Source organism: Sphingomonas sp. 2378, from assembly GCF_038084995.1.
In the GTDB taxonomy this organism is placed as follows: Bacteria; Pseudomonadota; Alphaproteobacteria; order Sphingomonadales; family Sphingomonadaceae; genus Sphingomonas.
Window position 1 is genome coordinate 113,366 of record NZ_JAXCMJ010000002.1, and the last position, 56,076, is coordinate 169,441.

Annotated in this window: 59 protein-coding genes and 2 tRNA genes (2 of these 61 only partly in view); 18 read left to right on the forward strand and 43 right to left on the reverse strand. The window is 67.5% G+C overall.

The window, feature by feature from the left end; translation table 11 throughout:
* The 14 genes from SM191_RS01640 to SM191_RS01705 all read right to left on the reverse strand — a co-directional run.
* Nucleotides 1-588: the 5' portion of a DUF2163 domain-containing protein gene (locus tag SM191_RS01640; protein ID WP_341504683.1), read on the reverse strand. The gene continues 219 nt to the left of window position 1, outside the view; the window shows 588 of its 807 coding nt (coding positions 1-588); its start codon is at nt 586-588; the stop codon falls past the left edge of the window.
* Nucleotides 585-2,855 (reverse strand): DUF2460 domain-containing protein, encoded by a 2,271-nt coding sequence (locus SM191_RS01645; RefSeq protein ID WP_341504684.1) that lies wholly within the window; start codon nt 2,853-2,855, stop codon nt 585-587. The genes SM191_RS01640 and SM191_RS01645 overlap by 4 nt, the downstream gene beginning before the upstream one ends.
* 171 nt (nt 2,856-3,026) lie before the next feature.
* Complete coding sequence (locus SM191_RS01650; protein ID WP_341504685.1) at nt 3,027-3,566, reverse strand: tail tape measure protein; 540 nt, start codon at nt 3,564-3,566, stop codon at nt 3,027-3,029.
* Nucleotides 3,559-3,753: a phage tail assembly chaperone gene (locus SM191_RS01655; RefSeq protein WP_306997970.1), complete on the reverse strand. Its 195-nt coding sequence runs from the start codon at nt 3,751-3,753 to the stop codon at nt 3,559-3,561. The genes SM191_RS01650 and SM191_RS01655 overlap by 8 nt, the downstream gene beginning before the upstream one ends.
* Nucleotides 3,750-4,064, reverse strand: a complete 315-nt coding sequence (locus tag SM191_RS01660; protein ID WP_341504688.1) for a gene transfer agent family protein — start codon at nt 4,062-4,064, stop codon at nt 3,750-3,752. Before SM191_RS01660 ends, SM191_RS01655 begins: the two co-directional genes overlap by 4 nt.
* The gene (locus SM191_RS01665) at nt 4,061-4,468 is read right to left on the reverse strand and encodes a phage major tail protein, TP901-1 family (protein ID WP_306997854.1); all 408 of its coding nucleotides are present in this window, start codon (nt 4,466-4,468) and stop codon (nt 4,061-4,063) included. Before SM191_RS01665 ends, SM191_RS01660 begins: the two co-directional genes overlap by 4 nt.
* A 13-nt stretch (nt 4,469-4,481) precedes the next feature.
* Nucleotides 4,482-4,916, reverse strand: a complete 435-nt coding sequence (gp17, locus tag SM191_RS01670) for a tail completion protein gp17 (RefSeq protein WP_341504689.1) — start codon at nt 4,914-4,916, stop codon at nt 4,482-4,484.
* Nucleotides 4,868-5,362, reverse strand: coding sequence for a hypothetical protein (locus tag SM191_RS01675; RefSeq protein WP_341504690.1), 495 nt, complete (start codon nt 5,360-5,362; stop codon nt 4,868-4,870). Before SM191_RS01675 ends, gp17 begins: the two co-directional genes overlap by 49 nt.
* A 201-nt stretch (nt 5,363-5,563) precedes the next feature.
* The gene (locus SM191_RS01680; protein WP_341504691.1) at nt 5,564-6,562 is read right to left on the reverse strand and encodes a phage major capsid protein; all 999 of its coding nucleotides are present in this window, start codon (nt 6,560-6,562) and stop codon (nt 5,564-5,566) included.
* Nucleotide 6,563: 1 nt separating this feature from the next.
* Nucleotides 6,564-6,944 carry an HK97 family phage prohead protease gene (locus SM191_RS01685; RefSeq protein WP_341504692.1) on the reverse strand — a complete coding sequence of 127 codons (381 nt, stop codon included), beginning with the start codon at nt 6,942-6,944 and terminating at the stop codon, nt 6,564-6,566.
* Entirely contained in the window at nt 6,941-7,246 is a 306-nt protein-coding gene (locus tag SM191_RS01690) for a DUF6127 family protein (protein ID WP_306997843.1), read from the reverse strand. The genes SM191_RS01685 and SM191_RS01690 overlap by 4 nt, the downstream gene beginning before the upstream one ends.
* A complete protein-coding gene (locus SM191_RS01695) occupies nt 7,243-8,346 on the reverse strand; it encodes a phage portal protein (protein ID WP_341504693.1) in 1,104 nt (367 codons plus the stop codon). The genes SM191_RS01690 and SM191_RS01695 overlap by 4 nt, the downstream gene beginning before the upstream one ends.
* A gap of 153 nt (nt 8,347-8,499) precedes the next feature.
* A complete protein-coding gene (locus tag SM191_RS01700; protein WP_341504694.1) occupies nt 8,500-9,810 on the reverse strand; it encodes a DNA-packaging protein in 1,311 nt (436 codons plus the stop codon).
* Nucleotides 9,810-10,289 carry a hypothetical protein gene (locus tag SM191_RS01705; RefSeq protein WP_306997840.1) on the reverse strand — a complete coding sequence of 160 codons (480 nt, stop codon included), beginning with the start codon at nt 10,287-10,289 and terminating at the stop codon, nt 9,810-9,812. Before SM191_RS01705 ends, SM191_RS01700 begins: the two co-directional genes overlap by 1 nt.
* A 186-nt stretch (nt 10,290-10,475) precedes the next feature.
* Between SM191_RS01705 and SM191_RS01710 the strand changes: the two genes are divergently transcribed.
* A tRNA-Val gene (locus SM191_RS01710) sits at nt 10,476-10,551 on the forward strand.
* Between the two features lie 153 nt (nt 10,552-10,704).
* Here the strand turns inward: SM191_RS01710 and SM191_RS01715 are convergent.
* Nucleotides 10,705-12,558 (reverse strand): beta-L-arabinofuranosidase domain-containing protein, encoded by a 1,854-nt coding sequence (locus SM191_RS01715; protein WP_445949800.1) that lies wholly within the window; start codon nt 12,556-12,558, stop codon nt 10,705-10,707.
* 292 nt (nt 12,559-12,850) lie between these two features.
* Entirely contained in the window at nt 12,851-13,897 is a 1,047-nt protein-coding gene (locus tag SM191_RS01720) for a substrate-binding domain-containing protein (protein WP_341504696.1), read from the reverse strand.
* A gap of 136 nt (nt 13,898-14,033) precedes the next feature.
* Between SM191_RS01720 and SM191_RS01725 the strand changes: the two genes are divergently transcribed.
* The 4 genes from SM191_RS01725 to SM191_RS01740 all read left to right on the forward strand — a co-directional run bounded on the left by SM191_RS01725 (nt 14,034) and on the right by SM191_RS01740 (nt 22,995).
* Complete coding sequence (locus SM191_RS01725) at nt 14,034-16,091, forward strand: glycoside hydrolase family 31 protein (protein ID WP_341504697.1); 2,058 nt, start codon at nt 14,034-14,036, stop codon at nt 16,089-16,091.
* Between the two features lie 59 nt (nt 16,092-16,150).
* A complete protein-coding gene (locus tag SM191_RS01730) occupies nt 16,151-17,545 on the forward strand; it encodes an MFS transporter (protein WP_341504698.1) in 1,395 nt (464 codons plus the stop codon).
* 23 nt (nt 17,546-17,568) lie between these two features.
* Complete coding sequence (locus SM191_RS01735; RefSeq protein WP_341504699.1) at nt 17,569-20,151, forward strand: cellulosome protein; 2,583 nt, start codon at nt 17,569-17,571, stop codon at nt 20,149-20,151.
* Nucleotides 20,152-20,244: 93 nt separating this feature from the next.
* Complete coding sequence (locus SM191_RS01740; RefSeq protein ID WP_341504700.1) at nt 20,245-22,995, forward strand: TonB-dependent receptor; 2,751 nt, start codon at nt 20,245-20,247, stop codon at nt 22,993-22,995.
* Nucleotides 22,996-23,056: 61 nt separating this feature from the next.
* Here SM191_RS01740 and SM191_RS01745 read toward each other — a convergent pair whose 3' ends face one another.
* A complete protein-coding gene (locus SM191_RS01745) occupies nt 23,057-23,875 on the reverse strand; it encodes an arylamine N-acetyltransferase family protein (protein ID WP_341504701.1) in 819 nt (272 codons plus the stop codon).
* Between the two features lie 92 nt (nt 23,876-23,967).
* On the opposite strand from SM191_RS01745, the gene SM191_RS01750 reads away from it, so the two are divergent.
* Nucleotides 23,968-24,903 carry an L-threonylcarbamoyladenylate synthase gene (locus tag SM191_RS01750; RefSeq protein WP_341504702.1) on the forward strand — a complete coding sequence of 312 codons (936 nt, stop codon included), beginning with the start codon at nt 23,968-23,970 and terminating at the stop codon, nt 24,901-24,903.
* A gap of 134 nt (nt 24,904-25,037) precedes the next feature.
* On the opposite strand, the gene msrA is transcribed toward SM191_RS01750, so the two are convergent.
* Complete coding sequence (msrA, locus tag SM191_RS01755) at nt 25,038-25,577, reverse strand: peptide-methionine (S)-S-oxide reductase MsrA (protein WP_341504703.1); 540 nt, start codon at nt 25,575-25,577, stop codon at nt 25,038-25,040.
* A gap of 78 nt (nt 25,578-25,655) precedes the next feature.
* Between msrA and galE the strand changes: the two genes are divergently transcribed.
* Together galE and SM191_RS01765 are read left to right on the forward strand one after the other, a co-directional pair.
* On the forward strand, nt 25,656-26,660 hold the full coding sequence (gene galE, locus SM191_RS01760) for a UDP-glucose 4-epimerase GalE (RefSeq protein WP_341504704.1): 1,005 nt from the start codon (nt 25,656-25,658) through the stop codon (nt 26,658-26,660).
* Between the two features lie 5 nt (nt 26,661-26,665).
* Complete coding sequence (locus SM191_RS01765; protein ID WP_341504705.1) at nt 26,666-27,505, forward strand: HpcH/HpaI aldolase/citrate lyase family protein; 840 nt, start codon at nt 26,666-26,668, stop codon at nt 27,503-27,505.
* A gap of 233 nt (nt 27,506-27,738) precedes the next feature.
* On the opposite strand, the gene SM191_RS01770 is transcribed toward SM191_RS01765, so the two are convergent.
* Complete coding sequence (locus SM191_RS01770; protein WP_341504706.1) at nt 27,739-28,413, reverse strand: phosphatase PAP2 family protein; 675 nt, start codon at nt 28,411-28,413, stop codon at nt 27,739-27,741.
* Between the two features lie 260 nt (nt 28,414-28,673).
* Between SM191_RS01770 and SM191_RS01775 the strand changes: the two genes are divergently transcribed.
* Nucleotides 28,674-28,799 (forward strand): hypothetical protein, encoded by a 126-nt coding sequence (locus SM191_RS01775; protein WP_267435295.1) that lies wholly within the window; start codon nt 28,674-28,676, stop codon nt 28,797-28,799.
* Nucleotides 28,800-28,906: 107 nt separating this feature from the next.
* On the opposite strand, the gene SM191_RS01780 is transcribed toward SM191_RS01775, so the two are convergent.
* From SM191_RS01780 to folK, 8 genes are all read right to left on the reverse strand, one after another.
* Nucleotides 28,907-30,001, reverse strand: coding sequence for a glycosyltransferase family 2 protein (locus tag SM191_RS01780; RefSeq protein ID WP_341504707.1), 1,095 nt, complete (start codon nt 29,999-30,001; stop codon nt 28,907-28,909).
* Entirely contained in the window at nt 29,998-32,478 is a 2,481-nt protein-coding gene (locus SM191_RS01785; protein WP_341504709.1) for a DegT/DnrJ/EryC1/StrS family aminotransferase, read from the reverse strand. The genes SM191_RS01780 and SM191_RS01785 overlap by 4 nt, the downstream gene beginning before the upstream one ends.
* Nucleotides 32,479-32,595: 117 nt before the next feature.
* Nucleotides 32,596-32,919, reverse strand: a complete 324-nt coding sequence (locus tag SM191_RS01790; protein WP_267435292.1) for a hypothetical protein — start codon at nt 32,917-32,919, stop codon at nt 32,596-32,598.
* A complete protein-coding gene (locus SM191_RS01795; RefSeq protein ID WP_267435291.1) occupies nt 32,916-33,242 on the reverse strand; it encodes a hypothetical protein in 327 nt (108 codons plus the stop codon). Before SM191_RS01795 ends, SM191_RS01790 begins: the two co-directional genes overlap by 4 nt.
* A 144-nt stretch (nt 33,243-33,386) precedes the next feature.
* Nucleotides 33,387-33,731, reverse strand: coding sequence for a hypothetical protein (locus tag SM191_RS01800; protein ID WP_267435290.1), 345 nt, complete (start codon nt 33,729-33,731; stop codon nt 33,387-33,389).
* An 18-nt stretch (nt 33,732-33,749) separates the two neighbouring features.
* A complete protein-coding gene (locus tag SM191_RS01805; RefSeq protein WP_306997804.1) occupies nt 33,750-34,196 on the reverse strand; it encodes a helix-turn-helix domain-containing protein in 447 nt (148 codons plus the stop codon).
* Between the two features lie 343 nt (nt 34,197-34,539).
* A tRNA-Lys gene (locus SM191_RS01810) sits at nt 34,540-34,615 on the reverse strand.
* Nucleotides 34,616-34,635: 20 nt separating this feature from the next.
* Nucleotides 34,636-35,112 (reverse strand): 2-amino-4-hydroxy-6-hydroxymethyldihydropteridine diphosphokinase, encoded by a 477-nt coding sequence (folK, locus tag SM191_RS01815; protein ID WP_341504710.1) that lies wholly within the window; start codon nt 35,110-35,112, stop codon nt 34,636-34,638.
* A 22-nt stretch (nt 35,113-35,134) separates the two neighbouring features.
* Between folK and SM191_RS01820 the strand changes: the two genes are divergently transcribed.
* Nucleotides 35,135-35,809 (forward strand): uracil-DNA glycosylase, encoded by a 675-nt coding sequence (locus SM191_RS01820; RefSeq protein WP_341504792.1) that lies wholly within the window; start codon nt 35,135-35,137, stop codon nt 35,807-35,809.
* A 32-nt stretch (nt 35,810-35,841) separates the two neighbouring features.
* Here SM191_RS01820 and aguB read toward each other — a convergent pair whose 3' ends face one another.
* From aguB to SM191_RS01840, 4 genes are all read right to left on the reverse strand, one after another.
* Nucleotides 35,842-36,690, reverse strand: a complete 849-nt coding sequence (gene aguB, locus SM191_RS01825; RefSeq protein WP_341504711.1) for an N-carbamoylputrescine amidase — start codon at nt 36,688-36,690, stop codon at nt 35,842-35,844.
* A 19-nt stretch (nt 36,691-36,709) separates the two neighbouring features.
* Nucleotides 36,710-37,732, reverse strand: coding sequence for a hypothetical protein (locus tag SM191_RS01830; protein WP_341504712.1), 1,023 nt, complete (start codon nt 37,730-37,732; stop codon nt 36,710-36,712).
* A 190-nt stretch (nt 37,733-37,922) separates the two neighbouring features.
* A complete protein-coding gene (locus tag SM191_RS01835; protein WP_341504793.1) occupies nt 37,923-38,900 on the reverse strand; it encodes an agmatine deiminase family protein in 978 nt (325 codons plus the stop codon).
* Nucleotides 38,901-38,905: 5 nt separating this feature from the next.
* The gene (locus tag SM191_RS01840) at nt 38,906-40,537 is read right to left on the reverse strand and encodes a M28 family peptidase (protein WP_341504713.1); all 1,632 of its coding nucleotides are present in this window, start codon (nt 40,535-40,537) and stop codon (nt 38,906-38,908) included.
* A gap of 93 nt (nt 40,538-40,630) precedes the next feature.
* Here SM191_RS01840 and SM191_RS01845 point away from each other — a divergent pair, with 93 nt between their 5' ends.
* Nucleotides 40,631-40,771 carry a hypothetical protein gene (locus SM191_RS01845; protein ID WP_341504714.1) on the forward strand — a complete coding sequence of 47 codons (141 nt, stop codon included), beginning with the start codon at nt 40,631-40,633 and terminating at the stop codon, nt 40,769-40,771.
* Between the two features lie 75 nt (nt 40,772-40,846).
* Here the strand turns inward: SM191_RS01845 and rpsD are convergent, their stop codons facing one another.
* Nucleotides 40,847-41,461 carry a 30S ribosomal protein S4 gene (rpsD, locus tag SM191_RS01850; protein ID WP_042490485.1) on the reverse strand — a complete coding sequence of 205 codons (615 nt, stop codon included), beginning with the start codon at nt 41,459-41,461 and terminating at the stop codon, nt 40,847-40,849.
* A gap of 158 nt (nt 41,462-41,619) precedes the next feature.
* Nucleotides 41,620-41,856, reverse strand: coding sequence for a hypothetical protein (locus tag SM191_RS01855; RefSeq protein ID WP_341504715.1), 237 nt, complete (start codon nt 41,854-41,856; stop codon nt 41,620-41,622).
* 106 nt (nt 41,857-41,962) lie between these two features.
* Here SM191_RS01855 and SM191_RS01860 point away from each other — a divergent pair, with 106 nt between their 5' ends.
* Complete coding sequence (locus SM191_RS01860; protein WP_341504716.1) at nt 41,963-42,271, forward strand: chorismate mutase; 309 nt, start codon at nt 41,963-41,965, stop codon at nt 42,269-42,271.
* A gap of 153 nt (nt 42,272-42,424) precedes the next feature.
* Here SM191_RS01860 and SM191_RS01865 read toward each other — a convergent pair whose 3' ends face one another.
* From SM191_RS01865 to rpiB, 6 genes are all read right to left on the reverse strand, one after another.
* Nucleotides 42,425-43,150: an RNA methyltransferase gene (locus tag SM191_RS01865; RefSeq protein ID WP_341504717.1), complete on the reverse strand. Its 726-nt coding sequence runs from the start codon at nt 43,148-43,150 to the stop codon at nt 42,425-42,427.
* 2 nt (nt 43,151-43,152) lie between these two features.
* Nucleotides 43,153-43,473, reverse strand: a complete 321-nt coding sequence (locus tag SM191_RS01870) for a GIY-YIG nuclease family protein (RefSeq protein WP_341504718.1) — start codon at nt 43,471-43,473, stop codon at nt 43,153-43,155.
* A 178-nt stretch (nt 43,474-43,651) separates the two neighbouring features.
* Nucleotides 43,652-44,119 carry a transcriptional regulator NrdR gene (nrdR, locus tag SM191_RS01875; protein WP_306997778.1) on the reverse strand — a complete coding sequence of 156 codons (468 nt, stop codon included), beginning with the start codon at nt 44,117-44,119 and terminating at the stop codon, nt 43,652-43,654.
* Nucleotides 44,120-44,311, reverse strand: a complete 192-nt coding sequence (locus SM191_RS01880) for a hypothetical protein (protein WP_306997776.1) — start codon at nt 44,309-44,311, stop codon at nt 44,120-44,122.
* An 11-nt stretch (nt 44,312-44,322) separates the two neighbouring features.
* Nucleotides 44,323-45,621, reverse strand: coding sequence for a serine hydroxymethyltransferase (gene glyA / locus SM191_RS01885; protein ID WP_341504719.1), 1,299 nt, complete (start codon nt 45,619-45,621; stop codon nt 44,323-44,325).
* 21 nt (nt 45,622-45,642) lie between these two features.
* A complete protein-coding gene (rpiB, locus tag SM191_RS01890; RefSeq protein WP_341504720.1) occupies nt 45,643-46,086 on the reverse strand; it encodes a ribose 5-phosphate isomerase B in 444 nt (147 codons plus the stop codon).
* Between the two features lie 88 nt (nt 46,087-46,174).
* Here rpiB and SM191_RS01895 point away from each other — a divergent pair, with 88 nt between their 5' ends.
* Nucleotides 46,175-46,654 (forward strand): hypothetical protein, encoded by a 480-nt coding sequence (locus tag SM191_RS01895; protein WP_341504721.1) that lies wholly within the window; start codon nt 46,175-46,177, stop codon nt 46,652-46,654.
* A 200-nt stretch (nt 46,655-46,854) separates the two neighbouring features.
* Here the strand turns inward: SM191_RS01895 and hemA are convergent, their stop codons facing one another.
* Both hemA and murI read right to left on the reverse strand, forming a co-directional pair.
* A complete protein-coding gene (gene hemA / locus SM191_RS01900) occupies nt 46,855-48,096 on the reverse strand; it encodes a 5-aminolevulinate synthase (RefSeq protein ID WP_341504722.1) in 1,242 nt (413 codons plus the stop codon).
* A gap of 288 nt (nt 48,097-48,384) precedes the next feature.
* A complete protein-coding gene (murI, locus tag SM191_RS01905) occupies nt 48,385-49,182 on the reverse strand; it encodes a glutamate racemase (protein ID WP_341504723.1) in 798 nt (265 codons plus the stop codon).
* Nucleotides 49,183-49,286: 104 nt separating this feature from the next.
* Here murI and plsY point away from each other — a divergent pair, with 104 nt between their 5' ends.
* The 3 genes from plsY (at nt 49,287) to topA (ending at nt 53,764) form a co-directional block, all read left to right on the forward strand.
* On the forward strand, nt 49,287-49,892 hold the full coding sequence (gene plsY / locus SM191_RS01910) for a glycerol-3-phosphate 1-O-acyltransferase PlsY (protein WP_341504724.1): 606 nt from the start codon (nt 49,287-49,289) through the stop codon (nt 49,890-49,892).
* Nucleotides 49,889-50,968, forward strand: a complete 1,080-nt coding sequence (gene dprA / locus SM191_RS01915) for a DNA-processing protein DprA (RefSeq protein WP_306997767.1) — start codon at nt 49,889-49,891, stop codon at nt 50,966-50,968. The genes plsY and dprA overlap by 4 nt, the downstream gene beginning before the upstream one ends.
* Nucleotides 50,969-51,166: 198 nt before the next feature.
* A complete protein-coding gene (topA, locus tag SM191_RS01920; RefSeq protein WP_341504725.1) occupies nt 51,167-53,764 on the forward strand; it encodes a type I DNA topoisomerase in 2,598 nt (865 codons plus the stop codon).
* 47 nt (nt 53,765-53,811) lie between these two features.
* Here the strand turns inward: topA and SM191_RS01925 are convergent, their stop codons facing one another.
* Nucleotides 53,812-54,117 (reverse strand): hypothetical protein, encoded by a 306-nt coding sequence (locus SM191_RS01925; protein ID WP_341504726.1) that lies wholly within the window; start codon nt 54,115-54,117, stop codon nt 53,812-53,814.
* A gap of 75 nt (nt 54,118-54,192) precedes the next feature.
* The gene (gene panC / locus SM191_RS01930; protein WP_341504727.1) at nt 54,193-55,035 is read right to left on the reverse strand and encodes a pantoate--beta-alanine ligase; all 843 of its coding nucleotides are present in this window, start codon (nt 55,033-55,035) and stop codon (nt 54,193-54,195) included.
* Between the two features lie 75 nt (nt 55,036-55,110).
* Here panC and SM191_RS01935 point away from each other — a divergent pair, with 75 nt between their 5' ends.
* Nucleotides 55,111-55,947, forward strand: a complete 837-nt coding sequence (locus SM191_RS01935; RefSeq protein WP_341504728.1) for a division plane positioning ATPase MipZ — start codon at nt 55,111-55,113, stop codon at nt 55,945-55,947.
* A gap of 22 nt (nt 55,948-55,969) precedes the next feature.
* Nucleotides 55,970-56,076 carry the 5' portion of a DnaJ domain-containing protein gene (locus tag SM191_RS01940; protein ID WP_341504729.1) on the forward strand. It continues 163 nt past the right edge of the window, so 107 of the gene's 270 nt are visible here — the first part of the coding sequence; its start codon is at nt 55,970-55,972; its stop codon lies off the right edge, out of view.

Sequence of the window (56,076 nt, forward strand, 5' to 3'; positions counted from 1 at the left end):
ATTGGCCCCGCCGAACCAGATCAGCCGCCCCTGGCCATAGGCATTGGCGACCGGCTCGGCGGTGTCGAGGGTCAGCATCACCTCGCCATCCCAGGCCGCGACGCGCGCGAAGCGCCGCCGCCCCGCCATCCCCACCCGGCACCGCCGGTCGCCCAGCGAAGCGCGGCAGTCGGGCGAGGTTTCCTCCGCCACCGGCTGGTCGAGCAGCGCGCCCATGCCGCGCAGTTCGGCGGTGAAGCCTCCCTCGCCCAGTTGCACCGCGCCGATCACGCCCTGCCCCAGCGGCACGGGTGCGGCCTCGCCGGTCCAGTCGACCGCGAACGCCGCCACGCTCGCCCCGTCCCAGCGACCGGCCAGCAGGTCGCGCTCGGCGATCGCGTCGCTGGTCAGCGCGCCCGTCGCCTCCATCAGATCGGGGTCCAGCCCATCACCGCGCAGGATCGCACTCGGCGCCAGGCCGGGCGCGGCGCGGTAGCGGAGTTCGTCGATCCACAGGTCATGATCATGCCCGGTCAGCCCGATCGTCACCCCGTCGCGCCGGTCGATCCGCCAGCACAGCACCCATGTCGTGACCGTGTCGGCGCTCATGCCTCCCGCACCTCGACCAGCGGGACCGAGGGCACCGCCCCTGCCCGGAACCCGGCCAGCGTCGCGCTCAACCGATCCTCGGCAAAGCGGACCGGCACGTCGAAGGTGAAGCTGGCGGTGATCGCCGTGCCTGGCGCGGGCGCGGTGTCCAGCAACAGCCAGCCGCCCGGCTCGACGACGAAATCCGTCACACCCGCACCCGCCACCTTCACCGAGACGCTACCCGCCAGCGGGCGGGTGATCCGCCGCACCTGATCGTCATAGTGACGGACCAGCGCGAACCGGCGCGTGGTGCCGTCGCCGGTGCCGACGCGCTCCTCGGTGCCGGTGCTGTCGAACGGATCGCGCAGGCGAAAGCCCCGTGCCGGTCCCATTCGCGCCCGGAAGAAGGCCAGCAGCCGGGCGACGTCCTCCGCCGAACGGATGCCGGGTCCGACATCATAGGTCGTCCGCGCCTCCGCCCAGGCGGCATTGCGCGCTTCCCGCCCGCCCGCGCCGGTCAGGATCGCGGTGGAGAAACCGGGCGTCACCTCCGCCTCGCGCCCCAGCGCCAGGGGGAAGAGTATATCGTCGAAAGCCTGCATATCGTCTTCCCCCTCCCAACAGACGAAGCCGTCGCGCATCACCTGCGGCATCGCCCACAGGTACGCCGCGGCGACGCCCCGCTCGCGCGCCACCTGCGCCGCCTCAGCGATCCGGCCCCATTGCCCCCGCTGATCGGCGCGCAGCACGAAGCCCGCCAGATAATGCTGGCGCGCGGGCGGATAGCCGAGCCGAGCCTCGGCCAGCGCCACGCCCTTGCGGGTCGAGGCGGTGTCGCCCGCCGTCACCCAGTCATAATCCTCTAGCTGCAACACATCGAAGGCCGGGCTCGCCCAGCCGACCGGCATATTGGCGCGCTTCGCTTCGGGGGCCTGCGGGTCGAGTATCGTCGGCAGATAGGTCAGCAGATGGGTGACGCAGCCCGGCGCCGCTGCCTTGGCCGCCGCGCACAGTGCCGCCGTCGAAGCCGCCAGACACGCCCCCGCCCGGTCGAGCGTGTCGCGCTGTGCCTGGCTTTTCGGCCCCGTCATGCTTGCCATCGGCACCGGCGCGAAGGCCGCCACCGCCGCCGCATCGTACAGGCACGGCGCACCATCCGACGGCCGCACCCACCACCAGGGCTCCCCGACCTGGAATTTCGGCGCCAGCCCCGCCGCCTGACCGATCGCCAGAAACGCCTGCGCCACCGCTCGCAGATAGGCCATCGCGCCCGAATGCGCCGGGCTGAGCAGCGTCGAAGGCGGCGACCAGCCGGTCAGCGCGGGCGCGCCGTCCGCCGAACGCTGTTTCCAGTCGTTCCAGCAATGCGCATCGAACAGTTCATAGGAGAGCGACCAGATCAGGTCTTGGCCCAGCGCCTTGGCCTCCGCCGCAAAGCCGCGATGCCATGCCGCGCATGCCGCGTTCATCACCCCGCCCGCCAGGCTGACATACAGCCCGTCACCCAGTCGCTCGAGCCGGAAATAATGGCTCATGCCGACATAATGGATGATGTCTCCGCGATAGCCGAGGTGCAGCATGTTGCGCAGCAAACGCTGCGGCGTCAGGTGATAGCTGTCGTCATAGCCGCTCGCGATTGCGAACCCCTGTTCGGGCAGCACCGCCGCCCCGACGCCGATCACCGATCCCGGTCCGTCGCAGGCGATGCCGGTCATCTCGACCCAGCCTTCCTGCGGCTGGGCCAGAAATCCCGCATGCGCGTCATAGCCGGGCGCAACCAGCGAAACGAACATCCGGTCGACATCCCCCGCCCAGACCGGATCGCGATCCTCGGGGAACTTGAACCCGCCCGTCAGATTCGCGAAGTCGATGACGATCTCCGCATCCTCGGGCGTCCCGGTCGCATAATTCCACAGCCGGACATACCAGGCGCGCGCCTTGCCGTCCGCATCTCGCCCCTCGATGGTCAGCGTCGGGCCGTGCACCGCATCCAGCGGCTTCATCCCGCCCGAGCGCCAGCGGAACCGCAACCGGCACTCGCGATAGTCGCGCCCCGTCTCATAGCGGAGCAATGGGTGGTCGTGCCGGTCCGCCGATTCCCAGATGAGGCCCGCCAGATCGTCGGTCCGGTAGAAAACCGTATCGACCCGCAAGGCATCGGGCGCGGTCGCCACCACCGCCGCCATCATCGGGCGCGGAAAATCGACCGTCCAGTAACGCGGGTCGAAGCGCGACAGCGTATCGCTCCGCTGGTCCCGGCGTTCGCTGTGCAGGCAATATTGCATGGAGTTCGTCTCCCAGATGTCGAGGCTCCTGCCCCTCCACCACCGGCCTGACGCCCGGCGGTTCCCCTCCCCAAGCCGAGCTTGGGGCGGAATGGCGTTTCCAAATCCTCCCCATCTCCGATGGGGAGGGGGACCGCGCCCGAAGGGCGTGGTGGAGGGGCATCCCCGCCCTCAGTCCTCCGCCAGCGCCGCCCGGACCGCCCGCGCCACCTGTCGGCTGGAGCGTTGCAGCACGCCCCCCGCCTCGCCCGGCGCGGCGTTGATCGTGATCGCCACCCGCACGTCGCGTGGGGCCCCACCGGGGCTCAGCGTCTCCACCCGCCCGCTACTGGTGGGCACGAACAATTCCGGCCCGCGTTCGCCGACCAGATAGGGGCGGTCGGGCGATACCGGCCCGCCGGTCGCACGCCCCGGCGATCCCGACAGCAATCCGCCGATCAGCCGCACCAGCCCTTCGCCGCCACCGGCCGCCGCCACGCCCTCCCGCAAGGCGGCGCGCGCGATCGAATCCAGTGCCGTCAGCGCCGTCGCCTTCAATTCCTCGAAGCCGAACCTGCCGGTCCGGGCGGCGCGGAGCAGCGCGCCCTCGACGCTGCGCGCGCCCCGTTCGGCGGCGTCGCCCAGCCCTTGCGACAATTCGCCGCGCATCGCGGCCATATCGGCGGCGAAGCCCCGCATGTCGATGCGGGGTGCGATTTCCTGTTCATCCATCCGGATACATCTCCCGCAACCGGGCGAGCGTGGCGGGCGAAGGCGGATCGCCCTCGGGCCGCCCCGCCATCGCCGTCACGACGCCGTGGATCTCGGCCGGGGTGGCGCGCCAGAAGCGGTCGGGCGACCAGCCCAGCACCGCCCCCGCCATCCCCGCCAGCCGCCCCGCCTCCTCGGCGAAGGTCACCGCCCGCCCAATATCTGGCGCAGCAATTGCCGCAGCACCGGCGCCAGCGCCGCCAGCCCCAATTCGACCAGCGCCTCGCCCAACTGCTCGCGGCTCAGCCCCTCGGGCACCTCGCGCAGGCAATGCCAGATCAGCGTCGCCGCCTCGCCCAGCGACAGCTTGCCCTCGCCCGCCCGCTCGACCAGTTCGAACAGCGGGCCCAGTTCGCCCTCCGCCGCGACCAGCGCCTGGAAGCTGGGTCGCACGACCAGTTCCGCACCGCCGACGCGCAACGGAGCCTCGCCCCGCACCGGGTTCGCGCCCACGCTCATGCCGCCACCACCGGGCCGGAGCTTTCCAGGGCCAGCGTGTAGGTCCGCTCGCCCCCGAAATCGCCGCTGTAATCCAGCCGCGACACCAGGAACCGCCCGGTCATCGACCCGCCGCTCTCGAAGCTCAACCGATAGCTCTCGATCGTCCCCGCCAGCGCATGGCCGCGCATCCGTGCCTCCGCCGCCGATCCGGTGAAGACGCCCGCGCCAGCGACGCTGACATGCCGCACGCCCGCGCCCGACAGCAATTCGCGCCAGCCGCCCGAATCCTTGTTGGTCACCACCACCGTCTCGCCATTGATCGACAGTTGCGTCGTGCGCAGCCCCGCCATCGTGGCGAAGGCGGGCGGCTCCGCCCCGTCGCCGATCTTGAGCAGAAAGGCGCTTCCCTTTTCGATTGCCATGTCCGTTTGCTCCCTATTGCCCCACGCGCCACAGCCGGGCGCGCCACTCGACGCTCGCCGTCCAGCGCGCGCCCGTCTTCGCCATGCGGGTCGCCATCACGGTCCACCCCGCCACCCGCCAGCCATCGGCCAGCGCATCCGAAAGCACGCATCCTTCCACCGCCTGCATCGCGCTACGCAGTCGAAGAGGCCGCTCGCCCTCATCGACCAGGGTCAGGGTGACGCGGAGTTCGTGCCCCTCGATCCCCGCCGCGCTCCAGTCGGTGTCGGTCGGCTCGCCCAGCACCGCCTGCGGCACGCTGGCCCGGACGGGCACGGCGTCGAACAGGCTCACCGCCAGCGGTTGCAACACAGGGTGCAGGGCGCTCATCAGCCCGGCCCGCAGGGCCTCCCGCGCGGTCATGCCCGCCTCGGGCTGTCGAGCCGCATCCGCCGCCAGGGTCGCCACAGCGCGGCCACAGCGGCGGGCGGCACGGCGGCGGCATCGCGATTGTCGAACAGATGCGCGCTCATGATCACCACCCCGTGCGCGATTTCGGGCGGCAGGTCGGCCCAGCCCTCGGCGAGCCCCGCGCGATACCGCACCGTCACCGCCTCCCCCGCCCGGACCCAGCCGCGCCCGTCGCGGTCGATCTCGCCTTCGCCGCCGGACAGGATCGCGACCACCGGTGTCGCCGACAGCGCCTGCCACTCCGGCGCACCCGGCAAGCGTTCCTCGACGATCCGCTGAATCAGCACCTGCCCGCAAAAGGATTCGGCCAGCCCCAGCGCCACGCCCGCGATCCGTTCGAGCAGCGCGGCCTCATTGCCATCCTCCAGCCGCAACAGCGCACGGGCCGCACCCGCCGCCGCCGTGACCGTCGCTGCGGGCATGGGGTCCATCGTCCCGCTCATCATGAATTCTCCTTCACCGATACAAGTTGCGACAGGTCCGACACACGGGCGTCACAGTTGGGGAGCAGAGACTCGGCCAGCCGCTGCCCGCCTCCCCCTTGGGCATCGGCGATGTCGGCCCGGCCCTTCCCCCGGCCGGGTTCGGCATCCTCCCTGAACTACGGGGCAGCCTCCTGCCGGCTGCCCCGATTTTTCAGCGATTTAGTTCGTCGCGAACTTCATCAGCTTGATCGCCTCCGAGTCGCTGACACAGCCGCCGACCCGCCGCGTGGCGTAGAAGGTCACGAACGGCTTGTTGCTGTACGGATCGCGCAGGATCGCAGTTTCCGCGCGCTCGGTGATCAGATAGCCCGCCTGGAAATTGCCGAAGGCGATGGCGCAGGCATTGTCCGCGATGTCGGGCATGTCCTCCGCCTCGATTACCGGATAGCCGAGCAGGTTGGCGGGTTGCCCCGCCGCCAGGCCGGGTGCCCAGAGGAACTGGCCGTCCGTCGTCTTCATCTTGCGGATGCTGGCCGACGTCGCCGCATTCATCACGAAGCACGCGCCCTGGCGATACGGCGCGCGCAGACTCTGGACCAGATCGAGCAGCCGCTCCTCCGGCTTCGCCCCGAACGCCCCCGTCGCGCCGGTCGCCAGATATTGCAGCGTGCCGAACGGGCGCGCGCCGTCCTTGGCGGTCGAGATGGCGTTGGCCAGGAACCCCTTGGGCCGGTTGACGCCCGAGCCGTTGATGAAAGCCTGGCCCTCGGCGCGCGCGAACTCGGTCGCGATCTCGCCCGCGAGCCAGCCCTCCACATCGAAGGCCGCATCGTCCAGCATCGCCTGGCTGGCCGACGGATTGGCGTAGAGTTCGCCCATCGGCGGCGCGAGTTCGACGAAGCTGGGCGTCGCCGTTTCGGGCCGCGCCGCCGTCTCGCTCGCCCAGCCCGAGGGCGTGCCGCCGGTGGTCACCAGCTTGCGATAGCCCGCCGACCCCACGCTCACCACATTGGCGATGCCGCGGATCGGCGAGACGTTCCTCAGCACCGAGGCGATGGTCGCGTCGATCTCACGCGGCACGGCGAAGCCGCCGCTGTCGCCGGTGGTGCCGGTAAAGGCCTTCAACTCGACGGTGGTGCCGCTGCGCACATAGCCGCCGAACGCGCCATCGGTCTTGCTCGCCGCGCCGTCCAGCACGGGTCTTACGATCACGTCCATATCAATCCCCCTTGGTAGAAATGTGAATCACGCGGGCGAGCGGCTGCATCGGCACCGTCACCAGACTGATTTCGAGAAGCTCGGCCGACAGGATCGCGCGGGCGGCCCCCTGATGGACGACGCGCGGCCGGTATCCGACCGACAGCCCCGCAACCGCGCCCGAGCGGACCAAAGCGGCGAGCGCCGGGTCCTCGACCACCCCCTCGACCGCGAGGCCGCTATCGTCCTCGGCCAGTGTGGTGATGCGGCCCATCGGCTCCCCCCGGTGCTGCCAGAGCAGCGGCACCAGAGGCGCACCCGCGAAGGCCCCGCGCCGCATGACGTCGCCCGCCCGGTCCATCCGGTCCCAGATCGCGGCATAGCCGGTGAAGCTCAGGCTCATTTCAGCCAGTCCTCCATCCCCAGCCGCATCGCGATCCCCGCCAGCAGCAATGCGCCCAGCAACCGGGTCACCCAGCCAACCGCGCTTTTCCACACCGACGACTTGGCCTCGCGCCACGCCGACAGCAGTTCGCGCAGTTCCGCGACATCGCCCGCCGCATCCGCGTCCGACAGGCCCAGCCGGGTCAGCGCGCGCGTCGCACCGAGTTCCCCCGCTTCCTCCGCCACCGCGCGCAAGGTCACGAGATCGGCACCACTATCCGCCGCCTGCGCCAGCAGCCGCGCCAGAACGTCGCCGCTCATGACAGGCCGACCATCTGGCGCTTCTCCGCCGGATCGAGGAAGTCGGCCCCCGCCGCCATCTGCCACAGCATCTGACGCTCCTCGGCCAGCGCGGTGACGCGGTTCACATCGACCGACAGGCTCGCCCCCTCGAACCAGCCCGCCAGCCCCTGCGAAAGGCCGCTCAGGATCGCGCCGGCCAGCGGCAGGATCGCCTGTCGCCACAGCGCGCGGTTCGCTTCACGGTAATTGGCATAGGTATTGTCACCCGGCAGCCCGAGCAGCATCGGCGGCACCCCGAAGGCCAGCGCGATCTCCCGCGCCGCCGAGGATTTTGCCGCGATGAAGTCGAGTTCCGCCGGGGTCAGGCTCATCGCCTGCCACTTGAGCCCGCCTTCGAGCAGCAGCGGACGCCCGGCATTGCCGCTTCCGGCAAAGCCCTCCATCTCGGCGCGCAACCGCTCGAACTGGTCCGGGGTCAGGGTCGAGCCGTCACCCGGATCATAGACCAGCGCCCCCGAAGGCCGCGCCGCATTGTCCAGCAGCGCCCGGTTCCAGGCGGCGGCCGCATTGTGAATCGCGATCGCCCCCGCCGCCGCGCCCAGACAGCCCAGCCCATAATGATCGTCGAGCGGGTGGCAGCTTTTCAGGTGCACGACCTGCGGGCGCACCGGATCGACCGGCAATGTCGTCACCCGTCCGCCCGCGCGGTAGAGGAACGCGGCGGGCCAGCCGCTCGCGTCCAGTTCCATCGTCACCCGCTCGGGCCGCAGCGCGAATAGCTCGGCGACCTCCCCCTCCGCATCGCGCAGGATCTGCACATAGGCATTGCCGTGCAGCAGCAGATGCGTCGCGACCGTCTCCAGCAGCGCCTGCCCCTCGCTCCGCGCCGCGACCAGCGCGACCAGCTCGGGATGCGAGGCGCTGAGCGGTGCTTCCGCCAGTCCGCCCGCGACCATCCGCACCGCGCGTTGCGCCACGGGGTTGCGCAGATAGCCCTCGCGCACCTGGCTTTCATAGGACGGCGCCGCCCCCGTCAGCGGCACCCCCGACCGGGCCAAGCCCAACCCGAGCAAAGGACGCGCGGCCCCCCGCCCGGTCTTGCGACCGAACATCCTCATGATCGAATCTCCTCTATGCTCCTCCCCGGTACGGGGAGGTGGCAGCGCGCAGCGCTGACGGAAGGGGGCTTCCACACAGGACGTCCCCAGCGGCGATCCCCCTCCACCACCGCTCCGCGGCGGTCCCCCTCCCCGTGCCGGGGAGGATTGCCCTCACAAATTCCGTATCCCCGGCGGCCCCCGCCCCGACAGCATCAGTTCGGTCAGCGCCCAGACCAAGGCATCCGCCCGGTCGGGCGAACGGCCCGGCCCCTCATAGGCCCCCGCCACGCCCAGCCCGCACAGTTCGTCCTCCAGCGCGGGGAAACCGCGCGAATGCCACACCCGCCCTTGTGCATAGAGGAACGACACCGGCTCCGCCCGCGCCGCCTTACCGATCGAGGCATAGACCAGATGCACTGGCAGGGTCGGATCGGCGAGGCGCAACACGCTCTCCACCATGTCGCCGCCCTGGTTGCGCTCGGCCACCACCCGGTCCGCGCGGTTGCGTCGGGCACACCCCGCCACCCGCGCCGCCCAGCCTTCGGGCGACAGCCCCGCCTCGCTGGCGTCCTCCAGCACATAGCCATGGCCGTCGCGCCCCAGCCCGACCGCGACGATCCCGCAGGCGTCGCCGCTGCTGGTCGCGGGGGGATCGACGCCGACCACCACCCGGTCGAGCGCAGGCACCGTCTTGGCCCGCTGCCGGTCGAGCAGCGCGCGGGTCCACAAGGCCCCCTCGCGATCGTCGACCATCTCGCCATCCAGTTCCTGCCGCCCCAGCCGCGTGTCGCCATATTGCGCCAGCATCGCCTCCTGGAAGCTGTCGGGCAGATGGGCATTGTCGCTGGTCCGCCCGATCGTCTCGACGCAATCGGGCAGCGCCATGACCTTGCGCATCAAGGGCGTCGCGCGCGGAGTCGTCGTGACCAGCACGCGGGGAAAGTCCCCCAGCCGGAGCGTCATCATCAGATTGTCCCATCCGGCCTCCCCCTTCCACTTGCCCAGTTCGTCGCACCAGGCGGCGTGATGCTGCGGGCCCCGCAACGCCTCGGGCGCCGCCGCCGAATAGGCGAAGCCGATCGCACCCGACGCGAAATGCACCTGCCCCAGACTGCCGATCCACTTCGGCGTCTCGCCCTTGCGCGCCACCGCCAGCAGCCCGCTTTCGCCGCGCACCATCACCCGCTCGACATCGCGCAGGGTCGCGCCCATCAGTGCGATCCGCGCCCCCGGATTCTCGCGGGCAAGGCCACTCACCCATTCCGCTCCGGCGCGGGTCTTGCCGAACCCACGCCCCGCCCGGATCAGCCACACGCGCCAGTCGCCCGGCGGCGCGACCTGTCCGTCATGCGCCCATAATTCCCATCGTTCGACCAGTTCGCGCTTCTGCGCCGGGGTCAAAGCCGCCAGCGCCTGTTCGCGCGCGCCCGGCTCCAGCATCGCCAGCGTGGCGAGCCGCGTCGCCGCATCCTCCCTCGCCATCACGCCATCCCCTTCAACCGCCGCCGCGCCAGTCCATCGAGCGCGCGTTCCAGCGCCGCATCGGTTTCCGCCGCGCTCGCCCGCGCCGCCTCGTTGCCCGAGTCACCCGCCTGGGCCAGCGCATCGCGGCGTGCGAGCAGCTTCAAATAGAGTTGCACCTCGGTCGCGTGGAGCGGCGGGGTGATGGAGAGGCCGGTGGTCCCCGCACCGGCCTCTCCGCCTCCCTCCCCATCCCCGGCCGCCAACAGGGCGAGCATCCGGCGCAGCAGCCCCTCCTCGACCAGCGCATGGGCCGCCCCGATCGCTTGGTCCCAGGCCTCGCCAAAGGCCCGGTCGCGCCGCCTGAGCGAAAGGACGGCCCCGAGCGTCTCTCCCACCGCCCGAGCCGCCACCCCCGCATCGGCGCTGACCGCCAGCGCCTCCAGGAATTGCCGTCGCCGCGCCTGCGTCCACCGCGCGCCCTCCCCAGTTCCGGCCATCCCCGCTCCCCTCGAAGCATCGAGCCGGTCCCGACCGCTCCCCCGGTCGTGCCCGCCCTCGATGTTCCTGTTATGTACCGATGGCAGGCGGGTTTGTATCCAACAAACGAACCAAATGGGTTTGGACAGCAAAAGCGGCTTGCCAGACGCAAAACGCATCGGCATTAGGCGGGGCTTACCCCAAGGGGGCGATTAGCTCAGTTGGTAGAGCGTCTCGTTTACACCGAGAATGTCGGCGGTTCGAGCCCGTCATCGCCCACCATGTTCCGACGTCAACTCAACCGCACCACCCCGGCGAAGATCGGGGCGGCTTGTCCTATCAACCGTCATCCCAGCGAAGGCTGGGATTTCTCGCCGCTATCGGTCTTCCACTCGCCAGAGGCCCCAGCTTTCGCCGGGGCGACGGTGCGGACGATCAGGCCAGCTTCCAATAGGTCGCATAGCGTTCATGCGCGATCCGGTGGTACGGGATCAGCCGGACCGGCTGTCCGTCCGCCGCCGGGATGGTGAACTCCAATGGCTTGCCCGTCGCCGTGATCGTCTTCGTCAGTTGCTCTGGCTCACCCGACAGGGTCGGCGCCTGGAAGGGCGTGTCGTTATATTCGCCATATTTGCGCTCGTTGACGATGATGTCCGCGCCCGGCGCCAGCCCTTCACGGCCCAGCGCGCCCGCCAGCACCAGCGGGCCATAGGTGAAGGCGACGATGTCCGGCGCGGCCGGGGCGCTTTCGACGCCGGGTTCCATGACCATCCGCCATTCGACCGTGTCGCCGCTCTTCCACGTCCGGGTCACGTCGGCATAGCTGCCCGGCTTGTCCGAGCGCTGGACCTCGGCCCCGTTGACCAGCAGGGTCGCGGCCCGGCTCCATTTCGGGTGGCGCAGTTTCAGCGTCAGCTCGGTCGGCTGGCGCAGCTTCCAGCGGAATTCGGTGTTCCCCGCCTCCGGAAAGCGGGTCGCCTGGGTCAGCACAGCGCCCTTGTCCGCCCAGGTCACGCTGGAGGGGATGAACAGGTTCACATAGAGCGCGCGATCGTCATGGAAGTAGATCGAGTCGCGATACTTCACATGATTTTCCATCCCCGTGCCGGTGCAGCACCAGAAACTGTCTTCGGGGGTGTGATAGAGCTTCATGTACCCCGGCCGCGCGCCCTGGAAATAGGTCGCCATCCCCGAATCGGGATCCTGCGAGGCGAGGATGCCGTTGTAGAGCGTGCGTTCGTAATAATCGGCATATTCGGCGCGCGGATCGTGCAGGAACAAGGCGCGGGTCAGCTTCAGCATGTTGTGCTGGCAGCAGGTTTCCGAGCCCTTGGCCGAGAACACATGCTTGTCGAAATCGGCCATGGCGAAGAAATGCTCGCCATCGCCATGGCCGCCGGTCGCGAAGGCGCGGGTATGCGCCACCGTCCGCCAGAAGAACGCCGCCGCATTCCGATACTGGTCGTCGCCGGTCGCCTCGAACACACGCTGGAAACCGATGATCTTGGGGATTTGCGTGTTGGCGTGCATCCCGTCGAGATGATCCTGCCCCTTGACCAGCGGGTTCATCACCGCCTTTTGCGAGAAACGCCGGGACAGCGCCCGATAATCCTCGTTGCCGGTCATGAAATACAGGTCGGCATAGACCTCGTTCATGCCGCCATATTCGGTTTGCAGCATCGCCTCGAACTGTTCGTCCGACAGCGGCCGAGTCGCCACCACGCCCCAATCGGCCAGCCGGATCAGCACCGCGCGCGACGGCGCGCTGTCCGCCAGCAGTACCGAGTCGCGGAGCCCCGCATAGACCTTGTGCAGCGTATACCAGGGAACACCGGTGATCGGCTCACCCCGCAGATGCGCGGCGACCAGCGCGGGGCCCTTGGGGAAGGCGCAGACCAGGCCGGTACCCGCCGCCTTCTGGCACGCGGCCAGTTCGTTCGCGATATAGTCGATCCGCTGGCGATAGCGCTTGTCCTTGGTCGCGCGGTAAGCCAGCGCGCAGGCGGACAGATAATGGCCCAGCGTATGGCCATGGCAGTTGATCTCGTCCCACATCGGTTCCGATTCCCAGCCGCCATAGACGGGCGCCTTGGGCTTCAGACCGGCATTGGTGCGGAAATTGGCGAGCAGCCGATCGGGTTGCAGGCGCATCAGATACGCCTCGGTCATCTTCTGCGCATGGAGGAAGGGACTGTCCGCCAGCGTCACATCGGCCATGTCGAAGGGCTGGACCATCGTGGCGGGGGCAGGGCTGATCGCCTTGGCCTGCGCCCAGGCGGCGGCGGGCATCACCGCCCCCCATCCGGTCGCCAGCGCACCGATGCTGGCGGTCGCAAGGACGTCGCGACGCGACGGGGCATGGCAGCATGGGCGCACCGATCTTCTCCGACTAATTCTATTTTTCCCATGGGTAGCCATGCTCGGGTGGCGGGCGCAACATATATTTGCCGGTGGCCAAAAACCGGTTCCGATCCTCCCCGTTCAAGACTTCAGCACGGTGGAGGATAGCAAAACAGCCGATATGAACCCCCGGCCGCCCCCTGCGAAGCAGGATTTATTTGTCGGACAGTCCCTTTCCCCGTCAGGCTATCGGGATCGGCGCTTGGCCACGCGTCAGGTGGCTTTGCCCCAGGCGGAGTGCCATCTTCCACAGCGTCTGGACCGGCGGGTCATCGACGCGCTGATGCCCCGGCAGCATCGCGACCAGCGCCTGGGCCAGCGCCAGGCCCAGATCGCCCAGTTCCAGCGAGAAGCAGGTCAGGTCCGGCGACAGCGCGCGGCAGGCGGGATTGTCGCGCAGACCGATCACCGCCACGTCGCGCCCCGGCTCCAGCCCCAGCCGACGCAACGCGCGATACGCCCCGACCGGCGCGGTCTCGCCCATCAGCAGCAGTGCGGTCGGGCGGTCGGCGAGCGCCATCAACTCGCTGGCGGTCGCTTCGCCGTCGCTCTCATCCGTCTCGCCATGATGGACCAGCGCGGGGTCGAAGCCGATCCCCGCCTGCGCCAGCGCGTCGCGATAGCGCTGCACGACGATATGGCTGTTGTTGATCGTCGCGGGCGGCGCGACCAGCCCGATGCGGCGATGCCCCGCCCCGATCAGCAGCGCCATCGCCTCGCTCACCACCCCTTCGAAATCCAGGTCGATCCAGGCGTAATCGCGCGCGGTGTCGGTCCGCCCCAGCGCGACGAAGGGGATGGCCTGGTCCAGCAGGAAGGCGATCCGGGGATCGTCATGCTGCGTCCCGGACAGCACCCAGCCATCGACCGTGCGGCGCGACACATGCCGCCGCAGGAAGGTCAGCCCGTCCTCCCCCTTGCGCGCCAGCAGCACGACGAGGTCCAGGTCATGCTCGCCGAGCCCGTTCTGCAATCCCTCCAGCAGCGCCATGAAGAACGGGTCGCCGTGAATCGCGCTGTCATGCTCCAGCGTCAGCATGAAACCGACCGTCCCCGTCCGCCCGCTGCGCAAGGTCCGGCCCGACTGGTTGGGGATATAGCCGAAGGCCCGCGCAGCCTCGACCACCCGCTGCCGCGTCGCGGGGCTGACGTCCTTGCGGTCGTTCAGCGCGCGCGACACCGTGCCGATCGACAGGCCGAGATGATGGGCGAGTTCGCGTATGTCCATGCGCCCGTGATCGCGGTGTGGCGCGATCGACACAAGAGGCATTGATTCCACAGAGGCATTGACAGGACCATTTGTCGGAGCGATTATCCGTAAACGTTTACGGCCATCGCAGAATGGCGTTGAGAGGAAATAGGGCTTGGACACGCTCGTTCTGGAGACTCGTGCCATCGGCTGGGCCTATGACGGCAACTGGCTGCGCATCGAGGCACATGGCCCCGATGGCCTGCGGCTGCGGGCATCGTCCTTTCCCGATCGGGGTGCGCGGGCCGGCGCACTGCTCGACGCCCCCAGGGATATGACGCCGTCCGCGCCGGTCGTCACGCGCGACGGCGGCACCGCCCGCATCACCCATGGCCGCATCACCGCCGAAGTCGATCTTCAGGGCCGCGTCCGCTTCCTGAATGCACGGGGCGAGGTGCTGCTGGAGGAAAAGTGGCGGCAGCGCGACACGACCAGCCAATTTTGGACGGTCGGCACAAAGGAGGTCCGCACGATCAGCGCGCTCGGCCTGTCGGGGCGCGAGTTCAAATCGCTGCCCGGCGACGTGGCGCGGATCACCGTCCGGTTCGAGGCGAAGCCGGGCGAGCGGCTGTACGGCATGGGCCAGTATCAACAGCCCAATCTGGATCTGGCGGGCTGCACCCTGGAACTGGCGCAGCGCAATTCGCAGGCGAGCGTCCCCTTCGTCGTGTCGAGCCATGGCTATGGCCTGTTGTGGAACATCCCCGCCGTGGGCGAGGTGCATTTCGCCGCCAATGGCGCGACCTGGACCGCGCGGGCGGCGCGCGAGGTGGATTACTGGATCACCGCCGCCGACGCTCCGGCCGAGATCCTGCGCAACTATGCCGCCGTCACCGGCACCGTGCCGATGATGCCCGACTATGCGCTGGGCCTGTGGCAGAGCAAGCTGCGCTACCGGACGCAGGACGAATTGCTGGCGGTCGCGCGAGACTATCACGCGCGCGGCATTCCGCTGGCGGTGATCGTCGCCGACTTCTTCCACTGGCCGGTGCAGGGCGACTGGCGCTTCGACGAGCGCGAATGGCCCGATCCCGCCGCGATGACCGCCGAGTTGAAGGCGATGGGGACCGAACTACTCGTCTCAGTCTGGCCGACGGTCGATCACCGTTCGGAAAACTATGCCGAAATGGCGGAGAAGGGCTATCTGGTGCGCGCGATGCGCGGGCTCGACGTGCAGCAGGAATTCCTCGGCAATACCCGTTTCATCGACGTGACCCATCCCGGCGCGCGCGATTTCCTGTGGCAGACCACGAAGCGCAACTACCGCGACAAGGGCGTCGCGCTGTTCTGGCTGGACGAGGCCGAGCCCGAATACAGCGCCTATGACTTCGACAATTACCGTTATCATGCGGGCAGCGTGCTGGAGGTCGGCAACGCCTATCCGCTCCATTACGCCCAGGCCTTTCACGACGGGCTCCGCGCCGAGGGCGAGACGGAGATCGTCAGCCTCGTCCGCTGCGCCTGGGCGGGCAGCCAGCGTTACGGCGCGCTGGTCTGGTCGGGGGACATCCATTCCTCGTTCGAGGCGATGCGCAACCAGCTGAGCGCCGGGCTCAACATGGCGATGGCAGGAATTCCCTGGTGGACCACCGATATCGGCGGCTTCCATGGCGGGCATGTCGAGGATCCCGCCTTCCACGAGTTGATGATCCGCTGGTTCCAATGGGCGGTGTTCACGCCGATCCTGCGGATGCACGGTCACCGCGATCCGATCACCCCGCCCGCCGAGCCGTTCCGCGACGGCGTCGCCCAGTGCGACACGGGCGCGGGCAACGAGCTATGGAGCTTCGGCGAGCCGGTGTTCGCGATCCTGCGCGACTATGCCGCCCTGCGCGAGCGGTTGCGCCCCTATGTCGCGTCGCTGATGCGGGCGGCGCATGAGCATGGCGATCCGCTGATGCGGCCGATCTTCTACGACCATCCCGACGATCCGCGCGCCTGGGCGGTGGACGATCAATATATGTTCGGTCCCGACATTCTGGTCGCGCCGGTGACGGCGGCGGGGGTGACGGAGCGGAGCGTCTATCTGCCCCGCGGCCTCTGGCGCGACGCCTGGACCGGTGAGCGGATCGAGGGCGGCGGCGACATCGCCTGCACCGCCCCGGTCGAGCGGATACCCGTCTTCCTGCGCGACGGTGCGGGTGTGGCGGATGCTTTCGACGCGCGGAACTGATCGCGGGACATGACAAGGCGGGATCGTCAAAAGGCGAACCGGGAATAAGGGACAGGATAATGGCAGCATCGATCGCCGACCACGCCATAAGGGCGACGGAATCGCAGCCGACCGACGGTCAGGCGGCGTCGATCCCGTTCATCGAAAAGCTCTGCTACGGCCTCGGCGATGCGGGGGGCACGATCGTCACCGGGCTGATCGCCAATTTCCTGACCTTCTATTACACCGACGTCTTCGGCCTGGCGCCGGGGATCGTCGGCATCCTGTTCCTGTCGCTGCGCATCTTCGACGCGGTGTCCGATCCGCTGATCGGCATCATGGCCGACCGCACCTCGACCCGCTGGGGCCGGTTCCGCCCCTATCTGCTGTGGACCGCGATCCCCGTGGGCCTGGCCTGTTTCCTGACCTTCCAGTCCCCCGACCTCGGCTATGATGGCAAGGTCGCCTATGCGGCCGTCACCTATTTCCTGCTCGCCTTCTCCTACTCGCTCAACAACGTCCCCTATTGCGCGCTCATCACCCGCATGACCGACAGCGCGCGCGAGGGCGTGGCGTGCCAGTCGGTGCGCTTCGCGCTCGTCGCCATCGCCTCCTTCTGCGTTTCGGTCGGACTGCCGATCATGGTCCGCCAGTTGGGGGGCACCGACATCGCGCGCGGCTATCGCGACGGAGTGGCGATCCTCAGCCTGGCCGCCGTGGTGATGTTCCTGATCTGCTTCCTGTTCGTGCGCGAGCGGGTGGTCGCCGCCGACAGTGCCGAAGTACCGTTGAAGGTCGCCATCGCCACCACGTTGAAGAACGACCAGTTGCGCCTGACCTTCGTCATGACGCTGCTGCTGATCGGCATCTTCAATACCAAGGGGGGCGCGGCGCTCTATTTCATCACCTATGTGCTGGGCGGCGACACCACCTATCAGGCGCTGTTCTTCGGCATCGCGACGGCGGGCGGGTTCATGGGTTCGGTGATCGTGCCCTTCTTCACTCGGCGGTTCGACGTGAAGACCGTCTATGTCTGGGTGAACCTGATCCTGGTTGCGGGGCATTTCGCCGCCTTCTTCGTGCCGGGCGGCTATCCGATGCTCTGGCTGGTGCTGGTCGGCCTGTGCTGCATCGTGCTGGGCTGCACCCTGCCGCTGCACTTCACCCTGATCCAGTTGGCCGACCAATATGGCGAGTGGAAGCTGGGGATGCGCTCCTCGGGCATGAGCTTCGCCTTCAACCAGTTCTTCGTCAAACTCGCCTGGGCGCTGGCGGGGGTGTTGATCAGCGGCGTGCTGGTCATCGTGTCGTACAAGGCGGGGGCGGGCAACCAGACGCCACTGTCGCTGACCGGCATCCGCGCGCTGTCGACGATCATCCCCGGCCTGATGCACCTCGCACTCGCCGCAACCGCCGCCCGCCTGATCCTGAACCGCGCCACGATCGCGCGCATGACCGCCGAGCGCCCCGCATGACCTTCCAGCCGAAAGCCCGCCCCATGTCCTCGCCCCTTCGCCTGTTGTTCGCCACGCTGCTCGGTTCCACCGCCATCGCCGCCTCCGCACAGGAGCGGCTGACCGTCGATCTGGCCAGCGATACGGGCGCGTTCCATGGCGGCGCGTCGGGGACGCTCTATGGCCTGTACGATGCGCGGCTGCCGCATCCCAATCTGGTCGAGGGGATCGGGCTTCGCACCGTCTCGACCAAGGCGCAGGACGGGCCGCAGCATCCCGGCGCCGACGCGCTGGAGGTCTCGACCCTGCTGACCGATGCGTCGGGCGGCGACACCTATATCTACATGACCGATATCAACCGCGAATTCCCGTACAACTGGAAGACCGGCGACTGCGCGCAATCGGTCGCGCACTACATCGAGCAGTTGCGCGCCCAGGTCCGCCAGGTGAAGGGCATGGCCAAGCGCTATCGCGACCGGATCGTCTTCGTCCCCTATAACGAGCCCGACGGCAACATGTTCGCCGACGGTCCCAAGAGCTGCAACGGCGTGAAGTGGCAGAAGGACCCGACCGCCTTCAACAACGCTTGGGACCGGGCGGTGCGGATGATCCGCCAGGAACTGCCCGGCGCGCGGATCGCGGGGCCGAACACCAGCATCCTGTTCCCCGAGGTCGAAGGCTTTCTGCGCCACGCCATCGCGGCGGACACCATGCCCGACGTGGTGACCTGGCACGAACTCAGCAACCCGGCGGCGGTGCGGACCAGCGTGCGCAAGTATCGCGAGTGGGAGGATCGACTGTTCGCAGGCACCAAATGGCAGGGCCGTCACCTGCCCATCAACATCAACGAATATGCCTATAACTACCACACTTCGGTCCCCGGCCAGATGGTGCAGTGGGTGGCGGCGATCGAGGATTCCAAGGTCGATGCCGACATCGCCTATTGGAATATCGACGGGAATCTCAGCGACTCCGCCGTGCAGGCCAATCGCGGCAACGGGCAATGGTGGCTGCTCAACGCCTATGCGACGATGACCGGCCATACGCTGGCCGTCACCCCGCCCCATCCCGACCAGAGCTATACGCTGCAAGGAGTGGCGACGCTCAACCCCAGGCGGCGGCAGATGCGCCTGTTGTTCGGCGGCAAGAGCGGCGACGCGACAATCGCGCTCGCCCATGTCCCCGCCGCGTTCGGCCCCGAGGTCCGGGTGCGCGTGCGCGAGATCGGCTGGACCGGACAATTGGGCGATTCCGCCCCGCCGGTCACGATGGTGGAGCGGGTGATGCCGGTGAAGGACGGCCAGATCGCGCTGACCTTCGGCCAGGACAATCTGCCCCCGCTGCGCGAAGAAGCGGCCTATGAGCTGCTGCTCACCCCGGCGGAAGGGACGCAGGCCCCCGCCGTCGCCCTGCCCTGGCGACAGGATTACGAAGCGGAGAAGGCGACGCGGCGGGGCCAGGGCCTGGCGGTACGCGGACCGGAGGGCTCGCCGGATCATGTCGACCGCTTCCACACCTCGGGCGGCTATTCGGTCGAGGGGTTCAAGACCGGCGCCGACGCCGCGCTCGACTTCGCGGTCGAGGTTCCGCACACCGGGCGGTACGATTTGCGCGTGCTCGCGAGCACCTTCAACAAGGACCCGCTCGTCACCGATCAGGGGGCGACCAACGTCTTCCTGCGGATCGACGGGCAGAAGACGGGCGAGACCGAGCTGTTCCTGCCGCTGGGCTACAAGCCCTCGGTGCTCGACCATGTCGATACGGTGGTCACCCTGACGCGCGGCAAACATGTCCTGACACTGGGGACGCGTAGCCTGGGCGGCACGCGCGCCACGCGGGGCAACGCACTGGTCGACCGCATCACCCTGACCGCCGCCGATCCCGCCGCCGCCACGGTCCGCTACGATGTACGCGACGCGATGGTGGCCGGCGATACCGCGACCTTCTGGGTTTACGGCGCGCAGGACGAAGTGGCGAAACTCACCGCTGACGCCAGCGGCGCCGTGCAGATCCGCGTCAACGACCGGCCTCTGCCCGGGGGCGAGGCGTTCCTGCTCGGCGGGATCAACAAAGTCGAAGTGACCGGCGCGGCACGTCTGCGCGGCCTGGACGTCACCCGCGACATCGCCCCCGACTCCCCCCGTCGCTATGAGGCGGAGGACGCGCAAGTCGCCGGAACCGCACGGATCGGCGCGGCATCGCTGGCCAGCGGTGGACGTGCGGTGTTCGACATCGGCGGCGCGCCGGGCAACCGCAACACCCTGACCTTCCCCAATGTCGTCGCCGACAAGGCGGGCAGCTATGCACTGACCGTCCGATTCTCCAATGACGAACAGTCCAAGGCGACGCATTACAATCCCGACCCGCTCGCCCGGATCGCGCGCATCTCGATCAACGGGGCCAAACCGATCCTGGCGACCTTCCCCAACAGCTTCCACGCCAACAACTGGTGGGAGATGACGGTGCCCGTCACCTTGCGCGCCGGGACCAACAGCATCCGCATCGCGGGTGAGGAACAGCCCGATTGGGACGGCCGCACCTATGCGTCCAAGACCTGGCCCGGCGTCCTGCTCCGATCGCGCTTCGCGCCGAATATCGACCGGATCACTGTCTCGCCCATGCCCTGAACGCCCCGATTCGAGGTGACGCCGAACACGGCGCGCCCGGAATCCGACCACGACCGAAAACGTTTCCGTCAGAAAAGATCAAAGGAGGGGTTTATGAAGCACGCATCGATCGGTGGCCTTTTGACCTCGGCATCCATTCTCGCCACCTTGGCGCTGGCCACCCCCGCGACCGCCCAGAGCCAAGCGCCCCAGGCCGAACCCGCGCAGGAACAGGAGCAGCCCGCCGAGCAGACGGCACCGGGCAGCGCCGACATCATCGTCACCGGTATCCGCCAGAGCCTGAGCAACGCGCAGAACATCAAGCGCAACTCGGACGCGATCGTCGATGCGCTGGTCGCCGAGGATATCGGCAAATTCCCCGACAACAACGCCGCCGAAGCGATCGCGCGCGTCACCGGGGTACAGGTCACCCGCTATGCCGACGAGGCCAATGGCGTGCTGATCCGCGGCCTGCCCAATGTGCAGACGACGGTGCAGGGGCGTGAGATCTTCACCGCCGATGGTCGCTCGGTGTCGATCCAGGACTTCCCCGCCCAGGCGCTGTCGCGGGTCGAGGTCTATAAGGCGACGACCGCCGACAATCTGGAAGGCGGCATCGCGGGCCTGATCGACGTGGGCCTGCGCCGCCCCTTCGACTTCAAGGGCTTCCAGCTCGCGGGCGCGGCGCGCGGTGTCTATAATTCGGAATCGCGCAAAGTGGACCCGATCGGCAGCCTGCTGGTCAGCGACCGGTGGCAGACCGGGATCGGGGAGATCGGCGCGCTCATCAACGCCTCCTTCACCCAGACCCGCTTCCTGAACTCGGTCCGCTATCAGGGCTTTCAGGACAATGTCCCCGCCGCGCAAGCGGTCCTGCCCGCCTCGGTCGGCCGCAACTTCACCTTCCCGCAGGATATCGGCCTGTTCTACGGACGCGGCACCCGCCAGCGGCCCTCGGTCAACGGCTCGCTCCAGTGGAAGCCCGCCGACAATTTGATGATCTATGCCGATGGCCTGTATCAGGGCTATCGCAACCGCAACGCCAACGACTTCTTCGGCGTGCCCATCCAGTCCAACCCCAATGGCGGCAACCCGCCGACGATCCGCAACGCGGTGCTGACCCAGGACGGCACGACGCTCGAATCGTTCGACGTGGACCTGGGGCTGGTCAACGGGCCCAGCAAGGAATTCGGCACCAGCCGCACCGACACCTATCAGGGCGCGCTGGGCGCCAGGTGGGAGACCGGCAATGCCGTCTTCACCACCGACCTCGCCTATACGCGCTCGACCACGAACAACAATTGGGGCCAGTTCCAGACCCAGGTCGCGACGCCGCTGTCACTGGCAGTCAAGCTGAACGATCAGGGCAGCGTGAACTTCACGCCCAGCGGCGTCGACTTCGCCAATCCCGACAGCTTCTACATGCGCGGCCTGATCGAGAATCGCAGCCGCGCGGTGGGCAGCCAGTGGCAGTGGCAGGGTAATGTCGCGCTCGATACCGGTTCGTCGATCTTTCCCAAATTCCTGTTCGGCCTGCGTTACGGCGATCGCAACGCCAGTTCGGTCTATGGCGATCGCTATGCCTCGCTGGCCAGCCTGAGGGACCCGATCAACCGGGTGCCGGCCGTGTCGCAGGGCGGACTGGTCGAGCCGGGCTTCCACGGGGATGACGTGCAGCAGTTCCGGTCCTGGTACGCGCCCAACGCCTTCCTGTTCAATGACCGGTTGAACGATGTGCGGGGCTATATCCGCGACGCGCTGGTCCGGGCCGGGGCGGATGCGGGCACGCGCGCCGCCTGGGCCCCCGAACTGCCCAATCTCAACCCGCTCAACGCCTTCCAGGCACGCGAGCAGGTCTATACCACCTATGCGCAGGTCAATTACGCCTTCAACATCGGCATTCCGGTCGACGGCGTGATCGGCGCGCGCGTGATCCTGACACGCAACAAGCTGAACGGTACCAACCAGTTGCCGACCGCCGATGGCAGCACCGTGCTGGTCCCGATCAACTCCTCGACGCAATATACCGACATCCTGCCCAATATCAGCGCGCAGTTGCACTTCACCGACCGGCTGAAGCTACGCCTGTCGCGGACCCAGGCGCTGTCGCGGCCCGGCTTCAACCAGATCAACCCGACGCTGACCGTGTCGCAGGGCACGGTCGGAGGCAACATCTCCTACACCGGCAATGGCGGCAACCCGAACCTGCAACCGATCCGGTCGGACAATTACGACGCCTCGCTGGAATATTATTTCTCGCGGACGGGATCGGTGTCGGTCGCGGGATTCTATCGTAAGATCAACGGCTTCATCAATTCTCTGCCGCAGATCGTCAATGTCCAGCCGTTCGGCGACATCCTGGTCTATCGCCCGTCCAATGCGGGGTCGGGCACGATCAAGGGGATCGAGGTGGCGGGCACCACCTTCTTCGACTTCCTGCCCGGCGCATTGCGTGGGCTCGGGGCGCAGGCCAACTTCACCTATATCGACGGTGAGCAGGTCCTGCCCTCCGCCGCCAATTTCGCCGGCGGGCGCAACACCCTGCCCGGCGTGTCCAAGTACAGCTTCAACGTCATCGGCCTGTACGAACTGGGTCCGACGAGCGTGCGGCTGGCCTATAACTACCGCAGCGCCAATGTGGACGGCTTCGGTGCGCCGGGCGTCTACACCACCGTCTATTCGGGCGGGGTCGGGCGGCTGGACCTGTCGGCCAGCTATAATCTGAACGACAATATCACACTGACGGTGGACGCGACCAATTTGCTGCGCACGCCGTACCACAGCTATGTGAAGGACCCGCGCTATCCGCGAGACATCCGCTGGGAGGCGAGCCTGTTGTCGGCGGGGGTGCGCTTCCGATTCTGATCGATCGGGGGAAGGCGGCCCGCTTCGCCGCAGACATGGCGAAGATAACGGGCCGCTTGGGTCAGTCCGCGAACAGGCTGGCCGTCTCGTCGGCGGTCAGGTCGATGCCGAACATCAGGCTCATCCGCATCCGATAGACGCGCGGGTCGCTCAGCGTCGCGCTGGTCTCGTCCTGGCCGACCCGGCGGCGATAATGCCGGTCGGTCAGCGAGGCGAAGCCGTGCGGCAGGATGATACTGACGATATTGGCCTGGCGGAACCGGCTGTCCTCGGCGGTCGCGGTCCAGTGATTGCCCATGCTCAGATCCGCGTCCCAGACCTGGTCGGTGGTGAAGCTATATTGCGGCTCCCAACCCTCGCCCGTCGAGCGGCCATCGGTATGCCCCGGATGACCGTTGCGCAGCAGCATCCAGCCATGCTGGACGTCGCGGGCCAGCCGGAAGCGCGCGCCGTCGGGCGCGGTCGCCTCCGCCCCGTCGACCAGGGGCATGGGCGGCGAATAGCTGCCCCCGAAGCCCGCATCGGCGATCCAGTCCTGCCCGTCGATATGGACCAGGCTGAACGTATGGGTGGTCGGCGGCACGTCGCTGGCGCGCAGCCAGACGCGGGCGAGCAGTGGGCGCGCGGCAAAGCCGTGCGCGGCCAGCGCGTCGAGGAACAGCCGGTTCTGCTCGAAACAATAGCCGCCGCGCTTGGCGGTCACCAGCTTGGCGAAGACGCTGTCGCTGTCGATCGCGATCGGGCGGCCCAGTCGCACATCGAGATTCTCGAAGGGGATGGCCAGCCGGTGTGCCCATTGCAGCCGGGCCAGCCCCTCGGCATCGACGGTGACGCGCGACGGAAGGGCGATGCGGGCGAGATAGGAATCGAGATCGAACATGATCCGCCAGATAGGGTGCCCAATGCCGATTGTCGAAGGGGGACGCGCCCCCTTATCGCGGCGGCGGCGAGCGGGTATAGGGCGGCGCGACCATGCGCTTCCCCGACCACGATCCAACCCTGCCCTTCTCCCCGCCCGCGATCCGCGCCGCCGCCCACGTCATTCTGACGGCCGGGATCGTCGCGGTACCGACCGAGACCGTCTATGGCCTGGCCGCCGACGCCACCAATGCGGCGGCGGTCGCGCGCATCTATGCCGCCAAGGGGCGGCCCTCGTTCAATCCGCTGATCGTCCATGTCGCCGATCTGGCGACGGCACGGAAACTGGCGCTGTTCGACGCCGATGCGCTGGCGCTGGCCGAGGCATTCTGGCCCGGGCCGCTCACGCTGGTCCTGCCGGTGCGCGCCGGGTCGGGCATCGCCTCGCTGGTGACGGCGGGGCTGGAGACGGTGGCGATCCGCGTGCCCCGCCACCGGGCGATGCAGGCGCTGTTGGCGGAGAGCGGTCGCCCCCTCGCCGCCCCGTCCGCCAATGCCAGCGGCGGGATCAGCCCGACCCGCGCCGCACATGTCCGCGCCAGCCTGGGCCCCGCCGTGCCGATCCTCGACGACGGCGCGACCGAGGCGGGGCTGGAATCGACCATCGTCGCGGGCCGCACCATCCTGCGCCCCGGCCCCGTCACGGCGTCGATGCTGGCGGGCGTGCTGGGGTCCGTCGAGCAGGGCCCCGACGCCCCCACCATCGTCACCGCGCCGGGACAACTCGCCAGCCATTACGCCCCCGCCAAGCCCTTGCGGCTGAACGCGGCGGAGGCGGCGGCGGATGAGTGGCTGATCGGTTTCGGCGCGGTGGCGGGGCAGGATACGCTGTCCGCCAGCGGCGATCCGGTCGAAGCGGCGGCAAATCTGTTCGACGCACTCCACCGCGCCGATGCCGGCGACCGCCCCAGGCTGGCCATCGCGCCGATCCCGGTCGAGGGGATCGGGGAGGCGATCAACGACCGGTTGCGACGCGCGGCGACGCGATAGGGGGTTTTTGGAAAGGTTCGGGGCGTGCGCTTCGACTTCGCTCAGCGTGAACGGAGGAAGGGTTCATGCCCCAACCCCTCGTTCAGCCTGAGCGAAGTCGAAAGCCAAGGGCATAACCCACCCCCCAGGCGAAATTACGCCGTCACCGCCTTCGACCGCGCGGCGAAGCTCTTGCGCAGCTTTTGCAGCTTGGGCGGGATGACCGCCATGCAATAGGGGTTCGACCGGCCGGACGTTTCCCAATAATCCTGATGATAATCCTCCGCCGGATACCATTCCGCCATCGGCTCGATCGTCGTGACGATCGGCTTGTCCGACCCCGCCTGCGCGCGTTCGACGGCGGCCTTCATCGCGGTTTCCTGGCGCTCGTCCGCCGGGAACATGGCCGAGCGATACTGCGTACCCACGTCATTGCCCTGCCGGTTGAGCTGCGTCGGGTCATGCGTGGCGAAATAGATATCCAGCAGATCGTCCAGCACCAGTTGCTCGGGATCGAAACCGATGCGGATCGCCTCGGCATGGCCGGTGTCGCCGCCGCAGACCTGCTTGTAGGTCGGGTTGGGGACGGTGCCGCCGATATAGCCGCTTTCGACCGATTCCACGCCGATCACGTCCTTGAACACCGCCTCGGTGCACCAGAAGCAGCCACCCGCCAGTGTCACATACTCAGTCACACGAAATCTCCTCGTCGTCTTGTATGCTTAGATAGGAAGGCGCTAGGCCACGGCAATCCAAGGGTTCGGGACAAAGTGATGGCGACGATCGACGGCAAGGTGATGGTGACGGGCGGCGCGGGCTATATCGGCAGCCATGCCGTGCTGGCGCTGCTGGATGCAGGCTATGAGGTCGTCGTGCTCGACAATCTGGTCACCGGTTTCGACTGGGCGGTCGACCCGCGCGCGTCGCTGGTCGTGGCGAACGTCGCCGACGACGACACGGTCCGCGCCGCGATCCGCGAGCACCAGGTCCGTGCGATCATGCATTTCGCCGGTTCGGTGGTGGTGCCGGAATCGGTCAGCGATCCGCTCAAATATTATCGCAACAACACCGCCGCCAGCCGCTCGCTGATCGAGAGCGCAGTGGCCGAGGGCGTGCCCCACTTCATCTTCTCCTCGACCGCCGCCACCTATGGCACGCCCGAAAAGGTGCCGGTCGCCGAGAATGACCCCAAGGCCCCGATCAACCCTTATGGCATGTCCAAGCTGATGACCGAGATCATGCTGAAGGACGTCGCCGCCGCGCATCCGATCAATTACTGCGCGCTGCGCTACTTCAACGTCGCGGGCGCGGACCCGCGGGGCCGGTCGGGCCAGTCGACGGTCGGCGCGACCCACCTGATCAAGATCGCGGTCGAGGCGGCGATCGGCAAGCGTGACGCGGTCGGCGTCTATGGCACCGACTTCCCGACCCGCGACGGGACGGGGGTGCGCGACTATATCCATGTCTCCGACCTCGCCGCCGCGCATGTCGCCGCCCTCGACCTGCTGGTCGCGCAGCCGGGTGAGAGCCACACGCTCAATTGCGGCTATGGCCGGGGCTTTTCGGTCCTCGAAGTGCTCGACGCCGTCGATCGCGTGACCAATCACAGGATCGAGCGCCGCCTGGAAGGGCGCCGCGCGGGCGACCCGGCGGAGCTGGTCGCGGACAATGGCGCGATCCTGTCCACCCTGGCCTGGCGTCCCGAGCGCGACGATCTGGACGGCATCGTCCGCGACGCGCTCGCCTGGGAACGCAAGCTGGCCGAGATGGGGCGTTAAGTCCCATGCGGCTGCGTTCGCTGCTGTTCGTGCCCGGCGACCGGCCGGACCGGATGGCCAAGGCGATGGGATCGGGCGCCGACGCGCTGATCCTCGACCTGGAGGATGCGGTTGCCCCCGATGCCAAGCCGCGCGCACGCGACGCGGTCGCCCGGTTCCTGGCGGAGCCGCGCGACGGCACGGTCGCGCTGTTCGTGCGGATCAACCCGGTCGACGGGCCATTGGCGGCGGACGACCTGGCGGCGGTGCTGCCCGCCCGGCCCGACGGGATCGTGCTGCCCAAGGCCGAAGGGCTGGTCAGCCTCCATGCGCTGGCGGCGCGCGGGGTGAACCATATCCCGATCCTGCCGATCGCCACCGAGACCCCGACCGCGCTGTTCCGGCTGGGCGAATATGCGGGGTCGAGCCTGCCGCTCGCCGGACTGACCTGGGGCGCGGAGGATCTGCCCGCCGCGATCGGCGCCACGACCGCGCGGGAAGCCGATGGCGGCTATACCCCGCCCTATCAACTCGCCCGCTCGCTGACCCTGTTCGCGGCGCATGCCGCGGGGGTCGCCGCGATCGAGACGGTCTATCCCGATTTCCGCGATCTCGACGGGCTGGCCGCCTATGCCGCGCGCGGACGACGGGACGGCTTTACGGGTATGATGGCGATCCACCCGTCCCAGGTGCCGGTCATCAACGCCGCCTTCACCCCCTCGGCGGACGAACTGGCCCGCGCGCGGGCGATCGTCGATCTGTTCGCCGCAAATCCCGGCGCAGGGGCGCTGCAACTGGATGGCCGGATGGTCGATGCACCGCATCTTAAAGCGGCGCAGGCCCTGCTCACGCGCGCTCAAGCCTAGCGCGGATTGGCATTCATTCTCACGCGAAGACGCGAAGACTATGTTCGCGCGCGGAGGCGCGGAGGACGCAGAGATGGCGTGTCTGAGGCGACAGCGGTCCTTCTGGTCATCAGAGAATGGTGTGAGGCGCCCTGCCCCAAAAGTATGATTTCTCTGCGTCCTCCGCGCCTCCGCGCGCAAAAAAAACGGTTTGCGGCTTCGATCCGACTTGGCGAGCGGGAGCCTGAAAGCCCCTATTCGCGCATGGTGGGCCATGACGCGCGGATCGCCGCCGTGGCCCACCACCAGCCGAGCGCCCAGAGCGTACCGAAGCACCACCCCGCCGCCACGTCGGACGGCCAGTGGACGCCCAGATAGACACGGCTGACCCCGATCGCCCCGACCAGCAACACCGCCATCGCCACGATGGCATGACGCACCCGGCGGTGCCGTGTCACCTGCGTCGCCAGCGCGGCGAGGGTCAGATAGACCATCGCGCTGCCCGCCGCATGGCCGCTGGGGAAGCTGGCGTTGGACACATCGACCCAGTGCGGCACCAGGTCGGGCCGGGCGCGCGACACGCCTTGCTTGACCAGGGTCACCACCGCGCCGCCGCTGATCCCCGACGCCACCGTCACACCGGCGGTCAACCACCAGCCGCGTGCCGCCAGCAGCAGCGTCGCCGCGCCGACCATCAGCACCAGCACGGGCACACTACCCAGTGCGGTGATATCGACCGCCGCACGCATCAACCCGCGCGAATGGGCATGGGCGCGAAGCCCGGTGAGAATCGCCCGGTCCCAATCGAACGGCCAGCGATCGACCAGCAGCCCCGCGAACAGAAGAATCGCCAGCGCCGCCGCGCCCGCCGCCGCCCCTTGCAAGGCCCGAGGCATGGCGGACAGGCGTTCGGGGGGTTGGTCTGTCAAAAAAATTCACCTGATTCGCCATCGTCCTGCCGATGATCCCGAACGGATCGTCGATCATCCCAAGCTTTTGACAAAACGACAGCATTTGGGCAATTGCAACCGATTGCAGGCGCTGTGCGACGTCAGCCGACCGCATCAATACGGCTCTGGTGAACAATATCGATCACCATAATTCGAAAAACGGGTTTGCGTCTTCCGTCATTTTATCGCAGATTTGCCCCATCCCGGCACACAGACCGGTTGGAGAGGATTGCACGACCATGGACCAACACGTCATTTCGCCGCTCGACCGTCTGCTCATCCTGACTTTCGGTGCGATGGCTAGCTGGGTTGCCGTGGGCGGTGTGGCCATTGGCGCGTCGAAGCTGGTCGAACATCTCTTCTGACGGATATCCATCGGCCTGCGCCATCGCGGGCCGATGATCTTATACGCGACCAACCCTTCGACAGGGCTGTCTTCAAGCTGTCATTCGAATATCCGGTTTGGCCAAGATCAGCCTTGATCGTTCGAAGAGGCGTGCATCGCTCCCCGATTTTGTCCCAGGCGACGTGCCAGCCCGATCATCCGCCACCCCAGCAAGTCCTCCACCCCGGCATAGCCCAGTCCCATATGCGGGGGGCGTGAGGCGAACACATCGCCCAGCGTCACGCGACCCGAGCGAAGGGCCGCCCGCGCCAATTGCCGCCAACGCCGCGCGGTTTCCCAGCGGATCAGTTTCACGCTCTCGATATCGGGGGCGACCTGCGCCAGATAGGCGCTCTGCAACGTCGCGATCGCCTGTCCCAGCCGCCGAAGCGTCGCGCCATCGGGAATCGGCACCCCGCCCATATTGTGCCGGGCGAGCAGATGGGCGACCTCCGACGCGCCATCGCCCAGCAGCGGCGCATGCGCCTCCGTCAGGACCCGCGTCGCACTGGCCCGCATCGTCTCGATGAACCGCTTCGACACGCCGCCCGCATGCTGGCGATAGAGGAGCAGGGGCTCGTCCAGCCGGGCGATCCGGCCGAAGGCGGCGATGCGGTGATAGAGGTCGAAATCCTCGGCATAGAGAAGCTCGGGCCGGGTGAACGGATCGAGCCGCCTCGCCACATCCGCGCGCACCATGACCGTCGACCAGGCCAGCGGATTTTCGATCCAGCTCAGCCAGCGGATCAGGTCGGGCGTGCTGTGTGCCGCATAGTTCATGGGCAGAACCCGCCCCTCGACCAACTGCTCGGTCTGCGCGCCCACCAGCACGACATCGGGGTTCGCCTCTAGATAGGCGACCTGCCGCGCCAGCCTTTCGGGGCGGCAGAGGTCGTCCTGGTCGAGCCCCGCCAGATATTGCCCCCGCGCCTCGGCGAAGCCGCGATTGCGCGTGACCACGGGGCCGCCATTGACCGCATTCTCGATCAGGCGGACACGGCGGTCGGGCCAGTTCCTCACCAGTTCGCGCGTATGGTCGGACGAACAATCGTCGACCACCAGCGCCTCCCATTCGGTCATCGTCTGGTCGCCCAGGCTCGCCAGCGTCTCGCCGATCAGCGTGGCGCCGTTATAGGCCGGGATGACCACGCTGACGACAGGGCTGACGACAGGATCGCTCATTCCGCCGCGCTGTCGCATTCGGGTATCGCCTGACCCAGCAACTGGTCGACGATCATCTGCCCGACATTGTTCTGCCACAGCCACAGCCCGTTGGCCTGACCACGAAAGCTCTTCTCCCCGCCCAGCGCGCCCCAGGGCACGAAACCGGCGGACAGGCCGATGCCATAGGCGTCCGGCACCGGGCGATCCTGCGCGTCTAGGATGCGGCAATGGCGATCGACCATCGGCCGTCCCGCCTCATGCGCCAGCGCGATCGGCGCACCCTCCGCATCGAACAGCGGCAGCGACCGGGGACGATAGCCGAGCGCGCCGACGACCAGATCGGCCTCGGCGATGAGCGCCCGCGCTTCGGGATCGTCTTCCCCGACGATCCGATAGGTGGTCATGCGCGGATCGGGCTCCCGCCCGCCCAGCGACAGCATCCGCAGCACCAGTTCGCGCGATTCCAGCCGAAGCCCCGCGAGCCGCAGGACGAACCCACTGACCGGACAGACATCGTCGGCGGTGAAATCGGTGAAATCCTCCTGACGGGCGGCGTCGACCGTCGGAAAGAACGGCTTGGGCGGGGTGCGCACCATCAACGTGATCGCCCCCGCGCCCAACGGCAGATCATGGCATTTCAGCAATTGCACGGCACTGGCCAGCGCACTGGTGGACGCCCCGACGATCACGATGTGCGGCGCCCGGACCGATGCCAGCCGCTCTACCACCTGTGCCATCCCCCCCTGGCGGAGCAGCGCGTCCGATCGCATCAGCCGATCCCCCGCCATCTGCCCCAGCGGCGCGCCCGCCACGATCCTGGCCGCGACCTGCTCGTCGCTCTGATAGCCGCCCGTCGCGACGACGATGCTGCGCGAGGTGAGCCTGTGCTCGCCATCCGGGCCCGACAGGATCGTCCGCCAATGGCCGTCCGCCGTCCGCTGCGCACCGACCGCTTCGACGCCGGTCAGCACCTGTCCGCCATGCACCGTGACGATCGTCCGCAACCGCTCCGCCGTCGCCGCCAGCAGCGGCGCGGTGTCACGCAACGGAGCGCCCAGCGCGCCGCAATAGCGCGCCATCAACCGCCCCGCCGGATGCGCCTCCAGCGCGGCGAGTTCGGGATGCGGATTGTCCTTCACCGCCGACAAGAAGGTTTCGGCGGTCGTATCGGAACGGATGGCATAGCCGCCCAGCGCGCCCGGCCCGATATGCTGCGACCGCTCGACCAGGGTCAGGCCCCCTTGCGCGAGCGTCTCCAGCGTGCCGTTCTTGCTCGCCGCCGTCAGCATGGCGGTCCCGGCGGGTCCTCCGCCGATCACCACGGCGTTGATCGGGCCCGGTACCTTTTCGACGCTCGCGTCGGGGGAAATCCGCGCAACGGCCTTGGTCAATCGCCCCGCGACGATCCGCGCATCGCCGGGCTTCATCACGTCGGTGATCGGCAGGCTCAATATGCGGGCCGACACGGCATCGGCCACCGGCGTCGGTTCGATCAGCGCGGTTTCGCGGAACAGCGTCTGCTCGCCCAGATGCGGGCTGAAATACTGGCCCGCGCTCACCCCGTCGCCGGCGAGGGCCGCGATGATCTCGCCCCGCCGCCCGGCCAGTTCGGGCGGCAACAGCACCGGCATGAACTGAGTCGCCTGCCGCCTGACCGTCTGACGCTGAAAGGACCATCCGGGCAGCGCGCCGCGATATTCCCGGTCCAGCGCCGCGCGGGCGTCGCAGATCGCATCGATCTCGGTCAGCTTGCACCGCGCCATCAGGGCCAGCACCTCGGGCATCTTGCCGTTGATGCCGGGCAGCGTCGCATGGCGGCCGGATTCGAAACCGAAATTCACCATCGCGCGCAACTGGTCGATACGGTCGGCATCGCCGCTATAGATCAACCCGCCCTCGCCCACCGAGAAGGTCTTGGTCGCGTGCATCGAATAGACCAGGGTGAACGGCGCCCCCGCGCCGAAGCCGCGCCCGGCGGCATCCAGCGTTCCCAGCGACGCGGCGGCATCGACGACGATCCCCACCCCATGACGCCGGGCGAGCCAGCCATAGCGATCGAGGTCCAGATCGCTGCCGAAGGTCGCATAGGGCACGATCACCCTGACCCGGTCGCCATGGCGCGCCAGCATCCGTTCCTCTTCGACGGGATCGGCGGTCCAGTCCTGCGCGTCGATATCGATGACCAGCGGGGTCAGCCCCGCCCAGATCGCGGCCTGCGCCGTCGCGGCGAAGGTCATGGCGGGCATCATCGCCAGATCGCCGGGGCGGGGATGCATCCCCGCCGCCTGCCGGATCGCGATCATCAGGCCCAGCGTCGCATTGCCCACCGCCAGCGCCGCCCCCCGACCGTCGAACAGCCGCGCCACCATCTCCGCTTCCAGCGCACGCACCTCCGGCCCGCCATTGCTGAACTGGCCGGATCGCTCGATCCGCTTCAGGCCGTCGATCTGCTCGGACAGCCTCGGCGGTCGCGGGGCGATGAGCGGAAAATCCATGGGGCGCTTTTCCTGGGACACGTTCGTGCCTGTCCCATATTCGCCTTTAAGAACGGGTTAGCACAAGGGGAATGCGCGGATCGCCCGGCTGTGCAAACTATTCCACGCGCGTTCCGATCAGCCCCTGAGCGCCAGCATCGCCTCGATCGACCAGGCCCGGACCGCCGATATGGCGGCCGGCCGCAGATGGATGAAACGCTGCCGACGATCGCGTGGATCCGCGACCCGCCTCACCAGTCCTTCGGCTTCCAGCGTGTTGAGCCAGCGCAGGCCGGTCGTCGATGCGACACCGGCGCCGATACAGGCCGACGAGGTCGAGATCGCTTGCCCCTCCACATGCGCGACGAACAGGTCGAGCAGCATGTCCCATGCGGGGTCGGAGAACAGCCGCTGGCTGAAGTGGCGCGCCCGCGCGCGACGCTGACGCAGATAGGTCTTCAACCAGTCGGAAATCTCGCGATCGCCCGGCGATCCAGCGCGACTCCCACCACCATGCTCAGCAGGCAGGGAATCGACCACAGCGTGGCCAGCGCGGTGTAGATTTGCTGATTGTACGGCCCCGCCAGCGCGGCGGCGGCGTGGCACAGCACGGTCAGAAGCTGCGCCGCCGTCATCCAGATCGGCCAGAAGGACCGGCTGATCAGCATGAGGTGGCCCAGACCGATCAGCAGACAGAAATCCACCGTCGCGACCGTCAGATGCACCGAGCCCCAATTCCGATTCAGCTCTTCCGCGACGCCGGTCGCTATGACAGCCGCAAGCACCAAGGCTGCCGCCCATCGCGCGTCCCTCCCTCCAAAACATGCCGCGAAGATCAGGCTGGATACGGTGAGCAAGAGGAACATCGCTGGAACCATCGCTTGGACCAACACACCTACCCGCCCACCGTCAATGCCGGATCGGTTCGATCAGGCCACAGCCCGCACGGGCTCGGCCAGCTTCGCATAATCCAGCGGCGTCGGCCCCGGACAGCCGAAGCTGGTTTCCGCGATATTGCTGCGCCGCTGAACGCTGGTCATCAGCGAAACGGCCGATGCCATGGTGCCACGCGCGGAGACCAGATCGGACTGGCTCTGATGAACGGCGGCCAGGATCTTCTGCGTCTCGTTCACCGGGATATTGGTGTTGGTGCTCGCCTCGATGAAGGACAGCGTCAGGCGCGCCGCGCTGCTCAGCGCCTCGTCATATTGGCGGATCGCGTTCCGAGTCGTCTCGGCCACCCGGGCGGCGTTATTCGGTTCGATGTTGAGCATGTTACCTCCGGCCGGGGCTCAGCTCAACGCGTGCAGAGCCCCCACGAATAGAAGAATGAAACCGGCGGAAAACCCCGTCATGACACAGGCCACCCGCACCATCGCGAGCAGGCGCTCCTTTGACGACAAGCGATTGGGATGTCCGCCGATTGGCGGAAGCTTCAGGGTTTCCCTCCAGAACCCCTGCGGCTCCCGCTGCACCTCGTCTGCCTCAGCCTCGACGGTCGGTGGAAGCTGTTCCGGTGGTGATCCCAATCGTTGGGATAGCTCGAATTCCGACAGGATACGGGCCGCGACGCGCCGATCGCTGACCCCCAGCCTGGCGACCGCGGCCTTGATGTACGTATCGACGGAACCGGGCGCGAGGCCCAGGATCGGGCCGATCTCCTTGGATCGCAAACCCTGCCCGACCAGGCGCAAGCATTCCTTCTGCCGCTCAGACAGCAGCTTCGCCGCGTGCTCCAAGTTGCCCCCGTTAACCATCGTGCACGATTATGACCCCAGGAGCGCTGGAAAGACAGGACATTCAGTCCGCCACCCGCGCTGGATCGCCCCCTTCACCGCGATTCGATCGGCGAGCCCAAATGGTTGCGACAACACGAATCATGCCCTGCGATTATCCTCGATCAACCCCACCGCAGATAGGAGCGGTTTGGATGTCAGACCAGTCCATTCCGGTTGGAAATCCCGCCTGGCGATCAGGCGCCCAGGCTGCGACGCGCTCGCGATCAGGGCGCACGGGTATCGGATATCCCGCGCCGCGCCGCCAAATTTGGGTAAGGGCATGAGACGCCCTGAAACACCCCCGTGGTGGGTCCGCCGGGACTCGAACCCGGGACCTCTCGATTAAAAGTCGCTTGCTCTACCAACTGAGCTACGGACCCTCCATCGGGGTGAACGCGACCTAGGGACGTGGACGCCTGCGGTCAACACCATGTCGCAATTGGCGGATGCGGCGGCCGTTCCACGGATCGCGCCACGCCCCCGCGATCGCCGCCAGCGGGTGGAGGACGAAGGTGCGCTGCGCATAGGCGATGTGCGGCACGGTCAATCCCGCCGAACGCCACCGCCCGCCCGACCACAGCACGATGTCGAGGTCGATCACCCGCGCGCCCCAGCGCCGGCCGCGCCGGCGCCCGAAGTCGCGTTCGATGGCCTTCAACCGCGCCAGCATCTCGGGCGGGGTCAGCGGGCTGCGGACCAGCGCGGCGGCATTGGCGAAGGCGCGGATCGACGGGCCGAGCGGCGCGGTGGTGAGGATCGGCGACACGGCATAGACGCCGTCCAGCGCCGCCAAGGCCGCGCGAACCTCGTCGCGCGGACCGCCATGCCGCCCGGGACGGTTGGAGCCCAGTGCGATGGCATAGCTTGTCGTCGTCATGTCACCCGACTACCCGAGCGCGATGCCCGATGCATCCCTTCCCGCCGTCCCCGCGCCCCTGATCCCCATCCAGCCGCCGCGCGACTGCCCGCTCTGCCCGCGTTTGGCAGCAGTGCGCGAGGTGGTCGCCGCCGAATATCCCGGCTGGTGGAACGCGCCCGTCCCGCCCTTCGGCGATGCCGATCCCTGGCTGGCGGTTGTCGGCCTCGCCCCCGGCAAGCATGGCGCACACCGGACGGGCCGCCCCTTTACCGGCGACGGCGCGGGGCCGCTTCTCTATGGCACGCTCGCCCGGTTCGGTCTGGCCGAGGGGAATTTCGAGGCGCGGGTCGATGACGGCCTGACGCTGACCGGCGCGGTCATCCTGAACGCGGTCAAATGCCTGCCGCCCGAGAACAAGCCGACGCCCGACGAAATCCGCACCTGCCGCTCCTTTCTGGAACGGGAACTGGCGGCGCTGCCCCGGCTGAGGGTCGTGATCGCGCTGGGCCAGATCGCGCACCAGTCGGTGGTCAAGGCGCTGGGCGGGCGGCTGCCCAAGGCCCGCTTCGCGCATCTGGCCGAACACCGGATGCCGGGCGGCGGACCGGTGGTGCTCGATAGCTACCACTGCTCGCGCTACAACCAGAATACCGGCCGCCTGACACCCGAGATGTTCGAGGCGGTCTTCGCGCGGGCCGTGGAGTTGCAAAGATAAACCATCCCTCCCCCGCAAGGGGAGGAACAGGTTCAGATATCCTGCACCAACCGTCCGTACAGTTCCGGCCGCCGGTCGCGGAAGAAGCCGAACGCCGCGCGGTGGCGCTTCACCCGGTCGATATCGAGGGTGGCGACGATCACCCCCTCTTCCTCGCGGCCCAGCTCGGCCAGGATGTCGCCGCGCTCGTCGCAGATGAAGCTGGTGCCGTAAAAGGTCTGGCCATGTTCGCAGCCGACCCGGTTGGCCGCGACGATCGGCACGACGTTGGACACGGCATGGCCGACCATTGCCCGCCGCCACAGCCGCGCGGTGTCCAGGCTGTCGTCATGCGGCTCGCTGCCGATCGCAGTGGGGTAGAACAGGATCTCCGCGCCCATCAGCATCATCGCGCGCGCCGTCTCGGGATACCATTGGTCCCAGCAGATGCCGACACCCAGCTTGGTCGCGGGACCATCCCACACCTTGAACCCGGTATTGCCGGGGCGGAAGTAGAATTTCTCCTCATATCCCGGACCGTCCGGGATATGGCTCTTGCGATAGACCCCCGCGACCTTGCCGTCAGGATTGATCATCGCCAGCGAGTTATAGTGGTGCGGGCCGTCCGCCTCGAAGAAGCTGGTCGGGATGTGGACCTTCAACTCGGCGGCGAGTGCCTGCATCGCCAGCACCGCCTTATGCTCGGCGGTGGGCTTGGCATTGCTGAACAGCCCTTCGTCCTCGACGCGGCAGAAATACTCGCCCTCGAACAGTTCGGGCGGCAAGATCACCTGCGCACCTTTGGCCGCCGCCTCGCGGACAAGGCGGGAGACCTCGGCGATGTTGCGGTCGATATCGGCGGTGAAGGCCAGTTGCAGCGCGGCGACGGTGATCTGGGTCATGGCGACGCCCTTTAATGGCTCAACTTTCCTCCGTCACGCGCCGAGTGCCAAGTCGCGCCCGCAATTCGTCGAGGAAGCGCCCGGGCTCGTCCAACCGCAGCACGATCGCGCGCACCGGCTCGCCCCGCCAGCGTGAACGCGGCGGCAGCGGCTGGGCAAGACGCAGGATCAGATTCGGCCAGGCGAGCAGCGCGACGTTCCAGCTGTCCCCGGCGCGGACCGTCTCGCCATCCGGATTCGCCGCCACCTCGGCGATCGCGTCATAGGGGATCGTCCGGTCCACCAATATCCCGGCGCGGATTCGCACCCCCGTTTCGGTCAGCAACACAGGCGCGAGTCGCAGCGACTTGATCAGGCCGATCAGATAGACCAGCGACACATCGCTGATGACGAACAGGACCAGCGCCAGCGCCCGGTTCCAATGCGCGACCAGCAGATGTGTCACCCCGATCTCGACGCACGACAGGAGAAGCAGCGCGATCATCATCGGCTGAAGATGCCGGTGATAGGCGAAGCCGGTCGCCCCCGGCGGCACATCCGGCGCGGCGTTCCAGCGGAACAGCGCCAGATGCAGCAATCGCGCCTCCGCCACCGCGAAGCGGGCGAAGGGCAGAGGAAAGACCTCGGCGAGCAGGGCGACCCAACGTTCCGAATCGCAGCGGTTCCAATGCCGCACCCGCTCGCCCCCCCGCCACAGCCCCCAGCCGCCGTGCAGGCCGATCGCCGCCACCGGCACCGCCAGCGCCCAGGGCATCGCCACCAACGCCGCGCGGATCGGCGGGGGCGACAGGCTGAACACCGCCATCCCCGCCGTCGCCAATGCCGCGATCCCCGCTCGCCATCCCGGACGGCGATCACGCGCGATCAGGCCCAGCATCATCGCATCCGATGCGATCCACAGGAACAGCAGCGCCGCGATACGGGGATAGGCCAGGGCGACCGGCAGGCGGAGCAGCGCCGCCGCGCCTATGATCACCATGGGAGGGACGATCGCCGACGGACTCAGGCGACGGGGCGAGCCGGTCGAGCGAGCAGTCATCATGGCGCGTTCCCTCCGCAAAGGTGCGGACATGCTATCGCACCGAACGGGCCGCGTCATGCCTTTCCCCACCCTCCGTTCAGCCTGAGCGAAGTCGAAGGCCGAACGGGGGTTGGGGGTGTGCCCCGCAAATAAAAGGCCCGCGCTCTCTTCCGAAAGTGCGGGCCCTCATACCCCGAACGGGATCAGCGCATCACCGCGCCGGAATCTGCTGCGAGATACAGTGGAAGCTGCCGCCGCCGGTCAGGATCGCGTCGGCGCGCAGGCCGACGACCTCACGGTCCGGGAAGATCGCCTGGATCGCCGCGACGCCCGCCGCGTCATTCTCGCTGCCATAGAGCGGCACGACCACCGCCGCATTGCCGATATAGAAGTTCATATAGCTGGCGGGCACGATCTCCTCGTCGCGCAGCACGCGGCCCGGCGACGGGATGGTCACGACCTCCAGCCCGGCGGCGATCGCGTCGCGCTTGGCGACCATATAGACCTGCCAATTGGGATCGTTCTCCGCCGCTTCCGGCAGCGCGATCCGGTTCGGCCCGACGAAGCGCGCCAGATTGTCGACATGGCCGTCGGTATGATCGTTGAGCAGCCCGTCCCCCAGCCACACCACGCGGGTCAGCCCCAGATCCTTCGCCAGCCGCCCGGCGATCTCCTCCTCGGTCAGTTCGGGATTGCGATTGGGGTTGAGCAGGCATTGGCGCGTGGTGACGACCAGTCCGGTGCCGTCCCCGTCGATGGCGCCGCCCTCCAGCACCCAGTCGCAAGGCGTCGCGGCGATCCCGCGATCCTCGGCCAGCCGACCGCCGACCGTGTCGTCACCGGGCAGGTCATATTTGCCGCCCCAGCCGTTGAAGCGGAACAGCCGCGCCGTGCCGTCGCCGGTGACGATCGGCCCGGTATCGCGCAGCCAGATGTCGCCGAAGGGCTGCACCACCACATCGGCGGCATCCCCCGCCATGGCGCGCGCCGCATCGGCGGCTTCGCCATCGGCGGCGACCAGAATCACCCGCTCGCCCCGGCCATCGGCATGCACCGCGCGGGCAAAGGCCAGCACCTCCGCGCGTGCGGGCTCCAGATCCTCTTCCCACAATTCCGGATGGCTGGGGAATCCGATCCATACGGCCTCATGCCGGGCCCATTCGGGCGGTGGAGGCGTGGTCACGGGCATCGTGGTCACTGGGCATTCTTCCTGCTTTGATCGCGGATACCGCGAAATTCGGCGGTGGGATACCAGTTGGGCCACAGGCCCGGCCGGTCCGCCAGCGTCCTGCCCAATTGATAATAGACCGTCAAATCCTCGACCGCGCCCGACCAATCCCAGTTGGGATCATATTCGTCGGCAGGCTTGTGATAGCGGTGCGCGACATAGTCCTCGCTCGCCTTCTTGCCCGCCGCGACGCCGCCCATCACCTTGTCCTGTCCCGACCCGCCGTCGAGCATCGGCACGCCCAGCTTGGCGAAGGAGAAATGGTCGGAGCGGTAATAGCTGCCCCGCTCCGGGTTCGCTTCCTCACCGATATAGCGGCCTTGCGCGCCGACCAGCCCCTTGGCCAGATCCTCGATCTCGGACTTGCCCTTGCCGACCAGAACGAAGTCCTTCGATCGGCCGGTGACGTTCAGCCCGTCCATGTTCACCCCGCCGACCGTGCGGGCGAGCGGGAAGACCGGATGCTGCGCATAATAGCCCGAGCCGAGCAGGCCGCTTTCCTCCGCCGTCACCGCCAGGAACGCGATGGAGCGCTTCGCCGGCCCCGCCTTGGCCTGCGCCTCGGCCAGCGCGACCAGGCCCGCCACGCCGCTCGCATTGTCGAGCGCGCCGTTGCAGATATCGTCGCCGTCCACCGCGTCGCAGCGGCCCAGATGATCCCAATGCGCGGAATAGAGGACATAATCCCCCGACTCGGTGGTGCCGGGCAGCAGGCCGATGACATTCTTCGACGCCTGACGCCGGATCGCGTTGGTGAAGCCGCCCGACAGGGTCAGGCCCAGCGGCACCGCCTTGAACCCCTTGGTCTGCGCCGCTTTGGTCAACGTGGCGAGATCCTTGCCCGCCGCCTTCAGAATGCGCTCGGCCATCGGTTGTTGCAGCCAGCCGATGACCTGGCTCTGGTCCATATGGTCGCCCGCCTCGTCCAGTTCGAGTTGCGGCCCGGTCCACGACGACTGCACCACCGCCCAGGGGTAGGCCGCCGGTTCGGTCTGGTGCACGATCAGCGCGGCGGCGGCGCCATGTTTGGCGGCATTCTCGAACTTGTACGGCCAGCGGCCATACCAGGTCATCGCCCGCCCCTCGAACGGGCCCTCGCGCCCCATGGTCTGCCAGTCGGCGTCATTGACCAGGATGACCACCGTCTTGCCACGCACATCGACCCCGGCATAATCGTCCCAGCCCTTTTCGGGCGCGGTGATGCCGTATCCGACGAAGACCATCTCGCTGTTCGCCAGATCGATGCGCGGGGTCACGCGATAGGTGCCGACGACCATGTCGGTGCGATAGGCGAGCGGGATCGGCGCGCCCTTGCCCTTGACGGTAAAGGGCTGGACGTCGGTGGCGGTGATCTCGACCATCGGCACGTCCTGGGTCCAGCTTCCCTTGTTGCCGGGTTTCAGCCCCGCCTTCTGGAAACGGTCGATGATGTAGGCGACCGTCTTGTCCTCGGCGGGGGTGGTGGGTGCGCGCCCTTCATATTCGTCGGAGGACAGGGTTTGCGTGACCGTTTTCAGCGTATCGACCGAAATGGCGGGCCTGTCCTGCGCCATGGCGGTGCCCGATAGCAGAAGGGACAATAGGACCAGACGGCGCATGATGAACTTCCCCTTTGTTATGCTCGCCTTGTGCCCGGCGTCGGGGTTCAGGGCAAGCTTGCCAAAGGGCGGCGGGGGCTTCAGTCTGGCGATATGAAAAAGCTGTCACCTCCGGCCGTGCTGGTCATATTCGGCTTTGTCGGCCTGCTGTTCGGCAAGTTCGGCCTGTTCTTCCCTCTGGGAATGGCGGCCGCCGTCATCGTCGCGATCGTGCAGAACAAGCAGCCAGAATAGCGGGGACAGGGCGACGCGAAACGAAAAAAGGCGGCCCCGAAGGACCGCCTCTTCGCATTCGGTAGGACCCGAAACTTAGCGCGAATAGAATTCGACGACCAGGTTCGGTTCCATCTTCACCGGATAGGGCACCTCGTCCAGGGTCGGGATGCGGGTCAGCGCGACCTTGGTGTTGCCGTCGGCGGTGACGTAGTCGGGCACTTCACGCTCAGCGAGCTGCTGCGCTTCCATGACCAGCGCCATTTCGGTCGCCTTCGAGCCCAGCGAGATTTCGTCGCCGACGAAGCAGCGACGCGACGCGATGTTGCACTTCACGCCGTTGACGCGGATGTGACCGTGGCTGACCAGCTGGCGCGCGGCGAAGATCGTCGGCGCGAACTTGGCGCGGTACACGATCATGTCCAGACGCTGCTCGAGCAGGCCGATCAGGTTCTGCGAGGTATCGCCCTTCATGCGGGCGGCTTCCTGGTAGCAGGCCTTGAACTGCTTCTCGGTCACGTCGCCATAATAGCCCTTCAGCTTCTGCTTGGCGCGAAGCTGCAGACCGAAGTCCGACATCTTGCCCTTGCGACGCTGGCCGTGCTGGCCGGGGCCGTATTCCCGCTTGTTGACCGGGCTCTTGGGACGACCCCAGATGTTCTCGCCCATACGGCGGTCGAGCTTGTACTTCGCGCTCTGACGCTTCGACATGTATATTCCTTAGCAACTACGAACGACGTTGGTCCCGGTATCGCACCATGCCCGTCTTTGTGGGACGAGCGCAGGCCCACCGCTTCACCGGGATGCGGGGGCAATTGCGAAGGGGCGCGCCTAGCGGACAGGCCCACCCGAGTCAAGCGAAGCGGGGGTCAGTTGCCCTGTGCGGTGGTCATGCGACTGGCCGCATCCTCGACATCCTTGCGCGCATTGGCGGCGATCATGTCCCACTCCTCGCGCGTGTGGCAGACGCGACGTCCGCCCAGCCGGGATCCCGTGGTCCCCTCACTGCGACAGATCGTCCTTTCCTTGTCCTTCACCTTGGGCGGCGCGGGCGTCGGTTGAACCTCCTGCCCCGTCAGGGCCAGCAACAGCAAACCGGTCAGCATCGTCCTATCTCCCGTCGGAACAGCATGTTCGGCAAGCTAACGCGATCCGTCGCCCCATCGCAAGCCGGGCTGGACAGCAGGGACGCCGCCCGGCAGAGCCCTTCCCATGACTCAGATCCTCGCCGGACCCGATTGCACGACCATGGCGGAGGTCCGCGCAGGCGTGGACCAGACCGACCGTGAGTTGGTCGCACTGCTGGCGCGCCGCTTCGCCTATATGGATGCCGCCGCGCGGATCAAACCGACCCGCGACCGGGTGCGCGACGAGGACCGCAAGACCCAGGTGATCGAACAGGCGCGCGCCGAGGCGAAGCGGCTGGGTGTGCCCGAGGCGGTAATCGCGGAGATGTGGGAAACGCTGGTCGAGGGATCGATCGCCTATGAACTGGCGACGTTCGACCGGACGCGCGGGTAACGGCGCCCTTCCCCAATCTCCGTTCAGGCTGAGCGAAGTCGAAGCCCAAGGGACAAGCTCCGCCGAACACCCCGATCGGCGTGGGCTTCGACTTCGCCCAGCCCGAACGGAGGGATGGTTACCGGGCTGAACGGGGCTTTGGGATTTGCCCCCTTACCGCTGGCGGGGCCGCGCCAGCGTCGAGAGCACCCCGCGCAACGTGCGGATTTCCTGGCTCGACCAGCTCGGCTTGGTGAGCAGGGTGCGCAGCGTGCGCTTGGTCGCGGGCGTGCGATCCTCCGGGAAGAAATAGCCCGCGCCGTCGAGCATATCCTCCAACTGGCCGATCATCCCGTCCAGCTCCCCCTGCGGCGCGACCTCCGGCAATGCGACCTCGGGCGGCTGGGCCAGCGCCATGCCCTTCGACCATTCATAGGCGATCAGGATCACCGCCTGCGCCAGATTGAGGCTGCCGAATTCCGGGTTGATCGGCACGGTGACGATCTTGCGCGCGATCGCCACGTCGTCGGTCTCCAGTCCCGAGCGCTCCGGGCCGAACAGGAAGGCGGCGCGGCCGGTCGTATCGGCATGGATTTCGCGCGCGGCCTCTTCCGGCGTGACGACCGGCTTGGTCACGCCGCGCTTGCGGACGGTGGTGGCATAGACCTGCGAGCAATCGGCAACCGCCTCGGCGACGCTCTCAAAGACCTTGGCCTGTTCCAGCACGATGTCCGCACCCGAGGCCGCGGGCCCGGCCTGCGGATTGGGCCAGCCGTCGCGGGGCGTGACGAGGCGCATCTCGACCAGCCCGAAATTGAGCATGGCGCGCGCGGCCTTGCCGATATTCTCACCGAGTTGCGGGCGGACCAAGACGATGACGGGGGGTTGGCTGTTCGACAAAATCAATCTTCCGTTCGCCCTGAGCGAAGTCGAAGGGCACGTTCGGAGCGCGGTATCGCGGCTTCTTTGAGTGTCGTCCAGTCCGATGCGATCAGGGCCTGCTTCTTGGTGCGGGACCAGCCTTTGATCTGGCGTTCGGCGGTCAGGGCTTCGTGGCGGGTGGGGAAGTCCTGGGTCCAGGCCAGTTCCACCGGGCGGCGGGTCTGGGTGTAGCAGGGGAGGTCGCCGGATTGATGCTGGGCGATGCGGTGTTCGAGATTGTCGGTATGGCCCGTGTAGAAGCTGCCGTCCGAGCAGCGGAGGATGTAGCAGTAGAAGGCCATCTTGCCCGGTTCCCATCGACCAATCGCCCGATGCTATCGCGACAATGGTTGGGGGCAAGGCATTCCCTTGGGCTTCGACTTCGCTCAGCCCGAACGGCTGTTTTTGCCAAGCCCGAAATCCCCACAGCCGTTCAGGCTGAGCGAAGTCGAAGCCCACGCCCGAACGCTCGCCACACGCCTACTCCCCCTTGGGCGCGACCTCTTCCACCGTCCCCGCGAACGCCTCGAAATCCTTAGCCTCGCCGAACTCGCGGTACACGCTGGCGAACCGGATATAGGCGACCGAATCGAGACCTTTCAGCCCCTCCATCACCATCTCGCCGATGCGCTTGGAGGACACTTCGCCCTCGCCGCTGGTTTCCAACTGGCGCTGGATGCCGGACACGAGCTTCTCCACCCGCAGCGGATCGATCGGGCGTTTGCGCGTGGCGATGGCGATGGACCGAAGCAGCTTCTCACGGTCGAACGGCTCACGCCGATCCTCGCTCTTCAGCACGAACAGTTCCCGCAACTGGATGCGCTCGAAGGTGGTGAAGCGCGCGCCGCAGCCTTCGCACTGGCGGCGACGGCGGATGGCCGCCCCATCTTCGGTGGGGCGGCTGTCCTTTACCTGACTGTCTTCATGGCCGCAGAAGGGGCAGCGCATTCAGGCCTTCTTCTTTGCCTTGAAATAGGCGTAGCCGGCACCCGCCGCCGCGCCCAGGACCGGGCCGACGAACGGCACCGGGATCGCGACCACGGCGCCGAGCGCGCCCCATTTCGCCATGCTCTTGCCCAGGCCCGGCGTCGACTTGATGTCGTTCTGGACTTCGGAAATCTTCTGGTCGATCTTGGCCATCGGTAACGTCCTTATCCCTGATAGATCGGAAAGCGCGCGCAAAGCTCACGCACACGGGCACGAACGTTCGCCTCGACCTCCGGGTCCCCATGTTCGCCCTTGGCCTTCAAACCGTCGAGCACATCGGCGACCATATGGCCGATCTGCTCGAACTCCGCAGGGCCGAAACCGCGCGTGGTCCCGGCAGGCGAGCCGACGCGAATGCCGCTGGTCTTCATCGGGGGCAGCGGATCGTTGGGGATGCCGTTCTTGTTGCAGGTGATGCCCGCGCGCTCCAGCGCCTCGTCGGCGTCGCGGCCGGTGATGCCCAGCGGGGTCAGGTCGACCAGCGCCAGATGCGTATCGGTGCCGCCCGCCACCAGGTTCGCCCCGCGCGACTGGAGCGTCGCCGCGAGCACGCGGGCATTCTCCACGACCGCCGCGATATAGGTCTTGAATTCGGGCTGGAGCGCCTCGCCGAACGCGACCGCCTTGGCGGCGATGACGTGCATCAGCGGGCCACCCTGAAGGCCGGGGAAGACCGCCGAATTGATCTTCTTCGCGATGGCCTCGTCATTGGTCATGATCATGCCGCCGCGCGGACCGCGCAGGGTCTTGTGCGTGGTCGTCGTCACGACATGCGCATGGCCGAACGGGGTCGGGTGCAGGCCGCCCGCGACGATGCCCGCGAAATGCGCCATGTCGACCATGAAATAGGCGCCGACCTCGTCCGCGATGGCGCGGAACTTGGCAAAGTCGATGACGCGCGGATAGGCCGATCCGCCCGCGATGATGATCTTGGGCTGGCTCTCGCGCGCGATCCGGGCGACTTCGTCATAGTCGATCAGGTGCGTTTCGGGATCGACGCCATACTGGACCGCGTTGAACCACTTGCCCGACAGCGCCGCCTTGGCTCCGTGGGTCAGGTGCCCGCCCGCATCGAGCGACAGGCCCATGATCGTGTCGCCGGGCTTGGCCAGCGCCAGCATCACCGCACCATTCGCCTGCGCGCCCGAATGCGGCTGGACGTTGACGAAGTCGCAACCGAAAATCTGCTTGGCGCGGTCGATCGCAAGCTGCTCGACCTCGTCCGACGGGGCGCAACCTTGGTAATAGCGCTTGCCCGGATAGCCCTCGGCATATTTGTTGGTGAAGACCGAGCCTTGCGCCTCCATGACCGCCTTGGAAACGATGTTCTCGCTGGCGATCAGCTCGATCTGGGTCTGCTCGCGCTCCAGTTCGTGGGACACACCGGCGAAGACGGCGGGGTCGGCATCGGCCAGGGTGCGGGTGAAGAAACCGGCGGGCTGGACGTCGTTAAGCGTGCTCATGGGGTGCGTATCCTCGGGCGTTCAATTCTGGGCGGGCGCGGCGGACAGCATGTCGACGCGACGCTGATGACGTCCGCCCTCAAACGGGGTGGACAGGAAAGCTTGCAGACAGGCCTTGGCCATTTCCTCGCGGATGACGCGCGCGCCCATGGCGATGGCGTTGGCGTCGTTATGCTGGCGGGCGAGCGCGGCCGACAAAGGCTCGGACACCAGCGCGCAGCGGCAGGCGGGGTTGCGGTTGGCGGCGATCGAAATGCCGATACCCGAGCCGCACAGCGCCACGCCGCGCTCGGCGCGACCATCGGCCAGCGCCTCGCCCACCGCCCGGCCGAAATCGGGATAGTCGACGCTCGCGGTGCCATCGGTGCCGAGGTCGAGCACCTCATGCCCCTCACCACGCAGCCAGTCCGCCAGCACGGTCTTCAACGAGACGGCGGCATGATCGGATGCGATCGCGATGCGCATGGGACGGGCGCTCCTGACGGGGTAGGAATGGAATGGGTGCGCCTTTACGCGCGCTCGGAGCGGATGGCTACCCCTTCGGTCGCGGAACATGGGGCGGGGTAAGGCGGTTCTGCGCGAGATGAAGCGCATCCTGATCCTGTCCGCCCTGATCGCCGTCACCGCCTGCTCGCGCGAAACGCCCGAAGTCGTGAACAACACCGCCGCCGCCTCGGTCGGGGGGCCCGGCGCGACCGCCACGGCGGGTCCGGCGGGGGACGGATCGACCTTCACCGGCATGCCCAAGGCCAAGGCCCCGGACTATGTCGGTCGCTGGATCGGGGTGGAGGGGATGTATCTCACCATCAGGCACGCCGCGACACCGGGCCGTTACCGGTTGGAGATGCAATGGGACCTCGACCATAAGGGCGCGTTCAAGGGCGATGCGGTGGGCGATGCCATCGTGTTCGAGCGCAACGGCGTGCGCGAGACGCTACGCCCCACCAATGGCGATGCGACGGGGCTGAAATATCTGGCGGGCAAGACACAGTGCCTGACCGTGAAGACCGGCGAGGGTTATTGCAAGAAATAACCTTGATCCTCCCCGGCGAGGATTCCTCTGCGAAACTCCACCCGCACCATCCCGGCGAAGGCCGGGATCCAGTTCCGGGATGATCGTAAATGACCCTAATCGGCTCCCAACTGGACCCCCGCCTTCGCCGGGGTGGTGCGTGAGAGGATTGGAAGGTGAACTTTCGCAACGATCCCCTGCCAGGAGAGGAAGGGTAATCCTTACGCTGCCATCTTCAACTCGAGTCGCTCCCAAATCTCGACCAGCGCCGAAACCAGTTCCGCCATCATTGCTTCGTCATGGGCGGGCCCCGGCGTGAAGCGCAGGCGCTCGGTGCCGCGCGGCACGGTCGGGTAGTTGATCGGCTGCACGTACACGCCATATTCGGCGAGCAGGATATCGCTGATCTTCTTCGCCTTGACCGGGTCGCCGACCATCACCGGCACGATATGCGTCTCGCCCAGCATGACGGGCAGCCCTGCCTCACGCATCATCGCCTTGAGCTTCGCGGCGGCGGCCTGCTGGCCCTCGCGCTCGACCGAACTTTGCTTGAGGTGGCGCACGCTCGCCAGCACGCCCGCGACCAGCACCGGCGACAGCGAGGTGGTGAAGATGAACCCCGGCGCATAGGAACGGATCACGTCGACGATCATCCGGTCGGCCGCGATATAGCCACCCATCACCCCGAACGCCTTGCCCAGCGTCCCCTCGATCACGGTCAGCCGGTGGGCGACCTGGTCGCGCTCCGAGATACCGCCGCCGCGCGGGCCGTACATGCCGACCGCGTGCACTTCGTCCAGATAGGTCAGCGCATTATATTTGTCGGCCAGGTCGCAGATCGCCGCGATCGGGGCGACATCGCCCTCCATCGAATAGACGCTCTCGAACGCGATCAGCTTGGGCACCGCCGGATCGGTCGCCGCCAGCAACTCCTCCAGATGCGCCAGGTCGTTGTGGCGGAACACCTGCTTCTCACACCCCGAATTGCGGATCCCCGCGATCATCGAGGCGTGATTCAGTTCGTCGGAGAAGATCACACAGCCCGGCAGGATCTTGGCGAGCGTCGCCAGCGTCGCCTCGTTGGAGACATAGCCGCTGGTGAACAGCAAAGCCGCTTCCTTGCCGTGCAGGTCGGCGAGTTCGCCTTCCAGATCGACATGGTAATGCGTGTTGCCGCCGATGTTGCGCGTGCCGCCGGACCCTGCGCCGACATCGTGCAGCGCTTCCTCCATCGCGGCGATGACCTTGGGATGCTGTCCCATCGCCAGATAGTCGTTGGAGCACCAGACCGTAATCGGCTTGGGTCCGTTATGCCCGGCGAAACACCGGGCATTGGGGAACATGCCCTTGTTGCGTAAAATGTCGATGAAGACGCGATAACGTCCCTCGGCGTGCAGGCGGTCGATCGCCTGGGTGAAGACGCGGGAATAATCCACGCGCGCGTCCGTGCCCTCGATGCTCATGGGGTCGCAATGTAGGCCGAAGACGTAAATGAATCGAGTCGGGAACTGCGCTTACTGTGATCGATCATGGTGGACATATTGTCCCAAGGGGTGATCGGTTCCTGATGCGGACGGTTCGCAACGCTCCGCCCCCTACCCCACCTCCGGTCAGGCATGCCGCCGTTCGCACTGAGCGAAGTCGAAGTGCATGGGATGGGTTCGCGGCAAGGCTTTCCCTTGGGCTTCGACGTCGCTCAGCTCGAACGGAGGTGGTGGCGATTAGAATGCCGGGCCTGGGATATGGGCGGTTTACAGCGCCTCGATGCGCGAAAAGCCCCGCGCCGCCAGTCCCGGTCGCAACGCGGCCTCGCGGTCGCCCAGATGCGTGAACACCGCCACACCCTCGCCCGCCGAGTCGGGCCAGTCCTGCCCCTGGGTGAGGAACGCGATTCGCCGCGCGATTCCGGGCCCGCCATCGACGAAGCGCACCGCATGGGGCGACGCTGCGGCCAGTTCCGCCTCGACCAGCGGGAAATGGGTGCAGGCATTGACGATCACGTCGATGGCCTCGCCCCCCTCCTGCCCGAACAGCCCGTCCAGCACCGCCACGAAGGACTCGCGCGACAGCGGTTCGCCCCGCAATTTCGCCTCGGCCAGTTCGACCAGTTCCGCCGAGCCATGCCGGATCACCCGGCAATCGCCCGCGAACCGTGTCGCGAGATCGTCGACATAGGCCTGCCGCACCGTCGCGCGGGTGCCGAGCACGCCGATGGTCCGCGTCTCGCTCATCGCGGCGGCAGGCTTGATCGCGGGCACCGTGCCGACTACCGGCAGATCGAGCGCGGCGCGCACGGCGGGCAGCGCGATGGTCGAGGCGGTGTTGCACGCGATCACGATCAGGCGCGGTCGATACCGCTCCGCCAGCCGCCCCAGCAGCGCGGGAACGCGCCCCGCAATCTCCGCCTCGCTCTTCTCGCCATAAGGAAAGCCCGCGCTATCTGCGACATAGACGAAGGGCGCGGTCGGCAACGCCGCGCGTGCAGGGCCTGCGATCGACAGCCCGCCGACGCCGGAATCGAAGAACAAAATGGGTCGCACGTCGCTCATCGCGGCCTTGTAAGCGGCTTGGCCGAACGAAACCAGCATGTCGCCGGATTGGACAGGCGATGGCCGATGTTCTATGTCTGTACCCGGAGCACAGGGGAAGACTATTGCCGACCGAAATCATCTGGGGGCCGCCGACCTGGGCCTTGCTGATCGGCTATCTGCTGGGATCGATTCCCTTCGGCATCATCCTGACGCGGGCCACGGGCGCGGGCGATCTGCGCAAGCTCGGTTCGGGCAATATCGGCGCGACCAACGTGTTGCGCACGGGCCGCAAGGGACTCGCCGCCGCGACCCTGATCCTCGACCTGTTGAAGGGCGTCGCCGCCGTGCTGATCGTCCGCCACTGGCTGCCCGGTGAGGAAGTGCTGGCGGCGGCCGCCGCGTTCATCGGCCATTGCTATCCGATCTGGCTGAAATTCCGGGGCGGCAAGGGTGTCGCCACGCTGATGGGCGTCGTCACCGCGCTCTACTGGCCGCTAGGTGTCGTCTATGCGGTGGTGTGGCTGGGGCTGCTCGCCATCGTCCGCATCTCGGCGGTGGCCGGAATGGCGGCGGCGATCAGTGCGCCGCTCGCCGCGGCGGTGATGGGGCGGTTCGACCTGGTCCTCCTGCTGATCGCGCTGGCGCTGATCGTCATCTGGAAACATGGCGCGAATATCGAGCGGTTGCTCGCTGGGACCGAGCCGCGCATCGGTCGCAAGAAGCCGTGAGCGACGCCCGGTTCGCGCAGCTTCGGCTGTTGCGGACGCACGGCATCGGGCCCGTCACCTGGCGGCAATTGATGGCGCGCTTCGGCGATGCGGCGGCGGCGCTGGAGGCGCTGCCCAGTCTTGCCCGGCGCGGCGGCGGCGAGGCTCCCAAGGCTGCCGATCCCGCGCTGATCGCCCGGGAGATCGAGGCGGTCGGACGGCTTGGCGCACGGCATGTGCTGTTGGGCGAGGCCGACTATCCCACTTTGCTGGCAGAGCTGGATACCGCCCCGCCCGCGCTGATCGTGCGCGGCGACATGGGGCTGGCGCAGCGCGGCGGGGTGGCGTTGGTCGGTGCCCGCAATGCCTCCGCCGCATCCTGCCGCTTCGCGCGCGGATTGGCGCACGATCTGGCCTCGCACCGCGTCCCCGTCACCTCCGGCCTCGCACGCGGGATCGACACGGCGGCGCATATCGGCGCGCTGGAGGGCGGGACGATCGGCGTCATCGCCAGCGGCATCGACATCGCCTTCCCGCCCGAAAACGCGCGGTTGCAGGAGGAAGTGGCGACACGCGGCCTGCTGATCGCCGAACAGCCGCCGGGGACGCAGCCGCTGGCGCGCCATTTCCCCTCGCGCAACCGGATCATCGCAGGGCTGGCACAAGGGACGGTGGTGGTCGAGGCCGCGCCGCGTTCCGGCTCGCTCATCACCGCCCGGCTGGCGGGCGAGGCGGGGCGAGAGGTCATGGCGGTGCCCGGCCACCCCGCCGATCCGCGCGCGCAAGGCTGCAACATGCTGATCCGGGAGGGCGCGACGCTGATCCAGTCGGCGGGGGATATATTGGAACAGATCCGCCCCATCGACCCGCGCATGGTCCGCGCACCGGGCAGCATCTATACGCCGCCGCTTCCCCAAGAGGCGAGCGATGCCGACCGCGCCCGCGTCACCGACCTGCTCGGCCCGGTGGCGGTGACGGTCGACGAACTCATCCGCCAGAGCGGGCGCCCCCCGGCGATCGTCCAGACGATCCTCTTGGAACTGGAACTGGCCGGACGACTGGAGCGCCATGCCGGGGGCCGGGTGGCGCTGGGGTAAGCGCATCGCGTGGCCTTCGACTTCGCTCAGGCGGAACGGGTGGTGGTATGTGCGACCTATATCCCAGGCTCCGTTCCGCCTGAGCGAAGTCGAAGGCCACGCCCCGACACCCGCTACACTCGAACCAACCCCGCTTGACGGCCCCCCGCCCCCTCCCCATCCTCGCGTACACACGTAAGGGACGTAGTTTTACCACTCATGCAGCTTGTCATCGTCGAATCGCCCGCCAAGGCGAAGACCATCGAGAAATATCTGGGTTCGGACTACCGCGTCCTGGCGAGCTATGGTCACGTCCGCGACCTGCCGCCCAAGGACGGCTCGGTCGACCCCGACCAGAATTTCGCGATGGAGTGGGAAAATTACGCGGACAAGGCGCGCCAGCTCAAGGCGATCGCCGACGAGGCCAAGAAGGCCGACCGCCTGATCCTCGCCACCGACCCTGATCGCGAGGGCGAGGCAATTTCCTGGCACGTCCAGGAAGTGCTGAAGAACCGCAAGGCATTGCCCGACAAGGTGGAGCGGGTGACGTTCAACGCGATCACCAAGCCCGCCATCCTCCACGCGATGCAGAATCCGCGCGAGTTGGATACCGACCTGATCGATGCCTATCGCGCGCGCCGGGCGCTCGACTATCTGGTCGGCTTCACCCTGTCGCCGGTGCTGTGGCGCAAGCTGCCCGGCGCCAAGTCGGCGGGCCGCGTCCAGTCGGTCGCGCTTCGCCTGATCGTCGGGCGCGAGCGCGAGATCGAGGCGTTCCGGCCGCAGGAATATTGGTCGGTCACCGCCGATATGGAGCAGGACGGCACGCCCTTCGTCGCGCGCCTGGTCCAGTGGGAGGGCAAGAAGCTCGACCGCCTGTCGATCGGCAATGAAGGCGACGCGACCCGCGCCAAGGCCGATGTCGAGGCGGGCCGTTTCCAGGTCCAGTCGGTCGAAACCAAGCCCGCGACGCGCAACCCGCCGCCGCCCTTCACCACCTCGACGCTGCAACAGGAAGCCGCGCGCAAGCTGGGCTTCTCGGCCGATCACACCATGCGGATCGCGCAGCAACTCTATGAGGACGGCGCGATCACGTACATGCGGACCGATGGCGTCCAGATGGATGGATCGGCCATCTCGGCGGCGCGGAAAGCCGTGGCCGAGCGCTATGACGCCTCCTATGTCCCCGACAAGCCGCGCGTTTACCAGACCAAGGCCAAGAACGCCCAGGAAGCGCACGAGGCGATCCGCCCGACCGATTTCTCGCGCGATCGTGCGGGTTCGGGGGATCATGGCCGCCTCTACGACCTGATCTGGAAGCGCGCTCTGGCCAGCCAGATGGCGTCGGCGCGGATGGAGCGGACCACCATCGACATGGCCGACGGCACCGGCCGCCATGTTCTGCGCGCGACCGGACAGGTGGTGCTCTTCCCCGGCTATCTGGCGCTCTATGAAGAAGGCCAGGACGACAGCCAGGATGAAGAGGCGCGCCGCCTCCCCCGCCTGCGCGAGGGCGATGCGCCCGCGAAGAAGGAAGTGAAGGCCGAGCAGCACTTCACCCAGCCACCGCCGCGCTTCTCCGAGGCGTCGCTGGTCAAGCGGATGGAGGAACTCGGCATCGGGCGTCCGTCCACCTATGCCTCGATCATCAAGACGCTGAAGGACCGGGCCTATGTGCGGGTCGAGAAGAACCGCTTCTTCGCCGAGGAGAGCGGGCGGCTGGTGACGGCGTTCCTCGAGCGCTTCTTCGAGAAATATGTCGGCTACGACTATACCGCCGAACTGGAAGAGGAGCTGGACGACGTGTCCGGCGGCCGCGCCCAGTGGCAGGCGGTGCTCGACGCCTTCTGGCGCGACTTCAAGCCGCGCACGTCCGAGGTGATGGAGCAGCAGCCCTCGGCGATCACCGCCGAACTGGACCAGTTTCTCGCGCCCTATCTCTTCCCGGAAAAGGCGGACGGATCGGACCCGCGCCTTTGCCCCAATTGCGGCGAGGGCAAGCTGGCGTTGCGCGGCGGTCGATTTGGCGCGTTCATTGCCTGCTCCAATTACCCCGAGTGCAAGTTCACCCGCCGATTCGCGCAGGGCGGCGAAGGCGCGGGCGAGGATTCGGGGCCGGAAACGCTGGGCCAGGACCCCGAGACCGGGCTGCCGGTCGAGCGCAAGTCCGGGCGATTCGGCCCTTATATCCAGCTGGGCGAGGGCAAGGACGCCAAGCGCGCTTCGATCCCTAAGGATGTCGATCTTGATCTGGAATGGGCGCTCAAGCTGCTCAGCCTGCCACGCACCATCGGCAACCACCCGGAAACGGGCGAGCCGATCACCGCGTCGATCGGGCGCTATGGCCCCTATCTGGCGCATAGCGGCAAATATGCGCGCCTGACCTCGACCGCCGAGGTGTTCGAGACGGGCATGAACGCCGCCGTGGTCAAGCTGGCCGAAGCCGCAGCGGGCGGCGGACGCGGGGCGCGCACGACGGCGTCGCGCGAACCGCTGAAGATACTGGGCAAGCATCCGCGCACCGAGGCGGAGATCAAGCTGATGGAAGGCCGCTATGGCCCTTACGTCACCGATGGCGAGACCAATGCGACCATCCCCAAGACGGTCGACAAGGACCAGCTGACGCTGGAAGAGGCCGCGCAACTGATCGACGCGCGGGCGGCGGCGGCTCCGGCGCGCAAGAAACCGGCGAAAAAGGCGGCGGCCAAGAAGGCGCCTGCCAAATCAGCAGAGAAGAAGACGCCGGCCAAAAAGGCTCCTGCGAAGAAGGCGGCCCCGAAGAAGACGGCGCCCAAGGCGACGGCGGGCGAAGGCTGATCCCGGCCTTCCCTGCCGGGGCAGTCAACGCGCGGTCGTGAGAGGGTTCAGGCCGCGCGCATCTGCTGCATGCCGCCCTGAAGAAAGGCGCGGGCCTGACGCTGCGCTTCGGCGATCTCACGCGCGGTCATGTCGCCGGCGATTTCCGTCCGTGCGATCTGCCCGGGCAGGAAGCCCGCGACCGCCGCCAGATTGAACCATTTGTGCGCCTCGATCAGGTCGATGGCCGTGCCGCCCGACCCGGTCGAATAGGCGACCCCCAGATCGTACAGGGTCGCGCCGTCATCGCTCGCAACCCGATCGGCATACCGGCTTTCCATCAGGAAATGCGCGGACTTGCTGCTATTGGCCATGTCCCACCCTTTTGCCGGACATCCTGTGTCCGAGGGTCAGTCTATGGCCAAAACGGTCACAAATTCGTTAACTCGTTAACCATCCGATATAGCGATATTGTCGATCAGCCTGGCCGATCCCATGCGGGCGGCGGCCAGCAAGCGGCGGGGACGGTCGGCGGCGGGATCGGGGACCAGCGTCTCGGCATCGGCCAGCGCGACATAATCCACCTCGAACCCGGCGGCGGTCAGCGTGGCGCGCGCATCGGCCAGAACGGTGGCGACATCCTCGCCCCGCCCGATCGCGCGGGCCGCGACGCCCAGCGCGCGGGGCAGCGCGACGGCCTTGGCCCGCTCTTCCTCGTCCAGATAGATGTTGCGCGACGACAAAGCGAGGCCGTCATCTTCACGCTGGGTCGGCACGCCGACCACCTCGATCGGAAAGTCGAGATCGGCGACCATGCGACGGATCACCGCCAGCTGCTGGAAATCCTTCTCGCCGAAATAGGCGGCATCGGGGCCGATCTGGTTGAACAGCTTGGCGACGACGGTGGCGACCCCGTCGAAATGGCCGGGGCGCGATTCGCCGTCAAAGCCTTCGCTGACGCCCGCGACGCGAATGTTGGTCGCATGCCCCTCCGGGTACATGATCTCGACGCTGGGCATCCAGACCAGGTCGCATCCCGCCTCGTTCAGCATGCGCAGGTCGGACGCTTCACGCCGGGGATAGCGGCCCAGATCCTCGCCCGCGCCGAACTGCTTCGGGTTCACGAAGATCGACGCGACGACCTTGGTCCCCGGCCGCTTCGCCGCCTCGATCAACGCGATGTGACCGGCATGGAGCGCGCCCATGGTGGGCACCAGCGCCACGCGCGCGCCCTCGGCCCGCATGGTGGCGAGCGCCGCGACCAAGGCTTCGCGATCCCGAATGACTTGCACTGATTTTACCCCTCGTTCCCCAGGCCCAGGGCTTCTATGAAGGGTGGCAACGGGGATCAATAAGGAAGCGACGAGTTGCCGGAACGGCTATCTTCAACCCATGTGATCGTGTTTGCCAATGAAAAGGGTGGCACTGGCAAATCGACGACGGCGGTTCACGTGGCCATCGCTCTGGCCGCGAAGGGTGCGCGCGTGGCGTGCCTTGATCTGGATCACAGGCAGCGGACCGTGGGCCGATATCTCGACAATCGGGCCGAGACGATTCGGCGCACCGGCCATGCCCTGCCCATGCCGGTCCACGCGACGCACAGCAGCCAGACCGAGGAGGGATTCGAGGAGCTCTGGTTCCGTCTCTCGCAGGACGCCGACTTCCTGATCGTCGACACGCCCGGTCGCGACGACCATTTCGCGCGCACCGCGGCGGCGCTTTCGAACACGCTGGTCACGCCGATGAACGACAGCTTCGTCGATTTCGACCTGATCGGACAGGTCGACCCGGAGACGTTCCAGGTGACCCGCCCCAGCTTCTATTCCGAACTGATCTGGGATGCGCGCAAGCAGCGGGCGCGGGCGGACGGCACTACCATCGACTGGGTCGTGCTGCGCAACCGGCTCCAGCATATCGAGGCGCGCAACATGCGCCGCGTGTCCGACGCGCTGCTCCAATTGTCGCGGCGGGTCGGCTTCCGGGTGATTCCGGGGCTGGGCGAGCGCGTCATCTATCGCGAGATGTTCCCCAATGGCCTGACCATGATCGACGCGCGCGAATTCGGCGCGATGGGGCTGGGCCATGTCGCCGCGCGGCAGGAATTGCGTGAGATGATGGCCGCGCTGCAACTGCCCGAAGCTTGGTCGGAAGAGGGAGCGCCCGACGCGAAGGCCGCCGCTGCCGCCGCCAGCCCAGCGGCATGACGGCGCGGCGGATGCTCGGAGCGTGAAATGGCTGATCGCGCTGGCGGTGATCTGGCTGGTGTGGCGCTATATGCCCCGTCCCGCCAGGTCTGCCCCCAGGCCCCGCCTGCCGCGTGACGAGGCGGAGGC

Bases quoted from the DNA above. Each gene is read 5' to 3' on its own strand.
- SM191_RS01645 (WP_341504684.1), bottom strand. From the start codon at position 2,855: ATGCAATATTGCCTGCACAGCGAACGCCGGGACCAGCGGAGCGATACG.
- SM191_RS01650 (WP_341504685.1), bottom strand. From the start codon at position 3,566: ATGGATGAACAGGAAATCGCACCCCGCATCGACATGCGGGGCTTCGCC.
- SM191_RS01660 (WP_341504688.1), bottom strand. From the start codon at position 4,064: ATGAGCGTGGGCGCGAACCCGGTGCGGGGCGAGGCTCCGTTGCGCGTC.
- SM191_RS01665 (WP_306997854.1), bottom strand. From the start codon at position 4,468: ATGGCAATCGAAAAGGGAAGCGCCTTTCTGCTCAAGATCGGCGACGGG.
- SM191_RS01675 (WP_341504690.1), bottom strand. From the start codon at position 5,362: ATGAGCGGGACGATGGACCCCATGCCCGCAGCGACGGTCACGGCGGCG.
- SM191_RS01680 (WP_341504691.1), bottom strand. From the start codon at position 6,562: ATGGACGTGATCGTAAGACCCGTGCTGGACGGCGCGGCGAGCAAGACC.
- SM191_RS01685 (WP_341504692.1), bottom strand. From the start codon at position 6,944: ATGAGCCTGAGCTTCACCGGCTATGCCGCGATCTGGGACCGGATGGAC.
- SM191_RS01690 (WP_306997843.1), bottom strand. From the start codon at position 7,246: ATGAGCGGCGACGTTCTGGCGCGGCTGCTGGCGCAGGCGGCGGATAGT.
- SM191_RS01695 (WP_341504693.1), bottom strand. From the start codon at position 8,346: ATGAGGATGTTCGGTCGCAAGACCGGGCGGGGGGCCGCGCGTCCTTTG.
- SM191_RS01700 (WP_341504694.1), bottom strand. From the start codon at position 9,810: ATGGCGAGGGAGGATGCGGCGACGCGGCTCGCCACGCTGGCGATGCTG.
- SM191_RS01705 (WP_306997840.1), bottom strand. From the start codon at position 10,289: ATGGCCGGAACTGGGGAGGGCGCGCGGTGGACGCAGGCGCGGCGACGG.
- SM191_RS01715 (WP_445949800.1), bottom strand. From the start codon at position 12,558: ATGCCCGCCGCCGCCTGGGCGCAGGCCAAGGCGATCAGCCCTGCCCCC.
- SM191_RS01720 (WP_341504696.1), bottom strand. From the start codon at position 13,897: ATGGACATACGCGAACTCGCCCATCATCTCGGCCTGTCGATCGGCACG.
- SM191_RS01730 (WP_341504698.1), top strand. From the start codon at position 16,151: ATGGCAGCATCGATCGCCGACCACGCCATAAGGGCGACGGAATCGCAG.
- SM191_RS01735 (WP_341504699.1), top strand. From the start codon at position 17,569: ATGTCCTCGCCCCTTCGCCTGTTGTTCGCCACGCTGCTCGGTTCCACC.
- SM191_RS01740 (WP_341504700.1), top strand. From the start codon at position 20,245: ATGAAGCACGCATCGATCGGTGGCCTTTTGACCTCGGCATCCATTCTC.
- SM191_RS01745 (WP_341504701.1), bottom strand. From the start codon at position 23,875: ATGTTCGATCTCGATTCCTATCTCGCCCGCATCGCCCTTCCGTCGCGC.
- SM191_RS01750 (WP_341504702.1), top strand. From the start codon at position 23,968: ATGCGCTTCCCCGACCACGATCCAACCCTGCCCTTCTCCCCGCCCGCG.
- galE (WP_341504704.1), top strand. From the start codon at position 25,656: ATGGCGACGATCGACGGCAAGGTGATGGTGACGGGCGGCGCGGGCTAT.
- SM191_RS01765 (WP_341504705.1), top strand. From the start codon at position 26,666: ATGCGGCTGCGTTCGCTGCTGTTCGTGCCCGGCGACCGGCCGGACCGG.
- SM191_RS01775 (WP_267435295.1), top strand. From the start codon at position 28,674: ATGGACCAACACGTCATTTCGCCGCTCGACCGTCTGCTCATCCTGACT.
- SM191_RS01780 (WP_341504707.1), bottom strand. From the start codon at position 30,001: ATGAGCGATCCTGTCGTCAGCCCTGTCGTCAGCGTGGTCATCCCGGCC.
- SM191_RS01785 (WP_341504709.1), bottom strand. From the start codon at position 32,478: ATGGATTTTCCGCTCATCGCCCCGCGACCGCCGAGGCTGTCCGAGCAG.
- SM191_RS01800 (WP_267435290.1), bottom strand. From the start codon at position 33,731: ATGCTCAACATCGAACCGAATAACGCCGCCCGGGTGGCCGAGACGACT.
- folK (WP_341504710.1), bottom strand. From the start codon at position 35,112: ATGACGACGACAAGCTATGCCATCGCACTGGGCTCCAACCGTCCCGGG.
- SM191_RS01820 (WP_341504792.1), top strand. From the start codon at position 35,135: ATGCCCGATGCATCCCTTCCCGCCGTCCCCGCGCCCCTGATCCCCATC.
- aguB (WP_341504711.1), bottom strand. From the start codon at position 36,690: ATGACCCAGATCACCGTCGCCGCGCTGCAACTGGCCTTCACCGCCGAT.
- SM191_RS01830 (WP_341504712.1), bottom strand. From the start codon at position 37,732: ATGATGACTGCTCGCTCGACCGGCTCGCCCCGTCGCCTGAGTCCGTCG.
- SM191_RS01835 (WP_341504793.1), bottom strand. From the start codon at position 38,900: ATGCCCGTGACCACGCCTCCACCGCCCGAATGGGCCCGGCATGAGGCC.
- SM191_RS01840 (WP_341504713.1), bottom strand. From the start codon at position 40,537: ATGCGCCGTCTGGTCCTATTGTCCCTTCTGCTATCGGGCACCGCCATG.
- SM191_RS01845 (WP_341504714.1), top strand. From the start codon at position 40,631: ATGAAAAAGCTGTCACCTCCGGCCGTGCTGGTCATATTCGGCTTTGTC.
- rpsD (WP_042490485.1), bottom strand. From the start codon at position 41,461: ATGTCGAAGCGTCAGAGCGCGAAGTACAAGCTCGACCGCCGTATGGGC.
- SM191_RS01855 (WP_341504715.1), bottom strand. From the start codon at position 41,856: ATGCTGACCGGTTTGCTGTTGCTGGCCCTGACGGGGCAGGAGGTTCAA.
- SM191_RS01860 (WP_341504716.1), top strand. From the start codon at position 41,963: ATGACTCAGATCCTCGCCGGACCCGATTGCACGACCATGGCGGAGGTC.
- SM191_RS01870 (WP_341504718.1), bottom strand. From the start codon at position 43,473: ATGGCCTTCTACTGCTACATCCTCCGCTGCTCGGACGGCAGCTTCTAC.
- nrdR (WP_306997778.1), bottom strand. From the start codon at position 44,119: ATGCGCTGCCCCTTCTGCGGCCATGAAGACAGTCAGGTAAAGGACAGC.
- SM191_RS01880 (WP_306997776.1), bottom strand. From the start codon at position 44,311: ATGGCCAAGATCGACCAGAAGATTTCCGAAGTCCAGAACGACATCAAG.
- glyA (WP_341504719.1), bottom strand. From the start codon at position 45,621: ATGAGCACGCTTAACGACGTCCAGCCCGCCGGTTTCTTCACCCGCACC.
- rpiB (WP_341504720.1), bottom strand. From the start codon at position 46,086: ATGCGCATCGCGATCGCATCCGATCATGCCGCCGTCTCGTTGAAGACC.
- SM191_RS01895 (WP_341504721.1), top strand. From the start codon at position 46,175: ATGGGGCGGGGTAAGGCGGTTCTGCGCGAGATGAAGCGCATCCTGATC.
- hemA (WP_341504722.1), bottom strand. From the start codon at position 48,096: ATGAGCATCGAGGGCACGGACGCGCGCGTGGATTATTCCCGCGTCTTC.
- murI (WP_341504723.1), bottom strand. From the start codon at position 49,182: ATGAGCGACGTGCGACCCATTTTGTTCTTCGATTCCGGCGTCGGCGGG.
- topA (WP_341504725.1), top strand. From the start codon at position 51,167: ATGCAGCTTGTCATCGTCGAATCGCCCGCCAAGGCGAAGACCATCGAG.
- SM191_RS01925 (WP_341504726.1), bottom strand. From the start codon at position 54,117: ATGGCCAATAGCAGCAAGTCCGCGCATTTCCTGATGGAAAGCCGGTAT.